The sequence below is a fragment of the Paractinoplanes hotanensis genome, assembly GCF_023717965.1.
Classification (GTDB): domain Bacteria; phylum Actinomycetota; class Actinomycetes; order Mycobacteriales; family Micromonosporaceae; genus Actinoplanes; species Actinoplanes polyasparticus.
Genome location: NZ_JAMQOL010000006.1, coordinates 224,622 through 281,059, shown reverse-complemented (window position 1 = coordinate 281,059; position 56,438 = coordinate 224,622). Strand labels below are relative to the sequence as shown.

Below are 56,438 nucleotides of genomic sequence, written 5' to 3'. Positions count from 1 at the left end.
TAGGCGACGGACATGCCGTACACGACGTTGTTGTCCATCTCGGCGCCGGCGTTGTACTCCTTGTTGACCTTGGTGTACAGCTGGATCCACGGGTTCGCGGTGTCGTTGACCAGCGGCAGGTAGTTCGCCGCCACGACCCCTTCGAGCAGCGGCGCGGCCGCCCCCAGGGTCTTGGCGAGCGTGGTCGGGTCGGAGCCGACGTTGCTCACCACGAACTGCGGCTTGAACCCGATCTTCGCCGCCGTGCCGATCGACAGCGCGGTGAACCCGGGCACGGTCGCGAGCATGACGACCTGGCAGCCGGCCGCCTTGAGCGCGCCGATCTGCGGCCCGACGTTCGGGTTGCTGGTCACGTACGACTGCTTGGCTGCGACCGGGCCGAGCACCTTCTCGATGCCGGCCAGGCTGTCCCGGCCGAAGTCGTCGTCCTGACCGAGGAAGCAGACCTTCTTGCCGGCGTGCTCCGTCTTCACGTGGGTGGCCAGGATCTTGCCCTCGACGGTGTAGTCGGGGTTGAAGCCGAACGTGCCGGGATACTTGTCGGGCTGGTTCCAGCTGCGGCTGCCGCTGGCCACGAAGAGGTCGGGCACCCGGTTGGTCTTGAGGAAGTCGAGCACACCGCTGTGCGTGGGCGTGCCCAGGCCGTTGAGGATGGCGAAGACCTTGTCCTGCAGGACCAGCTGGCGCACGACCTGCTGGGTGTTCGCCGGGTTGTAGCCGTCGTCCATGATCTTGTAGGTGATCTTGCGGCCGTGCACGCCGCCGTTCGCGTTCACGTAGTCGAAGTAGGCCTTGGTGGCCGGGGCGATCTTGGAATAGCCGGCGGCGGCGGGGCCCGTGAGGGGCATGTGCGTGCCCACCACGATCTCGGTGTCGGTCACACCGGGAGTGGCGGCGCTGCTGCCGCCGCCACTGTCGGCGTTGCTGCAGCCGGCCGCGGCCAGCAGCACGGCGGCGAGGACGGTCGCGGTGCGTTTCATCATCGGCCTTTCTGCGCGGAATCCAGGAAGTGGTTGTGCGCGTGCCTTTCAGTGCTTCTTGGTGCGGAACTGCCACCGGCGAGGAATCCGTAGGGAGGCCAGGCCGCCGGGAGCGGCGAGCATGACGACGACGAGAACGACGCCGAAGAAGGTGAGCGCGAGGTTGCCCTCGAGCCGCTGCGAGCCGGCCGCCTCGCCGATCTCGTGCGCGACCGCGGGCAGCGCGACCAGCAGCCCTGCGCCGATCAGCGCGCCGGAGAGCCGGCCCAGGCCGCCGATGACGATCGCCATCAGCAGGAACAGCGACAGGGTCAGCGGGAACGCGCCGGGGGAGACGCTCTGCGCGATCACTGCGAACAGGGCGCCGGCGAGACCGGCGCAGGCGGCGGAGACGACGAACGCGGCGACCTGCGTGCGGGCGATGCTGATGCCGGCGAGACGGGCTGCTGTCTCGTCGTCACGCACGGCCCGCATGTCCCGGCCGAACCGGCCCCGGGTGAGCAGGGCCAGCGCCAGCACGGTGATCAGGGCGCCACCCCAGCACACCCAGGCCTGCCACTGCTCTACCGTCATCGACTCGGGCGGCGGGTTCAGGATCACCGACAGGCCCTGATCGCTGTTGAACGTCTCGTCGAACGTGCTGGTGATCGAGGGCACGACCACCGCGACGGCCAGGGTGAGACCGGCCAGATAGGGCCCGCGCAGGCGGGCCGCGGCCAGGCCGATGACGGCGCCGACGGCGGTGGTCACCAGGATCGCCACCACGATGCCGACGGCGAGCAGGTTGAACTTGTTCTGCCAGAGCGCGAGCGTGTACGCGCCGGTCGCCATCAGGGCGCCGTGGCCGAGCGACAGCTGTCCATTGAGGCCGGTCAGCACGGTCAGGCCGGCGGTGACGCAGAGATAGGCCCCGATGGTCGCCAGCTGGTAGGTGCGGAACGGCGGCAGGGTGTAGGTGAGCGCCACCACGATCGCGGCGCCGATGACGACGACGACCAGAGGGCTGAACCGGCGCCGCATCGGCGGCGAGGCGATCCGCGTGGTGACGCGGTCCCGGACGACGGTCATGCCGTCCTCGCTTTCGATCGGGAGAAGAGGCCGTCGGGACGGCTCAGGAGGACGACGACCAACAGGGCCAGGACGGCCATCGGGGCGACCGTGGCGCCGAGGTAACCGCTGATGTACGAGAGCAGCAGGCCGACGAGCAGGCCGCCGAGCACCGAGCCGATCGGACTGTCGAGGCCGCCCAGTACGGCCGCGGTGAACGCCGAGATGAAGACGATGTCCATCGCGGTCGGGTGCAGGCCCAGTTCGGTGGGGATGACGAGCATGCCGGCGAGCGAGCCCACGGCGGCGGCGAGCGCCCAGCCCAGCGTCAGCATGCCGCCGACCGGGACGCCGAGCAGCCGCGAGACGTCCGGGGCGAAGGCGGCCGCCCGCATGCGCAGGCCGGTGGGCGTACGGGTGAACAGCAGCGTGAGAAGGACGACCACCGCCCCCACCGCGGCGAAGACGAACAGGTCGTAGCGCGACAGCAGGGCGACGCCGCCGATCTCGAACGCGTCGCGGCTGAACGGGGCCGTGGCCGGCCGGAACTCGTTGCCGTAGATCATGCCGAGCACGCCCTGGATGATCAGCACCAGGCCGAGCGCGACGACCACGCCGTTGAGCGGCGAGGAGTGGTCGACGAAGCGCATCACCACACGCTCGACCCCCGCGCCCAGCAGCAGGCCGGCGACCAGCGCGACGACGAAGCCGAGCCAGTACGAGCCGGTCGCGTCGGCCACCGAGTACGCCACGTACGCCGTCGCCACCGCCATCGCGCCCTGGGCGAAGTTGACGATGCGCGTGGCCCGCCAGATCAGCACCAGGGCCAGTGCGAACGCCGCGTAGACGGCGCCCCGGCTGAGGCCGTCGAAGGTGAGGAACAGGAAACGGTCCATGTCAGAACCCCAGGTAGGCGTGCCGGAGGTCGGCGTCGTCGACGAGCGTCGCGGCATCGTGCCGGGTGACGATGCGGCCCAGCGACAGCACGACACCCTGGTCGGCGATCGAGAGCGCGCTGCGGACGTTCTGCTCGACCAGCAGGACGGCCAGCCCGGTGCGGTCGCGCAGATCGCGCAGCAGGCCCATGATCTGAGCCGTGATCTTGGGAGCGAGACCCAGCGAGGGCTCGTCGAGCAGCAGGAGCCGGGGCTGGGCGGCCAGCGCGCGGCCGATCGCGAGCATCTGGCGCTCGCCACCGGAAAGCTGGTGGCCGAGGTGGCCGCGGCGCTCGGCGAGCCGGGGAAACAGCTCGTAGATCGGCTCGAGGGGCGGCTGCGGCTTGCGCCAGAGCCCGCCCAGGCGCAGATTCTCGTCGACCGTCAGCTCGGTGACGACGCCGCGGCCCTCGGGCACGTGGGCGATGCCGAGGTGCACCATCCGCTCGACCCGGACGCCGCGCAGATCCTGGCCGTCGAAGGTCACACGGCCGCTCGTGGCGGGCAACAGGCCCGACAGCGTCCGCAGGAGGGTCGACTTGCCGGCGCCGTTGGCGCCCAGGACGGCGACGATCTGTCCGGGTTGGACGGACAGGCTGACGTCGTGCAGCACGGGTGCGGCGCCGTAGCCGGCGGTGAGCCCCTCGACCTCGAGCAACGCGCTCATGCGGCCGCGCCCAGGTAGGCCTCGGCGACCTTGTCGTTCGTCCGGATCTCGGCCGGACTACCCAGCGCGATCGGCTTGCCGAAATCGAGAACGAGGATCTCGTCGCAGACCGACATGACCAGTTCCATGTGGTGCTCGACGAGCAGGACGGTCGTCTCCGCCCCCTGGATCAGATCGGCCAGCCAGCGGATCTCGTCGGCGTCGAGGCCGCCGGCCGGCTCGTCGAGCATCAGGATGCGGGGCCGGGCGGCGAGCGCGCGGGCCAGTTCGACGCGTTTGCGCTTGGCGTACGGCAGCGACCCCGGCAGCGCCCGGGCGTGTTCCGCGACGCCGCAGCGGTCCAGTGCCTCCCACGCGTCGGCCTCGGGTTTGCGCGACCGGGCGCCGACCAGCACGTTCTCGAGGACGGTCATGCCGTTGAACTGACCGACCCCCTGCAACGTGCGGGCGATGCCCCGGCGGGTGAGGTGGTGCGGCTTCGGCCGGAACGGCTTGCCGTCGAGGGTGAGAGCGCCGGACTGCGGCGCCACGAATCCGCAGATGACGTTGAAGAGGGTGGTCTTGCCCGCGCCGTTGGGCCCGATGATCCCGACGGTGCGGCCCGGCGTGACCCGCAGGGAGACGTCGTCGAGGGCGAGCAACCCTCCGAAACGAACGGTGATGTGGTCCAGGGTCAAGCCCTCGGCGTCGTTGAGCGGTTCCGTTGACATGGTCACCTCGGCTCGGTGCGGCGGAGTGGCCGGACGAACGCCAAGCGCGCCAGGACACGACGCGGCCCGTCCTCTGTGGATCGTTCCCGTCAAACTATTTACACTCGCAGTGTAACTTTCTCCGCGTGCACGTCAACCGCCTGTTTCCAAGTTGTTTCCATTGACGTTTATCGCATGCCGCCGGGCCGTCCGGGGGCATCTGAGGCCCGCTTTGCGAAGGGCGCGGAACCGGGCGTGCCGCTTTGCGTCAGGCGACGCCGGCTGGGCGGAACTGGATGCTGATGCGCGGGCCCACGGGCTTGGCCGTCTTGAGGATGGCGTGTTCCCACGTGCGCTGGCAGGAGCCGCCCATGACGATCAGGTCGCCGTGGCCGAGCGGGAAGCGCAGTGTCTCGTGGCCGCCGGCACGCGGCCGCAGGGAGAGGTGGCGCGGGGAGCCCACCGACACGATGGCGACCATCGTGTCGTGGCGGGCGGAGCGGCCGATCGTGTCGCCGTGCCAGGCGACGCTGTCTTTGCCGTCGCGGTAGAGGCACATGCCGGCGGTGACGAACTCTTCGCCCAGCTCGTCGGCGTAGTGGATGTTGAGCCGGGCCCTCGCCTCGGCCAGGGCGGGGTGCGGCAGGGGCTCGTCGGCGCCGAACCAGCGCAACAGGCGGGGGACGTCGACGACGTTGTCGTACATCTGGCGGCGGTCTGCCCGCCAGTCGATGCCGAGCAGCGCCTCGAAGACCGCGTCGGACCCGTGCAGCCAGCCGGGCAGCACGTCGACCCAGGCCCCCGCGGTGAGCTGGTGGCGTTCGATGCGGCCGGCCAGCTCACCGGCGCCGGGGGCGGGGCTGCCCCCGGCGCCGCCGCTCAGGTCGAACATCGATGGCTGATAGGTGCTGGTCATGCGGCCATGTTAGTACGAACGTTCGAAGATTGGTCGGCTGTCCACAGGGCCGTCAGTTGTCCACAGGTGTCAGCCGGCCAGTTGCGACTCCGGCTCCGGGGCTGCATCTTCGGGTGTGGTTGCCCGCGGCGCCGGCCGCAGGACGGCCACGGCGACCACGGCCGCCACGATGCCGCCGACCACGCCGATGAGAGAGGTCGAGGCGATCGCCGAGACGAAGGAGTCCTGCGCGACCCGGGCCAGGGCCGCATCGCCGGTGGTGGCAGCGATCTGCAGCGCGTCGCCGATCGAGTCGCGGGCCCGCTCGGCCACGTCGGTGGGCATGGCGGCCCGATAGGTGGCGGTGAGCACGCTGCCGAGCACGGCGACGCTCAGCGCCGTGCCGACCTGTTGCACGGTGTCGTTCACGGCCGAGCCGACGCCGACCCGCTCCGGTGGCAGCGACGCCATCAGGGTTCCGTAGGCCGCGGGCCCGGCCGTGCCGCTGCCCATGCCCATGACGACCAGCGCGAACGCGAGCTTGAGATAGCCGTCCCCGGGCGCGAGCGACGAGAGGATGCCGAAGCCGGCCGCCATGAGCAGCAGCCCGGCGGCCAGGGCGGTCCGCGTGCCGAACTTCTTGTCGACGACCACGCCCACGCCGTTGAAGACCATGGCGGTGACGATCATCGGGATGAACGCCGTGCCGGCCTTGAGCGGCTCGTAGCCGAGCGCGAACTGCAGGTATTGCGTGAGGGCGAGGAGCACGCCGCCCGCCGAGAACGAGAGAAGGACGATCGAGAGGCTGGCTCCCGCGAAGTTGCGGTTGCGGAAGAGCTTCAGCGGCAGCATCGGCTCGGCGACCTTGCGCTCCCATAGGACGAACGCGGTGAGCGCGATGACTGCGACGGCGAAGCCGCCGAGGGTGGAGGCCGACCCGAGGCCGCCCTGCGCCGAATGGATCACGCCCCAGACCAGGGCCGTCATGCCGACCATGGAGAGCAGCGCGCCGAGCAGGTCGGGCCGGCTGGCCGCGCCCCGGGACTCGGGAATGACGGCCAGCGCGGCCACGATGCCGAGGATCGCGATCGGCACGTTGAGCAGGAAGATCGAACCCCACCAGAAGTGCTCGAGCAGCAGTCCGCCGAGGCTGGGCCCGCCCAGGGCACCCAGCATGAGCACCGAGCTCCAGATGGCGATCGCCTTCTTGCGCTCGTCCTCGGCGAAGACGGTGGTGAGGATCGACAGGGTGCCCGGCATCAGGAAAGCGGCGCCGACACCCATCAGGCCGCGGACGGCGATGAGCTGTCCCGGGGTCTGGCAGAGCGTGGCGAGCACCGAGGCGCTGCCGAAGACGACGAGCCCGATCACCAGGCCGCGGCGGCGGCCGTGGCGGTCCGACAGGCTGCCGGCGGTGAGCAGCAGCCCGGCGAAGACCAGGATGTAGGCGTCGATGATCCACTGAATCTGGGCGGTGCTGGCGCCGAGGTCGCGGATCAGCGACGGGATCGCGATGTTCAGCACCATGTTGTCGACGACGACCACCAGCAGGCTCAGGCAGAGCACACCGAGGATCAACCAGCGCCGAGGGTTGCGCTCCGTCATGACGGCCTTTCTAGTACGGCGTTCGATTGGCTCGAACACCGTACCAGTCGGCTCGAACACTGTGCGAGTGGCTTTAGGATGGGCAGGTGAGAAGCACCGAAGGGTTCACCGGCTCCGTCTGGTTGCGGCCGCCACGCGCTCAGACCGGTCAGCCCTCGCTGAGCCGCGAGCAGATCGTCCGCGCGGCGATCGAGTTGCTCGACGCCGAGGGGTCGGCCGGGCTCAGCATGCGCCGGCTGGGCACCAAGCTGGGGGCCGGGGCCACGTCGCTCTACTGGCACGTCGCGAACAAGGATGAGCTGCTCGAGCTCGCGGTCGACGAGGTGCTGGGCGAGGTCTACGTGCCCGAGCCGGGTGACACCCACTGGCGGGTCGGCGCGTCGATCAGCGCGAACGGCATGCGCTCGGCGCTGCTGCGGCATCCGTGGGTGATCGGTCTGCTCGGCCTGCACCCCACGCTCGGCCCCAACGCGATGCGCCTCGGTGAGCGGCTCGTGGCGCTCTTCACGGCGGCCGGCTTCGCCGGCATGCCGCTGTCGCACGCGACGGCGACGCTCAACGCCCACGCGATCGGCTCGGCGACCTCCGAAGCGGCGGTCAAGTCGGCCCTGAAGCGCACGGGGAAGACGTGGGAAGAGGTAGCCGAGGACGTCGAGCCCTATCTGGAACGGCTCGCGCCCGACAACCCGAACTACGAGAAGTGGCGAAAAGAGACCGGGTCGTTGCGCAACGACCCCGAACAGGTGCTGGAGGAGACGTACGCCTTCGGCTTGGAACGCCTGCTCGACGGACTGGAGAGCTGGCTGACGCGAAACGACGGGAAGCCGCCGCCGGCCTGATGAACAGCGGGTGCGATGGCCTGATGGACAGCGGGCACGACTCCGGCCGCCGGCGCGTTGCCGGCGGCCGGAGTCGTTGGCTCAGTGGGCCTGGTGGTGACCGTCGGTGCCGTGGTCGCCGTCCTGGCCGTCGTCGTGAACGCCGTACTGCGGCGCCGGCGGCTGGTAGGCCACCCGGCCGGACGGCAGCGGGAACTCCTGGTCGCCGAACGGGGACGGGCCGCCCTGGGTGGGCAGCGTGACCTCGGTGACGTCCATCCGGCCGTCCTCGCGCACCTCGGGGCCCTCGGGGCCGCGGTTGGTGGTGAACGGCGCGCCCTTGGCCACGTCGGTCACCCCGACCGAGCTGCTCGGCGCCATGCCGTCGCCGTCGAGCTGGTCACGGCGGAAGATCTTGCGACCGAGCCAGACCAGCGGGTCGTAGCGGCGGTCGACGACACGCTCCTTCATCGGGATGATCGCGTTGTCGGTGATCTTGATGTGCTCGGGGCAGACCTCGGTGCAGCACTTGGTGATGTTGCACAAGCCCATGCCCTGGTGGGACTGGGCGTACTCCTTGCGGTCCTCCCGGTCGTCGAGCGGGTGCATGTCGAGCTCGGCGGCGCGGATGAAGTAGCGCGGACCGGAGAACGCGGCCTTGTTCTCTTCGTGGTCGCGCACGACGTGACAGGTGTTCTGGCAGAGGAAGCACTCGATGCACTTGCGGAACTCTTGGCTGCGTTCGACGTCGACCTGCTGCATGCGGTAGTCGCCCGGCGCCACCCCGGGCGGCGGCGCGAAGGCCGGGGTCTCGCGGGCCTTGTCGTAGTTGAAGGAGACGTCGGTGACCAGGTCGCGGATGACCGGAAACGTGCGCAGCGGCGTGATCGTGACCGTCTCGTCCTCTTCGAACGTCGACATGCGGGTCATGCAGCCCAGCCGGGGCTTGCCGTTGATCTCCATCGAGCACGAGCCGCACTTGCCGGCCTTGCAGTTCCACCGGCAGGCCAGGTCGGGCGTCTGGGTCGCCTGCAGCCGGTGGATGATGTCGAGCACGACCTCACCCTCGTTGACCTCGACGTCGAAGTCCTCGATGTCGCCGCCGGCCGAATCGCCCCGCCAGACGCGGAAGTGGCGCTTGGTGCCCATTACTTCGCCTCCGTCTTGCTCGTCGCGCCGGGGATGGCGGCGTCGCCCGTCGGGCCCTCGATCGCGTCGAACTGGGTGATCTCGCCCTCGGTCAGGTATTTCGACAGCTCGGAGCGCTCGAACAGCTGGATCAACTCGTCCCGCATGCGGGGCACGGGTTTGCGCTCGAGGTGCACGTCGCCGGAACCGTCGAGCGAGCAGACCAGGTTGATCAACCGCCACTGCGGGTTCATCTGCGGGAAGTCCTCGCGGGTGTGACCGCCGCGGGACTCCTCACGCTCGAGCGCCGCCTTGGCCGTGCACTCCGAGACGATCAGCATGTTGCGCAGGTCGAGCGCGAGGTGCCAGCCCGGGTTGTAGCGCCGGCCGCCGACCGCCCCGACCTGGGCGACGCGCAGCTTGAGCTGCTGGAGCCGCTTGAGCGCGTCGGTCAGTTCGCCCTCGCGCCGGATGATGCCGACCAGGTCGCCCATCACGGCCTGAAGATCCTGCTGCAGGGTGTACGGATTCTCGCCGCCCGGCCTCTCCAAGGGCGCGAGGGCCGTGAGCACCGCGGATTCCACGTCGGACGTGGTGACCTTGGGCCGCTTGGTCAGCGAGTCGGTGTAGGCCGCGGCGTGCTCGCCGGCCCGCTTGCCGAAGACCAGCAGGTCGGACAGCGAGTTGCCGCCGAGCCGGTTGGAGCCGTGCATGCCGCCGGACACCTCGCCCGCGGCGAACAGACCCTCGACCGTGCCCATCGCAGCCGTGCTGTCGGGCTCGACCTCGACCCCGCCCATGACGTAGTGGCAGGTGGGCCCGACCTCCATCGGCTCCTTGGTGATGTCGACGTCGGCCAGCTCCTTGAACTGGTGATACATCGACGGGAGCCGCTTGGTGATCGTCTCGGCCGGCATGCGGGTGGAGACGTCGAGCAGGACGCCGCCCGCCTTGGTGCCCCGGCCCGCCTTGACCTCGGAGTTGATCGCACGGGCGACCTCGTCGCGCGGCAGCAGCTCGGGTGGGCGGCGGTTGTTGTCGGGGTCGTTGTACCAGCGGTCGGCCTCTTCCTCCGTGTCCGCGTACTGCTTGCGGAACACGTCGGGGACGTAGTCGAACATGAAGCGCTTGCCCTCGCTGTTGCGCAGCACACCGCCGTCGCCCCGGACCGACTCGGTGACCAGGATGCCCTTGACGCTGGGCGGCCACACCATGCCGGTCGGGTGGAACTGGAGGAACTCCATGTTGATCAGCGTCGCGCCCGCCCGTAGCGCCAGGGCGTGTCCGTCGCCGGTGTACTCCCACGAGTTCGAGGTGACCTTGTAGCTGCGGCCGACGCCACCGGTCGCCAGGATCACCGCGGGCGCCTCGAGCAGGATGAACTCGCCGGATTCGCGGTAGTAGCCGAACGCGCCGGCCACGCGGTTGCCGTCGAGCAGCAGCTCGGTGATCGTGGTCTCGGAGAAGACCCGGAGGCGGGAGTCGTAGTTGCCCGTCTCGGCGAAGTCTTCCTGCTGGAGCGAGACGATCTTCTGCTGCAGGGTGCGGATCAGCTCGAGGCCGGTGCGGTCGCCGACGTGCGCGAGCCGGGGATATTCGTGGCCGCCGAAGTTCCGCTGGGAGATCTTGCCGTCCTTCGTACGGTCGAAGAGCGCCCCGTACGTCTCGAGCTCCCAGATGCGTTCCGGTGCTTCCTTGGCGTGCAGCTCGGCCATGCGGAAGTTGTTGAGGAACTTGCCGCCGCGCATGGTGTCGCGGAAATGGACCATCCAGTTGTCGCGCGAGTTGACGTTGCCCATCGCGGCGGCGGCGCCGCCCTCGGCCATCACCGTGTGGGCCTTGCCGAACAGGGACTTCGAGATGATCGCCGTACGCTTGCCGGCCAGCCGGGCCTCGATGGCCGCGCGCAGACCGGCGCCGCCGGCACCGATCACGACGACGTCGTAGTGGTGTCGTTCGATTCGTGCGGTAGTCATGATGTGCGTGCCCCTCAGCCGACGAACCGAAGATCGGAGAACCAGCCGAGCTCCAGCGCCATGATGTAGAAGTCGGTCAGCGCCAGCGTGCCGAGCGTGATCCAGGCCAGCTGCATGTGGCGGACGTTCAGCTTCGACACGAAGGTCCAGATGCGGTAGCGCACCGGGTGCTTCGAGAAGTGCTTGAGGCGGCCGCCGGCGATGTGACGGCATGAGTGGCACGACAGCGTGTAGAGCCAGAGCATCACCACGTTGCCGACCAGGATGATGTTGCCCAGCCCGAAGCCGAACGAGTCGCCGCTGCGGAACGCGATGATCGCGTCGTACGTGTTGATCAGCGAGATGATCATCGCGGCGTAGAACGCGTAGCGGTGGGCGTTCTGGAAGATCAGCGGGAACCGGGTCTCACCGGTGTATTTGGCGTGACCGTCGGGGACCGCGCAGGCCGGCGGGGAGAGCCAGAAGGCCCGGTAGTAGGCCTTGCGGTAGTAGTAGCAAGTGAGCCGGAAGAGCAGCAGGAACGGCAGCGTGAAGGCGGCCTCGGGCAGGATCCACCAGCTGGGCAGGGGCGTGCCGAACAGCGCTGAACCCTCGACGCATCGGTCGGTCAGGCAGGGCGAGTAGAACGGCGTGAGGTAGTGGTAAGCCTCGACGAAGTAATAGTCGTGCATGAAGACGCGGACGGTCGCGTAGGTGACCCACGCCCCCAGCCCGACGAAGGTGATGAGCGGGGCGAGCCACCACCGGTCGGTGCGCAGCGTCTTGGCCGTGATCGCCGCGCGTGGCTTGTGTGGACCGGAGGGCCCCACGCCCGGCTTCGTTGCCGTCGTCGTCATTCGATCTCCTGACGTGCCTGTCCCAGTGACCCGGCCGGCGAGCGAGGGGGAGCTCGGCAGCCGCCATGCCTACGTGATGTGGGGCACACGTTACGCCGAGGGTCGGACAGTTTCGCGTCCAGGGATGGGGGATGGATCACAAATGTCGACCCTCATCGCATCGATACGTTCGCACACGCTAGTGGATCTTGCTCAGGCTGATCCAAAACGGACGCTCGGGTAGCAGCCGGACAGGGCGCCCGCGAGGGGCTCTCAGAGGTCGGGGACGGCCAGGCGGCGGACCGGGCCGGCGCACGGTGCGGGCGACACCTCGATCAGATCGTCGGCGACGGGCTCGTTGTCCGCGTTCTTCGGGGGGACGTAGAAGGCGGGTGTGCGAGCCTTCGCCTGGCGGTCGAGGGCATCGGCGTAGACGGCGCGGGAGTCGAGCAACTGGCGCCAGCCGTCCTGGGCGCGGGCGTCGCTGATCTCGCCGACGTAGATGCGGACGGCCGAGTTCTCGTCGCGGATCGCGACCGCCCGGCCGGCCGGGCTCGAGGCGGCGCCGGGCGGATTGAGCCGATTGAGCCGGCGTTCGAGTTCGAGGCAGTTCTGGTCACGCAGCACGCGGGTCTCGCGCGCCTCGGAGGCAGTGTCGCGCACGTCCGAGACGGCATCGACGACGGCCAGCGCGCCCGCGCAGAGGGCGATCACAATCAGGGCCGCACCGATCGAGATGCCCGCCACGAACCATTGCCGCCGCCGTCGCTGCCGGGCGTCGTGCACGCCGGAGCCCGCCAGTCGCCGCCACCACGCGGGCCGCGCACCGACCGTCACCCCGGAGCGGCCTCCGCTTGCCGCCCGGCTGCCACGTGCTGGTTCGGCGCCGTCCGCCGGCCCGCTCCCGGCTGCGGAGGGGCTGCCGGGTGTGGTCGATGTCGCGCGTCCGGCCGCGAACGAGTCCCCACCGGCGGGATCCACGGTGCTCGATGGCGCCTCGGTCGGCAGGCCCGGCGAGGTGTCGGGCGGCCGGACAGCGGGGTCGGCGCGATCGGGCCTCGGCAGGCGGGCGGTGGCGTCGTCGTCCTGGTCAGGGTCGCGCGGCGAATCGCTCACCGGCCCAGTGAAGCACGCCGGTCAATGCGGGGCCGATCAGCCGGAGGCGTTGCCGGTGAGGTTCCAGCTGGCCAGGTGCAGCGCGGGGGCCGCGTAGCGGGTGCCGGACCAGCGGTCGGGCAGCAGGACCGACTCGCTGCCGATGCCCAGCACCATGCCGGCCCCCAGCGCCTGCGGGTAGGACTGGGTGAACCGCATGTTGCCGACCGCCGCGGTCACCTCGCCGTTCTCGACCAGCCAGACGCCGTTGCGGGTCAGGCCGGTGACGACCAGCGTCTTCGGGTCGAGCACGCGGGTGTACCAGAGGTCGGAGATCAGCAGGCCGCGTTCCATGCGCGCCACCAGCGGGCGGGCGGATTCGGCCACCGGCCCGGCCGAGCCGGCCGCGGGCGACGGGGGCGCGGCGGACGAGGCCTCCAGCCGTACGTGGGTGGGACAGGGGCCCCACGTGCGGGACGCGCCCGAGGCGTGACCGGTGGACACCGTGCCCGCCTCGGCGGCCGACGTGCGGTCGTGGGCCACTGCCTTGGTGACCCCCTCGCGCACCAGCACCAGCGACTCGCGGGGCGTGCCCTCGTCGTCGAACGGCAGGCCCGGCGCGTGTTCGTCGCGGCTGCCCAGCGGCTCGTCGATCAGGGTCACCGACGGGTCGAACTGGTCGGCGCCGAGTTCGGCAAAGGACTGTTTCTGGGCGTACGACTTGCCGTTGAACCCGAAGACCGAGAAGTTGTCGAGCAGGTCGGCGACCGCCTCGGGTTCGAGCACCACCTCGTAGCGCCCGGGTGGCAACTCGACCGGGTTCTGCGCTGCCCGGGCCTTGGCCGCCGCGCGGGCCCCGAGCGCGCCGCCATCGAGCTCGGCCAGGCGGCCGCTGGCCAGCCGGGCCACGCCGTCGGCGCCGTCGGAGCGGGCGATGCCGTCCATCGCGGCCTCGGCCGTGCGGCCCTCGACGGACTGCCCGGCACTGTTCGCGAACGCCGCCGACGTGTAGACCGTGCGGCAGTAGCCCGCCGTCTCGAGGCCACCGGCGGCACGGACGAAATCGCCGACGCGCTGGGCCCGTTCGGCCGGGGTCGCCCGCGCGGTCGCTTCGTCGAAGCCGAAGTCGAGCCGGGAGTGCTCGCCCGAACCGTGGTAGCCCGCCGAGTGGTGCAGCGGGCTGGGCGGGGTGAGCCCGGGCCACGTCACGTCGGGCGGGCTCAGCCGGGTCGCCGCGAGCGTGCGCTCGACCAGTCCGCGCAGCCCGGCGGCGTCGACGATTGTGGTGGCGCCCGACGCCGTCCGCCCGTCGAGGTGCAGCCGCAGGCCGACGGTGGTGACCGCGTCGGCCACGTTCTGATGGATCATGGAAACGGCGAACCGGGTCAGCGCCTGGGCGTCGTGACGCACCATGACCTCGGTCTCGGCCGACGGCCCGGCCGCCTGCCGCACCAGTTCGACGACCCGGGCGGCGAGATCGAGCTCGGCCCCGGACCGGATGCTCTCGAGACTCATCCCCGCACCCCCACGCGTACGTCGGTGAACCTGGCCGGCGCCGCCGGATGACCTGTGTGACCCACCTGGCCGGGCTGGCCCTTGCCGCAGTTGGGGGTGCCCCAGGCGACGGTCTCGGACGAGAGCATGTCCATCGACTGCCAGAACTTGGGACCGATGCCGGTGTAGGTCGGGTTGCGCAGCATGCGGCCGAGCTTGCCGTTCTTGATCTCGTAGCCGATCTCGCAGCCGAACTGGAAGTTGAGCCGGCGGTCGTCGATCGACCAGGAGCGGTTGACATCCATGAACACGCCGTCGTCGGTGGCCGCGATGATCTCGTCGAGCGTGTGCGGGCCGGGCTCGAGGCCCACATTCGTCATACGCACCATCGGCAGCCGCGCCCAGCCGTCGGAGCGAACGCTGCCCGCGTAGTCGAGCCCGGCCACGGCGGCCGAGTCGCGCCCGGCCAGCACGCCGACCCAGATGCCGTCGCGCACCGCGTCGCGCCGGGTGGCGGGGGTGCCCTCGTCGTCGTAGCCGAAGCTGCCGAGCGCGCCCGGGATGCCGGGGTCGATGGTGATGTTCATGAGTTCCGAGCCGTAGCGCAGCGAGCCCAGCTTGCGCAGGTCGAGCCAGCTGGTGCCGGCGAAGGCGGCCTCCCACCCCAGGATCCGGTCGAGCTCGATGGCGTGCCCGACCGACTCGTGGATCTGGAGGGCGAGTTGCTCGCCGCCGAGCACCAGCGTCGTCTCGCCGGTGGGGCAGAGCGGGGCGCTGAGCAGGGCACGCGCTTCTTCTGCCAGGCGGGCGGCGTTGCCGACCAGGTCGAGGCTCTCGACCAGTTCCCAGCCGCGGGTGCCGTACTGGCCGCCGTACGAGGGCCAGGAGCGCCGTTGGATCTCGCCGTCGCCGAAAGCGCTGGCCCAGACGCCGCCGCCGCACTCGCGGGTGTGCTGGTCGATGCGGTGGCCCTCGCTCGAGACGAACCACTTGCGCGTGTCCCACACGGAGAGGGCGCCCTGGGCCAGATCGGCGCCGGCTGCTCCGGCCGCGGCGGTGGCCGCCACCAGCAGGTCGCCCTTGGTCGACAGGGACACCCCGAGCGGGTCGATCTCGCACTCGTTGGCCCAGCTCGCCTCGACGGCGGCCGAAGGCACCAGCTCGACCGGCGGCCCCGGCACGGTGGCGCTGGCCGCGGCGATCTGCGCGGCCCGGCGGCCGGCGGCGCGGGCGGCCGGATCGGAGAGGTCGGGCACGGCGTAGAAGCCCCACGAGGACCCGACCAGGGCCCGGACGCCGAGGCCGGCGCTCTCGCCCGAGTCGACCTCTTCGATGTCACCGTCGCGGGCGGACATCGACTCGGTGCGCCGCACCATGACGCGACAGTCGGCATAGCGCGCCCCGGCCTCGAGAGCGGCCTGCACCGCCGCCGAAGCCTCATCGAAGTGACTCATGGCCCGACCCTAGGGGACGGGTACGACAGAAATCAGTCCGGCAGCAGCGTCGCCGGATCCAGGTCGACAATGACCGGCTCGGTGAGCCGCAGAATCTCGCCCACCTTGGTCACCGAGTGCTCCATGTATGCCGACCCGGCCAACTGGTACAGGGTGAAGGTCCCGGCCTCGGGATCGACCATCAGGTACCACGGGATCCCGGCCACCGCGTAGTAGTGCTTTTTCAGCACCTTGTCAGTGGTTGCGTTGGAAGGGGAGTGGATCTCGCAGACGAGTACGACAAACGTCGAGTCGATGATCAGGTCGTCGACCTCGTCGTCGGCCGCGAAGACAACGACGTCCGGGATCACCATCCGGTCCGGTCCGAGCTGGACGTTCACCGCGTCGCCGACTTCCAGGAGGGCCGGATCGGCGTTCGCTTCCAGGGTGTTGGCCAGGTGTCGGGCGATTTTCTGGTGAGCGCGGGTGGGATTGGGTGTCACGAGCAGGCTCCCGTCGAGGAGTTCGACTCGGGGGGAGGTCACGCCAAGCGCCAGATAGTCTTCACCGGTCATCGGCCGACCATCGGCGAAGATCATCCCGTTCGCGGACGGTTTGTCCGCAGTGAAAACCGTGGTCATAGCGTCTCCCGAGCTGTCGGGGTCGGACTCTCCCATAAAGACTAGTCTCATGACAACTCTCCTAGCGACTACCTTTTTCGCCATCGAGCAGCCGTGCCGCGTCCCTGGAGGAAGGCTAGCTCCTCGTCGAGGGAGGCGGCTTCGACCGAAGGGAGGCCGTGGACTGTGGGGCCGATCAGGAGGACGGCGTTGGTGGGGTCGGCTTCGAGCAAGCTGTGGTGGGCGTAGACGTCGGCTGAGTCGCGGGGGTCGCCCAGGTAGCGCTCGGCCACCGCCGGGGGTGCGTCGTGCCAGTCGATGATCGGGTGGCGGGCCACGGCGCGGTGGAAGGTTTCCGGGCGGCGCAGGACGGCCATGGCGGCCAGCCAGCCGCCGACGCCTGTTCCTCGTACGGAGACCGAAGTCAGGTCGAGGTCGGGGTGCTTGCCGAGCAGGGCCTGCAGGGCGTCGGTCAGGTCGGACAGAGCCACGTCGACCAGGCGCCGGTGCACCACCTTCTCGAAGCTCGGGGCCACCCCGGGCGTTCCGCGGCCGTCGATCGACACGACCGCGAAGCCCGCGTCGGCCCACCACTGCCTCTCCTGCCAGGCCTTGCGGTCGTTCACCACCTGCTGGCGGCCCGGGCCCTCGCCCAGTGCCAGGAGCACTGGCAGCTTGGCGCCGGCGACGAAGCCGTCCGGATAGAGGACCGCGGCCGGCAGCCGCCGATCGGTGACCCGTTCGAAGGCCGGCTTCGGCGAGTAGGGCAGTGGCGCCGACTGGTTGCCCAGGGCTGCCACCCGGGCCTCGCCCCGCCACACCACGTCGTCGATGACAAGCACGCCGCCGCCGGCGACAGCGTGGTGCCAGCCGGGAGCCTCGGTGATCTTGCGGGCCTCCGCTCCGCCGCCGCCCAGCGACGTCCGTACCCGGAAGACCGACTGGGCGGCCGGGTCGTCGTCGGTGCCCTCGACGATCAGATCGGGGAAGCCGCTGGGGCCACCCGGCCGGGGAACCGTGCCGACCACGCGCCGCACGTACAGGTGGGGCGGCGTGAGCAGGCTGCCGTCGGCGAACAGGCAACGCGCGTCGAAGCCGTCGTGGGCCAGTTCGCCGCCGACCAGCACTCGTCCGTCGGGCAGGTGACGAGGCGTCCCGGCGACCGGCTCCACCCACCGGGCGTCGGCCAGTTCGGCGTGCACCTGGGTTTCCCCCGTACGCGGATCGACCGCCAGCACCAGGCCGTGCTGCTGCATGCGGCGCAGCACCGTGATCAGCGGTCCGCCGCCGTCGGCCCACCGCACGCCCACCACGTGCGGGTAGGTCTCGCGGTCCCAGTGCACGTCGACCCAGCCGAAGTCGAGGTCGAGCAGGTGCAGGCTGGTCGACGCGGCCGTGCGCGCGGCCAGGATCTGGCTGCCGTCGGGCGCCCACCACCAGCCCCGTTCGCGCCCGAACCGGCGGGCCGGCTCGTCGGCCAGGCCCCAGCCGATCGCGCCACCCCGTTCGCGCCAGGCGTTGCCGGACTCGCCGGCCAGCAGGCGGTCGCCGTCGGGCCCGACGACGCGCAGCGAGGGCGAGCCGCCGACCCGGCTGAGATAGCCGATGTTGATGCCGCCGGGGTCGGGTCGCGGATCCTCGGCCGGCTCGCCGGTCGGCACCTCGGCCACCGTGCCCCGGGGCAGTTCGGCCCGGAACAGCCGGCCCTCGCGGGTGAAGGCGGCCACGCAGGCGTCGCGGTCGATGGCGTACGAGCCGACCGGCCCCGCGGCGACCAGGGACTCGGTGGCGGTGGCGACGTTGAGCACCCAGAGCGACGAGATCGGATCCTCCGGACCGGCCGAGCGCAGGAACACCACCCGCCGGCCGTCCGCGCCGACCGTGACCGCATGCGGCGCGCCGTAGCGGAAGTGACCGGTGCGCTCCGCGAGCCTGGGGAAGTCCACCCGGACAGCATCGCCGATCAAGCCCCTCCCGCGCGCCCCAAACCGGGCACGGCGCAACAGAAGACTGCCGGTGCTCCCGCGTACAGTTGCCGCGTGACTGACGCCCTGCCCGCCCGCCGGCTCCTGCTGGTGCACGCTCACCCCGACGACGAGGTCACCGGCACCGGCGCCACCATGGCCCACTACGCCGCCTCCGGCGCTCACGTGACGCTCGTGACCTGCACGCTCGGCGAAGAGGGCGAGATACACGTCCCCGCGCTGGCCCAGCTCGAGGCCGCGCAGGCCGACCAACTCGGCGGCTACCGCCTGGTCGAGTTGTCCCGCGCGTGTGCCGCGCTGGGCGTCACCGACCACCGGTTCCTCGGCGGCGCCGGCCGCTTCCGCGACTCCGGCATGATGGGTCTGCCCACCAACGACCACGAGCGCGCCTTCTGGCGGGCCGACGTCGACGCGGCCGCCGCCCTGCTGCTCGAGGTCATCCGCGAGGTCCGGCCCCAGGTCATGATCACGTACGACCCCAACGGCTTCTACGGTCATCCCGACCACATCCAGGCCCACCGGGTCGCCATGCGCGCCGCTGAGCTGGCCGGCGACGACGGCCCGCAGAAGATCTACTGGACGGCGATGCCGCTGAGCGTGCTGCGCGACGGCATGGAGGCGTTCCGCGAGCTCTCCGACAACCCGTTCGCCGATGTGGAGAAGGTCGAGGATCTGCCGTTCGGCCACCCCGACGACGAGATCGCCGCCCGCATCGACGGCACCGACTACTACCAGCAGAAGGTGGCGGCGATGAAGGCCCACGCCACCCAGATCCCCGACGACTCGTGGCTCTACGGCATCGCCGGCGACTTCGGCGGCGAGTTCATGGGCGTCGAATACTTCACCATCGCCAAGGGCAGGCGCGGCCCGGGCGAGGGCCCCCACAACTGGGAGGCTGACCTGTTCGGCGGTCTCGACCTGGAACAGGCGGCCATATCAGACTCGGCCGCGCGGTGAGAACCGAGAGCGCGGCCGAGGTGCAACCCCAGGAGCTTTCCTCCGAGACGTACGAAGAGAGGGCGCGTCAGCCGTGGGCCGGCTGGGAGCCGCTGATCCGCGTCGCCGGGGTGGTGGTCGCCGTCGTGGCCGCGCTCGTCACCGGGCTCCTCGAGATCTTCCTGAGCACGCTGCGCGCCGGTGACGTGGTCTCGGTCTGGAGCGGCGACGCGATCGGCTCGGGCGGCGGCCCCCTGTTGTGGCTGGCCGTCCCGCTGTCCGCGGCGTTCAACTGGGCCATCGCGTGGTTCGCGGTCACCACGACCCGTCGTCGCTGGTCGCTGGCCCCACCCTGGGCGCTGTGGACGCTGCTGATGCTGTTCGCGGCCGGCGTGCGCACCAGCGAGGGCGACTACCTGCTGGGCGGCGAGAACTGGGTCGCGCTGGTCACGATCCTGGTCGGCAGCCTGGCCTATGCTGTCTACTCCTATCGCCTGATCTTGAAGCGCACGCTGTCCTAGCGGCGTTCCCGACCGGTGAGGTGAGCACGTGACTTCCAGGCCCGAAGGCGCGAGACCGGACGACACCGTCATCCTCAACGCCGGTCCGGACGGCAGAGTTACGGCCCCCGATGGGGCCGACGCCACAGTTCCGTTGCCGATGAGCTCGAACACCGTCGTGATGCCGGCCCAGCGCGGCGTCCCGAGGCAGGAGCAGCCGTCGCCGCCGGCTCCGGAACGCCCGCGTTCCCGTCGTGGGGTGCTGATCGCGGCCGCGGTCGCCGGCGTGCTGGCAGTGGGCGCGGGCGGCGCTGGGGCCTACGCCACGGCCGGGGACATCCCGCGCGGCACCGAGGTGCTCGGCCTCGACCTGGGTGCGCTCAGCCGGTCCGCGGCCGAGAAGGCGCTCGGTGACCACGTGGCGACGCGGTCGGCCCAGCCGGCCCGGGTCCGCCTCGACGGCAAGGACGTGACGGTCGAGCCCGAGGCGGTCGGGCTCGCGTTCGACGTGCCGGCGACGGTCGACGCCGCGGCGAAGAGCGGCCGCCGGCTCTTCGGGGCCGAAATCGTTCCCCCGGTCGTACGGGTGGAGCAGGCCAAACTCGAGGCGGCGCTCCGCAAGCACGTGAACACCGAGCGCGTCACCGTGCGCCGGCCGGCGATCACCTTCAAGGGCGTCGCGCCCGTGGCCACGTACCCGCAAGCCGGCCTTGACCTGGACGGCGCCGTCGCCGCCGAACGCGTGACGGCCGCGTGGCCGACCGGTCAGGTGGCCGACGTGCCGCTCACCACCCGTGCCCCGGCGATGACCAGGGAACAGGTCGACGCGCTGATCACCGACGTCGCCCAGCCCGCCGTGGCCGCGCCGGTGACCGTGACCGTCGGCGCCGAATCCTTCCGGCTCGCCCCGGCCGCCCTCGCCAAGGGCCTGGTCTTCCGGGCCGACGCCCAGGGTGTGCTGACTCCGGCGATCGACGGCGCGAAGCTGCGTGCGGCCGGCCGGGCCCAGTTCAGCAAGGTCGAGACCGCGGCCAAGCCGGCCACCGTGCGGCTGCGGAACGGCAAGCCGCAGATCGTGGCCGGTGCGCCCGGCCGCGTGGTCGACGTGGCGAAGCTTGGGCCGGCGCTGCTCGGTGTGCTGACCGGCCCGGCCCCGCGCGAGGTCACCGGCGTCCTGGTCGAGGCCGGCTCCGACACCAGCGTGGCCGACGTGGCCAAGCTGGGCATCAAGGAGCGGGTGTCGACCTTCACCACCTACTTCACCGGCGGCCGCAGCTCGCCGCGCAGCCAGAACATCATCACCGTGGCCAAGGCGGTCGACGGCGCGATCGTGCGGCCGGGCGCGACGTTCTCGCTCAACAGGCACACCGGCGAGCGCAACTACGCCAAGGGCTACAAGGACGCGCCGGTCATCGTGAACGGCGTGCTCGAGCCGGGCGTCGGCGGTGGCGCGTCGCAGTTCACCACGACGCTGTTCAACGCCGCCTACTACGCGGGTCTCGAGGATGTCGAGCACAAGCCGCACTCGTTCTACTTCTCGCGTTACCCGTCGGTCATCGAGTCGACGATCTTCTATCCGACCCTGGACCTCAAGTTCAAGAACACCACGCCGTACGGGATTCTGATCGACACCGCCACGACCGGGCGCTCGGTGACCGTCTCGATGTGGAGCACCAAGGTCTACGACAGCGTCAAAACCGTGTACGGGCCCCGGCGCAACGTGACGAGCCCGTCCACCGTGCATCGCGAACCGGGCCCCCGCTGCATAACTTCCAGCGGACTGCCAGGTTTCACCCAGGACGCATGGCGCGTCATCCGCAAGGATGGCCGTGAGGTCGAGCGCAAGAAGTTCACTTGGCGCTACGATCCCGAGCCACGGTTCGTCTGCGGCGGTGAGTGAACCCGCCGAGTAAGCCCCGGGGAGGGCACATGAGGCAGCAGCGCTGGTTCCCGATCGCGGCGCTCGCGGTCGGCCTGTTCGCGATCAACGTGGTGGCCCGCCTGGTCACTCGATTCGCGTTCACCGACAACGACGCGGCCGAGACCCGCACCACGATCGTCATGTTCTCGGTGATCGGCGTCGTGCTCGCCGTCTACGCGTTCATGGCCTCGCACAACCGCCGCCCGTCGGAGTGGCTCGTCCCCGACTGGGTGCTCGGCGTCGGCGGCGCCATGCTGCTGACCCTCCTGGTGGGACCGTTCGTCAGCGGCGACCAGCCGTTCGGCAACGGCTCCGACGCCTTCTTCGCGCAGTTCGCCCTCTATCTGGCCTTCGCCGGCGGCGGCACCCTGGTCGGTTACTGGATCTCGGTGGCCTTGGCGCGCGACTACCGGTCGCGCTCGCTGAAGGCCTTCTCGGAGCAGCGCCAGGCCAAGCCGCGCCGGGTCGTGCGTCGCTAAACGGGCTCTTCCCGGGTCAGATAGGTGTGGTGGGTGGTGAAGCCCACCCGGCCGTAGAGCGTGACCGCGCCCGTGTTGCGCTCCTCGACTTGCAGGTAGACGCGGCTGCTGCCGTGTTGCGCGCCCCACTGCACCAGTTCCCGCAGCACGTGCCGGGCCAGACCCCGGCGGCGGGCCGGCGGTGCGGTCTGGAGCAGCGAGACGCCCAGCCAACGGTCCGGACCGGTCACCGCGCCCCGGCCGACCGCGAGCAGGCCGCCGTCGGCGTCACGCACCTGGGCGAAGGCCACCTCGGCGGGGCCGGTGAGGATGCGGACGGCGGTGGCCGGCAGCGTGCCCTTGTGCTCGGCGACCAGGGCGTACCAGTCGTCGCCGGGATCGTCGGCCAGCTCGACCGGCGGCAGGTCCTGCTTCGGCAGGGCGCCGGCCAGCGCGGCCACGGACGCCGTCTGCACCAGCGTGAGCGGCCGGGCGCCCCAGCCGCGGGCGTCGAGGGCGGCGTTGACCGGGGCGGCCAGCGGCAGCGGCGCATTGATCAGCGCCCGCTGGCCGAGTGCGGAATACCACTCGGTGACGGCGTCGATGGCGGCCTCGAGCGGACGGTCGGGGTCGCCGACGGCCAGGGCCGAATTCGCCCGGCCGGTCCAGTTCTCGGCGGCGCGCAGGATCCAGTGGCCGAGGCGGCCCTGGATCGGGGCCGGCCAGGCGTCGTTCGCGGCCAGCTCGAGGGCGATCACCTCGGCCGCGGGCGGGCGGCGGGCAGCGGGCACCCGCTTGGCCCGGTGCACCTCGCGCAGCGGCACCCGGAGCGTGCCCTTGGCGGTGGCGAGGGTGAGATCGGTCTCCGTGAGGTCGACCAGCTCACCCAGGGCATCCGTGTAGAGCGTCCGATTCTGGGAAACGCCTACAATTCGGCGTACCACCACCCGGTGTCCCACATCCTGCCGACGGAGCACGTGTCACCTCCTCCGGCGGAGATACTAGGCTCTGCAACTGTCGCCGGCGGTCCCCGCAGGCGTGGCTTTGGAGGGAAAGACCCGTGACCTACATCATCGCTGAGCCATGCGTCGATGTGCTCGACAAGGCATGCATCGAGGAATGCCCCGTCGACTGCATCTACGAAGGCAACCGGATGCTGTACATCCACCCCGATGAGTGTGTCGACTGCGGGGCATGCGAGCCGGTCTGCCCGGTCGAGGCGATCTTCTACGAGGATGACGTCCCCGACCAGTGGAAGGACTACACGACGGCGAACTACGAGTTCTTCGAGGACCTCGGTTCGCCCGGTGGCGCGGCCAAGGTCGGCAAGATCGACAAGGACACGCCGTTCATCGTCGGCCAGCCGCCCCGGGGTGACGCGCACTGAGCGCGCTCGCCTCGGCCCTGCCGGACTTCCCGTGGGATCTGCTGGAACCGGCCAAGGCCCGGGCCGCCGCGCATCCCGACGGGATCGTCGACCTCTCGGTGGGCACTCCCGTCGACCCAGTGCCGCCGGTCATCCGGCGTGCGCTGGCCGACGCTTCCGACGCGCCCGGCTACCCGCAGACCGCGGGTACGCCGGCGCTGCGGGACGCCATCACCGAGTGGATCACCCGGGCCTGTGGCGCCTCGGGCGATCCCGGTGTGCTGCCGACCATCGGCTCCAAGGAGATGGTCGCCTGGCTGCCCACGCTGCTCGGGATCGGGGCCGGCGACAAGGTCGTGATCCCGTCGGTCTGCTACCCCACCTATGAGGTCGGCGTGCGCCTGGCCGGCGCTACGGCAGTACGGTCGGACTCTCTGACTGCCGTCGGCCCGGATTCCCGCGTACGCCTGGTGTGGGTGAACTCGCCGTCCAACCCGACGGGCAGGGTGCTGCCGGTCGAGCACCTGCGCAAGGTGGTCGCCTGGGCCCGTGAGCGGGGCGCGATCGTGGTCAGCGACGAGTGCTACCTGTCGCTGGGCTGGGAGATGCAGCCGGTCTCGGTGCTCGACGACCGGGTCACCGAGGGTGACTACACCGGCGTGCTTGCCGTGCACTCGCTGTCGAAGCGGTCCAACCTTGCCGGCTACCGCGCCGGCTTCGTCGGCGGTGACCCGGCTCTGGTGCGCGAGCTGCTGGCCGTACGCAAGCACGCGGGCATGATCGTGCCGGCGCCGGTGCAGGCCGCCATGATCGCCGCACTCGGCGACGAGGACCACGTCACCGCCCAGCGTGCGCGGTACGCGGCGCGACGCGAGCAGCTGCGGGCCGCGCTGACCCGGGCGGGCTTCGAGATCAGCCACTCCGAGGCCGGCCTGTACCTGTGGTCGTCGCGCGGCGAGGACAGCTGGAAGACCGTCGAGTGGCTCGCCGACCGCGGCATTCTGGCTGCTCCGGGTGCTTTCTACGGCCCCGCCGCCGAACAACACGTGCGCATCGCCCTCACCGCCACCGACGAAAGGGTCGCCGCCGCGGTCGCCCGCCTCGCCTGACCATAGGTGATCATGCTGTCGCTCACCGCGTTGACATGTCGACAGCGGTCAGTACCCTCGGTGCGTTGCGAGACGACGTAGCTGCGGGGAGGCGGTCGTGAGTGACGGCATTCGGGTCGACACCGACGGATTGAACAAGTTCTCCACCAGGGTGCAGGACGACACGTCCCGCACCCTGGAGCCCGGCTATTCCGACGCCCGGGTCTCCCTCGGTACGGGTGTGCGCTTCGGGGTGAACAACGCCAGCGGCAGCGTGCACGCCGCCAAGGCCCGCTATGCGGCCAGTGTGGAGGTCTCGACGGCCAACGTCGAGGAATACCTGGCCGCGGCCCGGGTCCTGGCCGACGCGGCGGCCAAGGTCGCCGCGGCTCTCGACGCCTCCGACAGCCGCTCGGCCGAACGCACCGACTGGATCACCGGCGCCCTGGCCGCCGCCGCGAGCGAGGCCCAGGAACGCCGGCTGGCCGCCGAGCAGCGGGTCGCGCCCGGAACGGCGCGGGCGATATGACCGACCCGGTGCTGACCAGCAGCTATTGCACGGCGTGGGACTCCTTCAACACGCCCCGCATCTGGTCGATGGTGATGAACGAGGACGACGCGCTCGCCCGCGAGCAGGTGCTCGGCTGGCGGCGGCTCGCATCGTCGATCCGCAGCCAGCACCAGGCCCTGTCGACGGCGAAGACCGACCTGATGGCGGCATGGCCGCCCGACCGGAACGCGTCGGCCGAGGCCTTCCTCAACGAGCTCGACCGGCTGATGGTGCGGCTCGAAGCGGCCTCGGCCGACGCCGACACCACGGCCAACGGGCTCGACCGGATCCTGAACGCGCTGGACGGCGCGAAGAAGGGGGTCGAGCCGCTCTGGGAGAAGTACAAGGACAAGAGCGACGACCTGGTGCCACGCTGGTTCGACAGCGCCGAGGACGAGATCGACGTCGAGGCCCGCAACCACATGATCGCGATGGAGCGGGCCGTCTCGGACGCGGTCGCCGACCTCAGGGTGCCCGACCCGTTTCAGTTCACCGTCGAGGCCCCCCGGGAATGGCCGCCGCGGCCGGAGTCGGGAGAGCCGGGATCGGGACGGCTGGGGTCCGGGGGCATCAGCACGAGCGTGCCCCACGACCCGGTGCCGCCGTTGCCGGGGCTCGACCCGATCGCGCCCGACGCCTCCGGTCCGGGTGGTGGGTCTGCCGGGCCGGGCGCTGTGCTGCGCCCCGGTGGTCCTGATCTGGCCGGAGTGATCAATCCGCCGCTTCCGGGTCTGGGCGAGGGCGGCGGCGTCGGGCCTGTGCCCGGTGGTGCTCCTGCACCGGCGACGCCACCCCCGTTGGCCGGCGTGCCTGGTGTTCTGCCTGGTGGGGGACCGGTCGTCGGTGGCGGCGCGAGGCGGCCGCCGATCGGTGCGCCCGGTCGCGGTCCGGTTGCGGGCCGGACGCTGCCCTCGGGCGCTGTCATCGGCGGTCCGGGATCGATCGGTGGTCCCGCGGGCCGAGGTTCCGGCAGTCCTGGCCCGGCCGGTGGCCGCGCTGTGGGTGGTCCCGGCATCGGTGGGCCGGGCTCGGTGGCCGGCCGTGGCGGCGTGGGTGGCGTCGGCAGCCCGGGGGCCGCGGGTGGTCGCGGCGGTGGCCGGCCCGGCGTTGGCTCCTTCGAGGGCGAGCCGGGTCGTGGTGGCGTCGGGCGGGGTGCCGGTGGGCCGCAGTTGAACGGGGTCGGTGGTCCCGGAGCGGGGCTCGGCCGGGGCGCTGCTGGTGGTCTGCGTGGTCCGGGGGCTGCGCGGGGACGGGCCGGAAGCCGGCGTGGTTCCGGCGACATCCGTTCTGACGGCGCGTCCGTGGACGGTTTCGCGGGCGGGGCCGGGGCCGGTGGCGTTGGTGGTCCCTTGGCCGGCCCCGCCGGTGGCGGCCGGGGTGGTGGCGGCCGTGGTCCCGCGCGGGCGCCACGTCCGGCGTGGCTACCAGACGACCCGGTCGGTCCTGACCGGCATCTCGCGTCGGCCGGCCCGGGCGGCCGTGGACAGACTCGATCGCGCGGCGATGAGCCGACTGGCTTCGATCCGGACAACCTGTGGCGGGTGGCCGAGGGAGTCACCCCCGTGATCAGCCCCGGCATCGACGACGACTGGCACGACCCCGGCCCGAACGTGATCGGCCGCCGCGGGTGACCCGGTCCGCCGAGCAGAAAGCTCCCACCCCGTTCTTTGTCCGGGCTACGGCACAGGCAGCAGCCCAGGGTGGGGTCGTGGCTGCGGCTCGACGCCCTGCTGCGGAACCTGCCGGGCGGATGGCCGCCGCGGTGGGTGTCGTGGTGCTCGTCGTGCTGCTCACGGGGGTGCCGGCTCGGGCCGATTCCTGGCGTGATCGGCAGTGGTACTTCGGGCCGATGCGGCTGACCCAGGCCCAGGAACTGGGCAAGGGCGGCGCCGGGGTGACCGTTGCGGTGATCGACACGGGAGTGGACACCGGGCACCGCGACCTTCGGGGAGCGACCGTGCCGGGCTGGGTCGTCACGCGGGAAGAGCCGTCCGACAATGTGGACACCGGGCCGCACGGCACCGGCATGGCCGCGCTGATCGCGGGCCGCGGGCACGGTGACGGCGCCGGGTTGCTCGGGGTCGCCCCGCGCAGCAAGGTCATGCCGATCCGGCCGGTCAACGACGACCTGCTGATCTCCAACGGCATCCGGTGGGCGGTCGAGCGCGGCGCCACGGTGATCAACATGTCCTTCGAACTGCCGTCCGATCAGGTGCTCGAGGACGCGATCGCCGAGGCCTACGCGAACGACGTCGTGCTGGTCGGCTCGGCCGGCAACGGCGGCGGCGGGGTCGTCGAACCGGCCTCGTTCCCGCACGTCGTGGCGGTCGGGTCGGTCGGCCGCAACAACCGCGTCGCGTCCTTCTCGAACCGAGGTCCCGAAATGGACCTGGTGACCTACGGGGTCGGCATCCCGGTGGCCCGGCCCGGCAACAAGTACGACGTCACCAACGGCACCAGCGTCTCGTCCGCCCTGGTCACGGGCGCGGTGGCGCTGATCCGGGCGCGTTATCCCGACATGCGCGCGCCCGAGGTCGTCGACCGGCTGCTGTCCACAGCGGTCGACCGGGGTGCGAGGGGTCGCGACGATCGTTACGGCGCCGGCCAGCTCGACCTGATCGCCGCCCTGACCGCACCCCGCGCAGCGCCGAAGCCCAGTTCCGCTCCCGCGCGGAATCCCGCGGGAGCCCCGGCCGCGGCACCGTCCACAGGCGACAGCGGCCCGTCGCCGTCAGTGATCGTGGGCGTCGGCGTGCTCGTGCTGATCGCCGGTCTCTCCGTCGTCATGGTGCTTCGGGTACGGCGTAGTTCCTGATCAGCGCGGTCTCACGCGGCTCGGTATGGCACTCGCCCGGGCAAAATTGTGCGCTACCCTCAGTCGTACCGGAGATCGGGGGAGCACCGGTGACTTCATATCGTCCAAATCGGATAACGGGATCGGACCGTACCGGCACGGCCTTCGCGGTCGTCGACCCGGTCGGCCGCCTTGTCGACATCGGCCTGCAGCCCGGCTGGTGGCCCGCACTGGGCCCGGCCCGGGTCGCCGCGGGCCTTCTCGAGGCCGTGGAATCGGCTCGCATGATCGCGGCCACGGCGCCGCTCGTCGCGCGCGGCGAGATCCTCGATGCGGCCCGGGGCCGCATCACCGAGGCCTACCGACTGATCGACGAGGGCCGTGAACAGCCGGCGCTCCGGGTGATCATCGGTCCACGCGGGCTGTTCCGCCTGCATGCGCGCGGCGGCCGCATCGACAGCGCCGAGACCGGCCCGCTCACACCGGCCGACGCCGACCGGCTCGGCGCCGACGCCCGCGACTGCCTGACCGAACTGGCCCGTCCCGCGGCCGGCGCGGAATGTGCACCGGCCGGGTAGCGTCGGGGCATGGCCGATCAACCCACGATCGTGGTCCGGGGCGAGGCGTTCCGCGAGGTGCCGCCCGAGCAGGCGGTTGTCTCCGTCACGCTGTCGGCGCGCGACCGCGACCGCGAGACCGTGGTGTCGCGGCTCGTCGAGCGCTCCAACGAGTTGCACGCCCTGCTGGCCGGGGCGGGTGACGCCATCGAGCGACGCGAGACCGGTGGCGTACGAGTGTTCCCCGAGCTCAAGCGGGGCAGTGAGCGCGTGGTGGCGTACACCGGAAGCGTCGGCACCACCGTGACCGTGACCGATTTCGAACCTCTTGGTCAGCTCCTGCTGCGGCTGGCCGCGCTCGAGCACGCGGCAGTGGCCGGGCCGTGGTGGCAGTTGCGGCCGGGCAGCCGGGCCGGCGCCGACGTCCGGCGCGAGGCGATCGCCGACGCGCTGTCCCGCGCCCGCGAGTACGCGGCCGCGGTCGGCGCCAGCATCGACAAGCTGATCGAGATCGCCGACGACGGCACGAGCGGCGGCGGCCCGATGATGCGAGCGATGGCGTTCGACGCCGGCGCGCCCGAATCGGCCGGTTTCGAGATCGACCCGCAGCCCCAGACCGTCCAGGCCTCGGTGACGGTCCGCGTGACGATCACCCAGCCCGAGCTGGCCCCCTGACACTGCCGTTCTTTGGCTGCGCGTGAGGCGGTCGGGTGATCGGCGCGGAGAGCCGGTGTGTCCGGATAAAGCCGTTTCGGCGCGGCGGGCGGGATGATCAGTAAGACTCGGCTGCATGCCGAAGGGCCGCCGAGACGTGCTGCTGCGGGTGGCGAACGTCAACCCGGCCAGCGTGACCACCCACACCGACCGGGTGCTGTACTCCGCGATCGGCGTCTTCATCCTCCTGTACTTCTTGTACGCCACGCTCGGCGGCGCCGCGTTCATCGACGCCAGCACCAACTACGAACATCCCTGGTACCGGTGGCTGGTCGGGCCGCTGGTCGCGGCGGGCGTCGTCGCCTATGACCGGGCGGTGGTCGGGCGGGTCGCCATCAGCTATGAGCAGGTCGACTCCACCGATCCGAAGCACCTGCTGAAGAAGCCGACGATCGGCCTGTACGCCGGGCGGCTCGGGCTGGCGCTGCTGTTCGCCGTGCTCATCACCGAGCCGCTGATGCTTGCCCGCTATCAGGGGGAGATCGACGCGCGGCTCAATGAGGTGCACAACCAGCAGCTGAGCCGCATCGACCGGGACGGCGCGGTCGGCACGTGGACGGCCCGGCTGGCCCAGATCGACCGGGAGACGGCCGGGGACGACGCTGCCGTGCGCGCGCTCAGCGACCGGGCCGCCCAGAAACGGGAAGACGCCCGCACGCTCTATCAGCAGGCGGTCGACGACTCGGCCGGCGACGGGGTGACCCGGGCTGCCGGCTGCCCGGCCGGCGGCTACTGCGATCAGCTGGTACGGCGGTCGCGGACACTTGACGACGAGGCGACCGCACTCGACGTGCGGGCCGGCCGGCTGCTCGACACGCAGCGGACCTCCCGCGAGGCGCGGGCCGACGAGAAGGCCGGCCTGACCCGGCAGATCGGCGAACAGCGCGAGGCCAACGAGAAGGCGGTCGAGGCCGACTCCGGCTTCGGCGCCCGGACGGCCGCGATGTGGCACCTGGTGACCAGCGACTTCTGGGGCGTCGGGGTCTTCTATCTGGGGATCACGCTGCTGTTGGTGGCGCTCGACTGCGCCGCGGTGGGACTCAAGTTCGCGTCCCGCGGCAACGGCTACGAACGCAACGAGGCTCGCCTCGCCCGCCGCTGCGAGCACGAGGCGAGTCTGATCCACGAGCGGGAGATCCAGGACGCCCGGACGTACGGAGCGGCGATGGCCCGCGTGGTGGCCGACGGCATCGAAACAGCCAGCCACGACGAGGACGTGGTGCGCGATTCGGCCGAGCGGGCCAGCGCGGTGCTGCGTACGTCGGTGGTCGTGCCACCCGAGATCCGCGAGCTCACCGCCCACCCCGGCCGGCACCACCGCCCCTTCGCGGCCGAGCTGCTCAACGGCCACCGAGCCCGGCACCAGAGCCCCACCGCGGCCGAGACCGAGTAGCGAGACGCGCGGGCTCGGCACCAGGGCCCGACTGCGGCCGAGACCGAGACGCTCGGGCCAGCCGGTTCGGCGCGGTCAGCCTTCCCGGCGTACGCCGGAAACCAGCACCGGCACCGTGAAGGTGGCCCCCCGGCAGGCCTCCAGCGAGTCGGGGCGCATGGTGAGGCCGGCCGGTACGTTGAACGCGCCGATCGAGTTGCTCCCCACTTCCCACAGCACCTCGAACTCGGGCCGGCTCAGCTTCACGCCGGTGGCCTTGCAGCCGGCCTTCTCGTGCTCCGCGTCGGCGAAGACCGTCCCGCCCGCGGTCACAGACGTGATCTTGATCGGGAACGAGTTGTCGTTGGTCACCGTGACGATCAGGTCGCCGGTGGCGCCGGGCCGCAGCGACTCGTTGAGGTCGGAGCGTGCCCGCAGCGACATCGCGACCGGTGGGCCGTCGACCGCGTGCGCGACCTCCGAATCGGTGATCTGCCAGTACGCCCAGGCCGCACCCGCGTTGACCACGACGGCGAGCGCCGCGGCGATGCCGAGGATCATCCGCGTACGCCGGTCCAGACGCTTCTTACGCGCCGACACCCCCGGGTGCCGGACCTCCCACGTCGGCTCCTCGTGGTCGGCCGCATCCAGTTCGATGTGCATATCCGTGATCCCGTTGCCGTCGTGGACGCGGTCGTTCAAGCCGCCGCCCTCCCGGAGCCGAGTGAGCAGAAGATCCCGCCGCATCATGACCATGCCTCCGTCTTACGCATGCGGCGCCTTCCTCCTTCAGCGGTGGGTGGGGACTACTTGTGTAATAACGGTCGCCGACGACGCTGGGTCGTGTGATCGGGATTCCGTCCCCGGTTCTGCGCGCATAAATCGCACAGTTGAGGCTGTCCGGCCTAACCCCAAAGAGGGATCGACGCGGCAAATCGCCATCGACGCATCGTCCACCGATCCCGTGGCCAACCGGCATTCCGGCGCCCACGACGACGCCCTGACCCGGCAATATTCACGCTTGTCGAGGCGCGGGAGAGATACAAAGGCCCTTCCCGGCGTACGGCCACCGGCTCCACGCCCGAAGCCGGCCCCGCCATTTCTGTACGGTCCGGCCGAACCGCCATCCGCCGAATGTACGGTCGTAATTCGAGTTTTCCGCCTAATCCGTCCGAGGCGCAAAATCGATCGAGCCCGCGGCGTGGGACCCCGCCGCGGGCTCGATCATTACCCCACCTATTCCGGAATGCCTTCGTCGGCCGAACCGCTGGCGGACGGTTCCGCAGCCGTGGTCGCAGGCTTCGCCTCCGCGGGTGAGGGCGCGGGCGGGGGTGCAGTGTCGTCTTCGGCCTTCTCAGGCGGCGCCGGAACCGGCGTCGTGGTCACGGGGACGGCAGCCGGTTTTGTGGCGGACTCAGTGGTCGGCGCCGGTGTGGGAGTGGCTGGCACGGGCACCATGGCAACTGGTCCGCCGGAATCGGTTGCCGGACTCGCAGGAGCGGCCAGCTTGGCGAGGGTTGCCGTGGCGACAGAGATCGGCAGGGAGGCGGAGGGCGGGCTGTCGGGCCCGAACCAGGTGCCGGCCGTGGCCCGAACGGCATAGGTCACGGACCCTGCCGGCGGGACATTGTCGACGCAGACCCGCGTGGTGGCCGGAACGGTGCAGACGACCTGGGTGGCGCCGCCATGCATGCGGACCAGGACGTAGCCGTTGACTACTCGGTCCGGCGCGGTGTCAGGTCTTGCCCAGGCGACCTTGGGCTTGCCGCCCGACATCTCCGCCTTGGGTTGAGCAACGGCGGGCACACGACCAGTGACGGCCTGAGCTTGCCCTGATGGCGCATTCGTCTCCCAGTTCGCCCAAGCGGAGATTCCACTACCCGCCGCGACAAGCCCCGCAGTTCCGATGGCAAGAACCGCTGCGATTTGCCCGCCTCTCATCGCCCCGCCTTGGCGGCTCGACCGGTGATCTGGATAGTGAAAGTCGTGCGCTGGCAGGCGTCGACCACGGAGTTGGGCATGCGGACGTTGATGCTTCCGACCTTGGTGCGAGTGCCCGGACGCAGCGTCAGGGGCAGCTTGCTGCCGAACCGGCCGACCGTGAGGTTGCTCGATGTCGGTCGGCAGCCACGTCGCGAGGTGCCGGCCAACTTGCCCTCGATCGCAGACACCTTCAGCGGGAAGGGGTAGGAGTTCACCAGGGTCAGATCGATCGGCTTCTTGGCGCCCGGGTACAGCCCGCGAACCGACGAAGCCCGGATATCGAAGCGGTAATCCGACTGGCCGCCGTGCCACGTGGTGAGGGCGATGTCCTGCTCCGGCGGCGTTGAGCCCGGCCCGATCCCGGCCAGCATCCCACTGCCCAGGATCGCGACGGCCGCACCCGTCCAGCTGTACCAGCGCTTCATCGTTCCGCTTCTTTCATCTCCGAGTCCGCGGCAGAGTGGTGAAGGGGCGGAGTTGCCCCTTCACCAGGAGCGATCAAGGGGTGGCGGGCTCGGTGCTCTCAGCGTCGACCTTGTAGTTGACAGTGACCTCAGCTTCTTGGCACGCGTTGTTCGGGTCGTTCTTGAGGGAGACCGCATCGGTGAGCGTGACGTTCTGGGTGTCACCCTGAACCGATACCGGGCTCAGCGTGAGTTCCGTGATCTCCGGCTTCGTAAAAGCGAAGTTGCCGTTGCCACAGCCCGTCTTGGTGGTCGTGATGCTGGTGATCTCCACCTTCTTGACCTTGACGAGGAAGTTGTTCGGGTTCCTGAGCGTGACCTGAACGGATGCCTTGTTTCCCGGCACCAACGCGGGCGAAAGGGCGCTTGCCGTGACCTCAACGGGAGCAGCGCTGCCCGTCGTTGCCACTGCGGAGCTGGTCGTGCTGACGGACCAGGCGGCCCAGGCGGCCGCGCCTCCGCCGACTGCGACAACGGCAGCGGTGATGACGGCGGCGGAACGCTTGGTGATCTTGCGCATCGGAAGGTCCTCCAGGAACGGGCGACTAATCGCGGGTGTTGCTCGGAATGATTTGTGGCCGGTGCTCGAAGCGTTCCGGCGCTGGGACAAAGATGGCGGATCGAGAAGGGTTGGGCGATAGTGCGTTTGCCCGTCCTATCCGGAACGCGAAGTCAGTCGATTGCCGATGATCGGATTAACCCGTAAGGCTGACGAGGTGGTGAGACATCGAGCGTGTCCCGCGTGCTCGTGATCACCAATACCTGCTGGTCGTGGCGTCAGGCAGGGCGAACGCCGGCGTATCAGCCGGGCGCCACCTTCTCAAGCGGCCGAAAGATCCATTGTGGCCGTAACCCGGAAAAGGAGTCGTCAACGCGAGTAAAGGCGAGCTTTAATCGCGATGCTTGCCGTGCTGCAAGGGCAGCTTTCCCCGAATGGGTTAAGCGAAATTGCCGGATCGCTCACCTGAAAGATGCTTACCGGCGACGCTTCTGTCGGCGGGCGGGTGGCCACCGGGGCCGGGCGGGTTCAACCGGCGGGGAGAACCGCGACCGCCTCGACCTCGACGCGGAAGTCCGGGTTGACCAGTCCGGCCACCTGCACCAGCGAGCTTGCCGGGGGCCGGTCGAGGTTGATGACCTCGTCGCGCGCCGTACGGAAGTCGGCCAGGTCGGCGAGGTTGGTCAGGAAGATCGTCAGCTTGACCACGTCGGACAGTCCGGCGCCGGCCGCGGCCAGCGCCGACTCGATGTTGCGGAACACCTGGCGGGTCTGTTCGAGCGCGTCGTCCTCGCCGACCAGCCGGCCCTCGGCGTCGAGCGGCACCTGCCCGGACACCACGATCGTCGTGCCGGTGAAGGCGACCGCGTGGCTGTAGTTGTTGGTGGGCGGCGACCCCGCCGGTCGGACATGGTGCTGCATGCATCGAGCCTAACCGTTACGGTCGGGCCCATGGCGCAGGTCTTCGGCGAGGTGGCAGCCCTCTACGACGACGTCCGGCCGGGCTATCCGGACGAGGTGCGCCGGGGCATTCTCGACTACGGCGGCCCGCCCGACGGCATCGTCGAGCTGGGTGCGGGCACCGGCAAGGGCACCGAACTGCTGGTCGGGTTCGACACGTGGCTCACCGCCCTGGAACCCGACCCGCGGATGGCGGCTGTGCTGCGTACGAAATTTCCGCAGGTCGACGTGGTGGTGGCGCCGTTCGAGCAGTGGTCGCCGCCGGAGCGCCGGCCCGAACTGGTCGCCTGCGCGCTGGCCTGGCACTGGATGGATGCCGCGACGCGCAACCGCCGGGCCTTCGACACGCTCGCTCCGGGCGGCACCCTCGCGGTGTTCGGGCACAAATACGCCTACGCCGACCCGGTGCAGGATCGCGCGATCGGCGACGTGCTGCGGTCGGTCGATCCGACAGTGGTGGAACGCGCCGACCACTGGGTGCGCGACGACGTGGTCGCCTCCGGGGTGTGGTCCGACGTCGTGGAGCGCTGCTTCACCTCGTACCCGGTCCTGCCGAAGCAGCGATACCTGGAGCTGATGCAGACGTTCGCGCCGTTCCGTCGGCACACGGCTGACGAGCAGCGGCGCACCCTCGAAGGGCTGGACGCGGCAATCGACGGCTTCGGCGGAACGGTGCACCTGAAGTTGATGACCAGCCTGGTGCTGGCCCGCCGGAGCTAGCTTGAGTTTTAACCTGTGCGGCGGGGCCTGGGATTGATGGGTTTCTTTTTGTTGGGCTGGGTTTTCCAGGTGTCGCCGCTGGCGAGGTAGACGTCGTGGCGGGTTGCTGGGTGACGGTTGCGGTGTCCGGGTGGTCGGCCTGGTCCTGGCCGGGTGGGTTTCGGTGCAGCGGTGGGGTTGCTGGTTTTGCTGCGGAGGTGCCGAAATCCGCGTCGGACGCGGGCGGGTGAGAGCCGGTCGGGTGGTGTGGGTTTTTCCCAGGGCCGGCGGAGGTCGGCCACGGCGGTGCGGGCGAGGCGGAGTTGGGTGTAGGCGGTCAGGATCAGCCAGGCCCACCGGTCGGCGGCGGCAGGGTCGCGCAGTTTCGGGCGGGTCCAGCCGAGGGTTTGTTTGAGCATGCGGAAGGTGTGCTCGATGTCGAAGCGGCGCAGGAACGCCTGCCAGAGCAGACCGGTTTCGGTGGTGCTGGCGGTGGGTTGCGACCACCAGAGCCAGACCGGTTTCGCGGTGGCGCCGGACGGTAGCCGCTCGACGGTCAGCAGGATCACGGTGCCTTCGATGATCGGCAGGGTGCCGTGTTGGCTGGTCCAGGCGGTGCGGTGGGTCAGTCGCGGGTGCAGCCGGTTCCAGGAGCGGGCCAACGCGGTGCCGTAGAGGCGGGTCTCGGTGCTGGTGGTGGTGTCCGGGGTTGCCCCAGCTGGTGGGGTCGCCGAAGATGAACTCGCCGCCGTGTCGCACGGTGCGTCCGCGGGTGCCGGGTAGCCGTGGGCCGGCTGGTCGGCGCAGGACCCGGTCGGACCGCATCCGGACCAAGACCTGCACGGGCAGGTCGGCGAGCAGGAACGCCAGGCGTGGGCCGTCGTAGCCGGCGTCGGCGACGATCCACATGTGCGGGTCGCCGGGCTGCCACTGCCCGGCGGCGATCAGTCGTTGGACCACGTTGCGGAGTTGACCGGCGGTGATCGTGGCGGCGTCGTCGCCGGGTGCGAGCCGGCAGATGTCCAACGGCGCGGTCCAGGAGCTGCGGCCGGTCTCCAGCGCGGTGACCAGTGAATACGGCCAGCCCGGAACCATGATGTGGGTGTCTTTGCCCCGGCCGTAGGTGTGACACAACACCCGGTCGGGGCTGGTATGGGCTTCGGGGCGCAGCCAGCAGGTGACATCGACCGCCAGGACGATACGTCCGTCGGCGGCCCGGGGCACCGGCACCGCCGCCAGAGCGGTCCGGAGCCGGTCGATGTCGATCCGGCCGCGGTTCAACGCCGCATACAACGAGCCGTGACCCCGCCGATGCTCACCGGCCAGGGACAGTTCCACCGGTGAACGCACCGGCCCGTCCTGGCATAACAAGGCGTCCACCAACTCGAACAACGCATCCGAGCGAGCGGTCAGACAACGGTAGAACTCATCGCGGAACCCGGCCAGCCGCCCGAGCCCACCGGCCGGGTCTTGATCCTGCACACTGAACACCAGACAGCCGTTGATTTGATCTTCTTCCCTAGACAAGAGGAATGATCAATCAAGGGCTGTCCCCATAATCAGCCGGGGTCGATACCACCCAGCCACACGTTAAAACTCAAGCTAGGGTCTGTTTCGTAGTTGAGGCGGGGCTGCGGCGAGGCCCAGATCCCGCCTGGCGGCGTCCCGCGAAAACCCGGTTCCAACACCGGGAGCCGGGCTTCCACGGGCCACCACCAGACGAAATCTGGACCGCGCCTCGCTCCCACCCCAACTGCGAAACAGACCCTAGACCGGTGCCGGCTGCTCGGCGTAGAGGGTGGCCCGGGCGATCTCGCCGACGGCCCGGCTCGCCCGTGCGGCCACCGAGCCGTCGGGCGCCCAGATGCCCGAGCGGCCCGCGGTCTCGGGATAGTCGGGGCCGGTCGCGCCCGCGCAGGACGAGACCGCGACCCACACCCCGTACGTCTGACTGATCCTGCGGGCACGCTCGGCGACCACCACGTCGTCGGCGGGAACGTCGACGACGCCGGCGATGTAGGCGTCCACGCCGAGCGCCGCCGTGGCCGCCGCGTGCTCCTCGACGCCGGTGTCGCGGCAGATGGCCAGGCCCAGACGCCAGCCGTCGACCTCGATCACCTCGGGGCCGGGGCCCGGCTGGAAGCGAGACTCGGTGTGGTGCGGGTTGACCTTGCGGTAGACGACCCGGGCGCCCGCGCCGTCGATCAGCAGCGTCGCGATGTGGGGACCGGCGACGGGGGCGCCGGCCAGTGCGACCGTGTCGGTGGCGGCACAGGCCTCGATCAGCGGGTGCAGACGCGGGTCGTCCGGTGACAGCAGGGGCGCGTCCAGGTCGTACCCGGTGAGGGAAAGCTCGGGAAAGACGACCAGCCGGGCGGCGGACGCACGGACCGCGGCCGCGTGCCGGGTCACGTTGGCGGCGATGTCGAGCGCGTGGACGGGCGGTTGGGCTACGGCGAGGACCAACGAGCGCATGGGCCGATCTTTCTGCGGGGGGTGTGGTTAGGGACGGACGGCTTCGACCAGGAAACGGTGGGCGGTGACGGTGAAACCGCCGTGCAGGCGGATGTAGGTGTCGAGGCGTTCCAACGGCTGCTGGTAGTGCCTCGGGGTGAAGTCGCGGATCTGCCAGGGGAGGTCCCGCAGCTGGCGGATCACCGCGCCGACGTCGTGGAAGGTCACCGGCGGGCGTTCCTCACGCACGTCGACGACCTCGAGGCCGGCGGCGGTCAGCGCCGAGACCGCGACGTCGGCGTTCCAAGGCTGGCGGTGAGCCGGCGGCGCCCCCAGCGCCACGTTCAGCTCGGCCAGGTCGTCGCTGCCGACCTGCTGGGTCAGCACAGTGCCGCCGCGGCGCAGCAGGCGCACGATGTCGGCCGCCGGCAGCCGGCCGTGACGGCTGAGCACGACGTCGAACTCGTCCTCGCCGCCGGGGAGCTCGGTGAGCACCTCGACGGTGAGGGGCGCGAGCCGGTCGCGGGCGACGGGGATGTTGCGGGCCCAGCTCTCGACCGCGACGGTGTGCGGCGGCAGCGGGACCAGCTCGGCGAGCAACTCGCCACTGCCGGTGTCGAGATCCAGGGCCGAGGAAGCGCGGCGCAGCAGCGTACGGGCCATGGTGGGGTAGGACCACGACGGCTCGGAGCCGACGTCGCGCCCGTCCAGCCAGGCGAACTCCCAGCCGGTGGCGCGCTCGCCGGCGGTTTCCCCGTACTGCTGCCCGATGCGCACTCGACGACGGTAGCCACTCCTTCGGGGGGCCAAACGCCCGGTGTGACGTGGCTCAAGCCCAGACACGTGACGGGACCGTAAATTGTTACGCCGCCGCGACCTCGATCCGGCGCCGGAGGCTCGACCGGGGAAATCTCCCGACACGTCAAGCGCGCACCGGCATCAGGATCGAGAAGCGGGAGTCGTCGCCCGGGACCCGTACGGCGAGCGGCTTGATCGGCCCGTCGAGTTCCAGCACGAGCTGGCCGCTGCCGCCCGCGTCCAGGGCCTGCAGCAGGAACTCGCGGTTCACCGCCAGGTGCGTGTCGCCGCTCCACTCGGCCTCCGGCACCACGCTGACGGCGCCCCGGTCAAACCCCAGAACGGCCACCTCGTACGGCGTTCCGTCGTGCTTTCTCGTGACGACCGGCGCGGCGGTGACCCGGTCGCGCAGCGCAGCCGTATCGACCGTGACCCGGGTGGTCGGGGTCGCCAGCCCGTCGAGCAGGCGGCGGTGGTCCGGGTAGTCGATGTCGAGGGGCTCGGCCTCGAGCGAGGCCGGTTCCGCCCGTACGCGATCAAGCGCGAGATCGAGCACGGCCCGGCCCCCAGCGAGCGTGGGGCGCAGGCCGTCGACGAACGTGAGAGGCAGCACCGACCGGATCGGCGGCCCCTCGACCTCGGCCGAGGCCGACGCGACGGCCATCCGGAAGCGGTCGGTCGCAACCAGGGTGAGCACGCCGCCGGTGATGTCGAGCAGCACGCACCGCAGCATCGGCAGCTCCGGATCGGCCCCCGCGGCGAAGCGGACGGCGTCGATCGTGGCAGCCAGGGCGGCGGCGGGCAGGCTGACTCGGGCCATGAGTTTCTCCTCCAGGTCGAGCAGGGTGTGGATGCGGAGGAGTTCACGCTTGGCGTCGGCCAGCCCGTCCTCGAGACGCCGCCGATGCGCGTCGAGCCGACGGCGTACGGCGGCCGGGTCGTCCAGCTCGCGGACGCACTCGGCGATCTCAACCACCGGCACGCCGATGCGCCGCAGCCCCGCGACAAGCCGGGCCGCCCGCACCTGCTCGCTGCTGTAGCGGCGGTAACCCGTCGCCGCGTCGACCTCGGCCGGCACCAGCACGCCGGCGCCGTCATAGAACCGCAGCGCGCTGACGCTGAGCCCACTGGCCCGCGCCACCACACCGATGCTGCGCATGTCTCCTCGCACGTCACCGACCCTTCCGCCTCAACCAGGTCGAGAGTCAAGCTCGCGATGATCTTGCTGGAACAGCCCACCCATCCCGAACCCCCTCCCACCTCGGGGCGTTGTGAGGTGCAACTTACGCCTTGTCAAGCCGGGGCCGTCCCGTTGTCCACAGGGGCGATCGGCTGCTCGGCTAACTGAGCAGCAGCATCCCGGCCACGCCGAGCATGACCACGGCGATCAGGCCGTCCAGCACACGCCAGGCCGACGGGCGGGCCAGCAGCGGCGCGAGGCGATGCGCGCCGGCGCCCAAGGCGGTGAACCAGACCAGGCTGGCGGCGGCCGCGCCCGCGCCGAAGAGCCAGCGGTGCGGGTGCTGCTGGGCGACCGAGCCCAGCAACAGAACCGTGTCGAGGTAGACGTGCGGGTTCAGGTAGGTCAGGGCCAGGCAGGTCAGGATCGTCGCTCGCAGGGTGGCCGGGGCTCGTTCGGCGGCCTGCAGGGCGGCGGGTCGCAGCGCGCGGCGCGCCGCCATCACGGCGTACGTGATGAGGAAGGCGCCGCCGACCCACTTGATCACCGTGACCGCGTCGGGGCTGGCCGTGACCACCGCGCCCAGGCCGCCGATGCCCGCGAGGATCAGGAACAGGTCGGAGACGGCGCAGACCAGCACGACCGCGAGCACGTGTTCGCGGCGCAGGCCCTGGCGCAGCACGAAAGCGTTCTGGGCGCCGATGGCGATGATCAGCACGGCGGAGGCGAGGAAGCCGGTGGCGACGGAGGTGAGCACGGCTTCGACGCTAAGCGGACGGTAACCCGTACTCAAACTAAAGATTTTGATGTTGCATTAGCATCGCTTACGTGGACTTCGCGCAACTGGCCACGTTCCAGGCCGTCATCGAGTCGGGCAGTTTCGACGCGGCGGCGCGTGAGCTGCATGTCACGCCCTCGGCCGTGAGTCAGCGGATCAAGGCACTGGAGCGCTCGGTCGGCCAGGTGCTGGTCCGGCGTACGAAACCCTGCGTGGCCACCCCGGCCGGTGAGGCCCTCGTCCGCTTCGCGGGGCAGGTGGCGCTGCTCGAGCGGGAAGCCATCGGGCAGGCGCGTGGCGGCACCCGGGTCTCGATCGTGGTGAACGCCGACTCGCTGCACACGTGGTTCCTGCCGGTGCTGGCCGCCGTGCCCGGCCCGCAGTACGAGCTGCACACCGACGACGAGTACTACACCGCCGACCTGCTGCGATCGGGAACCGCGATGGCCGCCGTGACCGCCGACGACACCGCCGTCCAGGGCTGCCGGATCGAACGGCTGGGGGCGATGCGCTACCTCGCGGTCGGACGGCCCGACGACCAGGCGATGATCCGCTACAACCGGAAGGATCATCTGCAGCATCGGCTGCTACCGGATAGAGCGGATACGGCCGAACATTTCGTGCCGTCGGCGTCGGCGTTCATCGAGGCCGTCCGCATGGGGCTCGGCTGGGGCCTGGTGCCCGAGTGGATCGCGCGCGACGACATCAGCAGAGGCCGGTACGTCGACCTGCACCCCGGACGGCACCTCGACGTGCCGCTCCACTGGCAGTACTGGCGGATCGGCTCGGCGGTGCTGGACGAGCTGACGGCCGCAGTCAAGGCGGCGGCCGCGCCCTTCCTCAGGAGTTAGCGTGCAGGGCCGCGTTCAGCTCGATGCCCGTGCCCTTGCGCGGCTTGGCCTCCAGCGCCCCGGTCACCGAGTTGCGCCAGAAGAGCAGGCCGTTGACCCCGGAGAGCTCGCGCGCCTTGACGACCCGGCCGTCGGGCAGCGTGATCTTCGACCCGGCCGTGATGTAGCAGCCCGCCTCGACCACGCAGTCGTCGCCGAGCGAGATGCCGATGCCCGCGTTCGCGCCGAGCAGGCTGCGCTCGCCGATGCGCACCTTGTCCTTGCCGCCGCCGGAGAGCGTGCCCATGATGGACGACCCGGCGCCGACGTCGGAGCTGTCGCCGACCACGACGCCCTGCACGATGCGGCCCTCGACCATCGACGTGCCCAGCGTGCCCGCGTTGAAGTTGGCGAAGCCCTCGTGCATGACCGTCGTGCCCGAGGCCAGGTGGGCGCCGAGGCGCACCCGGTCGGCGTCGGCGATCCGGACGCCCGACGGCACCACGTAGTCGGTCATGCGGGGGAACTTGTCGACCCCGAAGACGGCCAGGTGGCGGCCGGCCGCGCGCTCGAGGAAGCGCAGCTCGTCGACCCGGTCGGGCGGGCACGGGCCGGCCGACGTCCAGGCGACGTTGGCCAGGGCGCCGAAGATGCCGTCGAGGTTGAGCGAGTTCGGCACCACGAAGCGGTGCGAGAGCAGGTGGAGCCGCAGGTAGGCGTCCGCGGCGTCCTTGATCGGGTCGGCCAGCGAGGCGATCGTGGTGCGGACCTCGACCGTCGACAGGCCGGACAGCGCCTTGGGCCCGGTCAGCCCGGCCGGCAGCGCCGGCGCCTCGGCGGGCAGGTCGCCCATGCCGAGGAAGCCCTCGGGATACCAGGTGTCGAGCACCTGACCCTCGGCGGTGACGGTGGCGAGGCCGATGCCCCAGGCGGGGGAGGTCGAGATCGCAGTATCCACGGCCCGAACCCTACTAAAGCAGCGAGCAGGGTCGTGATTCACCATCGGCCGGTATCGTGCGGCCTATGGCCAACCCGCTTACCCCGGACGTGTTGGTCGACCCGGTGGAGCTCACCCGCACCCTGGTCGACATCGAGTCCGTCTCCCGCCACGAGCAGGCGATCGCCGACGACGTGGAAGAGGTGCTCCGCCTGGCGTCCCACCTCAGCGTGGACAGACTCGGCAACACCGTCATGGCCCGTACGAACCTGGGGCGCGACCAGCGGGTCGTGCTCGCCGGGCACCTCGACACCGTGCCGATCAACGACAACTTCCCGTCGACCGTCGTCGACGACCTGATCTACGGCTGCGGCACCTCGGACATGAAGAGCGGCGTCGCGCTGGCCCTGCACCTGGCGGCCACGCTGCCCGACCCGCGCTACGACCTCACGTTCCTGTTCTACGAGGCGGAAGAGATCGACTCGAAGTACAACGGCCTGCGCCTGGTCGCCGAGTCCCGCCCCGAGTGGCTGCTGGCCGACTTCGCGGTGCTGCTCGAACCGACGTACGGGGTGGTCGAGGCCGGCTGCCAGGGCACCCTGCGCGCGCTGGTGCGCACCACCGGCCGGCGAGCCCATACCGCCCGCGCCTGGCGGGGGGTCAACGCGATCCACGCGGCGGGCGATGTGCTGCGGCGGCTTTCGGACTATCGGGCGCGGACGGTCACGATCGACGGCTGTACGTACCGTGAGGGCCTCAACGCGGTCAAGATCCACGGTGGCGTTGCTGGAAACGTCGTGCCCGACGAATGTGTGATCGAAGTCAACCTGCGCTTCGCCCCCGACCGCACCGAGAAGCAGGCGCTCGAACACGTCCACGAGGTCTTCGAGGGCTACGAGGTGGAGCTGACCGATTCGGCGCCGGGCGCGATGCCCGGTCTGACCGCGGCGCCGGCCCGCGAGTTCCTCACCGCGGTCGGGGCGGAACCGGCGGCCAAGCTGGGCTGGACCGACGTGGCCCGGTTCGCGGCGCTCGGCATCCCGGCCCTCAACTACGGGCCCGGCGACCCGCTGCTGGCCCACGCCCCCGACGAGCACGTCGAGATCGGCAAGATCCGTGACGGGGCGACGACGCTGCACCGCTGGCTGGCCTCGTAAGGCCGCGTAGGTCAGAGGGCGGGACGCACCGCGACACGGCCGATGGCCCGGATGGTCATCGGCTCGATCTCCATCGTGGCCTCGGGATCGGCCGGGACCTCGCCACGGGTCTCCGGCCGCGGCCCGAACGCCATCCGGCGTTCCTCGACCACCAGTCGGATCCGTCGCTGCATGCGACGCTGCATCTTCAAGCGCTCGTATCGGGTCGTCACGGTGCTCCTTAAGCCCGGCCGCCATGCCGGGCGCAGTGCTTGCGTGCCGCGAGTTGGTAACTGAGAAGACGCTCCAGAGCTACCGTCCGTTGCTTCAATCTGGCAAAAAGGTCGCGGACCCGCAATCCTCTTACCGAAACCCACCCGGTTGTTCACCGGGTGACTGACCGTCCGCACTACCTTTTAGGCATGACGGACAGCACCAACGGACGACGCGACGGTGCGCCGGAGCGTCATCGCGGCGCGGTCACGCTTCGCCGCGAGTCGATCCCGCCGAGCACGGCCGACGAGAAACTGCTCGACTCGCACCACCGGCGGGAGTGGAAGACCAAGGACGCCTGGCGGGCCCTGCGCATCCTCTCCGAGTTTGTCGAGGGCTTCGACACCCTGGCCGACCTGCCGCCGGCGGTGAGCGTCTTCGGCTCGGCGCGCAGCCGTCCCGACAGCCCGGAGTGCGAGATGGCCGCGGCGCTGGGGGCCGCGCTGGCCGAGGCCGGCTACGCGGTGATCACCGGGGGCGGTCCGGGCGTGATGGAGGCGGCCAACCGCGGCGCGACCGAGGCCGGCGGCATGTCGGTCGGGCTCGGCATCGAACTCCCCTTCGAACAGGGCCTCAACGACTGGGTCGACATCGGCATCGACTTCCGCTACTTCTTCGTCCGCAAGACCATGTTCGTCAAGTACGCCCAGGCGTTCGTGGTCCTGCCCGGCGGCTTCGGCACGCTCGACGAGTTGTTCGAGGCGGTCACGCTGGTGCAGACGAAGAAGGTCACCCGCTTCCCGGTGATCCTGATGGGCACGGCGTACTGGTCGGGCCTGTTCGATTGGATCAAGGGAACCCTGCTGGCCGACGGCAAGATCAGCGAGAGCGATCTGGATCTGATCCAGGTCACCGACGACGTCGACGAGGCCGTGCAGATCATCGTGGACGCCGACGCGGCGCTCGCCGACTCCCACGGCAAGGGGTGACGTGGCCGCCATCTGCGTCTTCTGCGCCTCCTCGAGCACGCTCGACCAGAAGTGGCTCGACCTCGCCACCCGCACCGGTGAAGAGATCGGCGCCCGCGGGCACACCCTGGTCTCGGGCGGCGGCTGCGTCGGCATGATGGGCGCGGTGGCCGACGGGGCCCGGGCCGGCGGCGCGCACACCCTCGGCGTGATCCCGCAGTCGCTGGTCGACCTCGAGGTGGCCGACCGTGCCTCCGACGAGCTGATCATCACCGGCGACATGGGCTCGCGCAAGAACATCATGATCGACCGGTCGGACGCGTTCATCACGTTGCCGGGCGGGCTCGGCACCCTCGACGAGCTGTTCGAGGTGTGGACCACGGCAACACTCGCACTGCACGACAAGCCGATCGTGCTGCTCGACCCCGACGGCTTCTACGACGGCCTGCTGGCCTGGCTGGGCCAGCTCGCCGACACCGCTTTCGTCCGCTCGTCGGCGCTCGATCGGGTGATCGTGGTCAAGTCGATCGGCTCGGCGTTGGACGCCGTCGAGGAACGGGTAACCGGGGCCTGAGGTGTCACGCCGGGTGGGTGTCACCACACCCACCCGGCGTGACCAGAGGCCCCGGCGGGCCCGCCGGCCGGGTCGGGGGCGCGCCGACGCGCTCTCACCGGGACACGCCGGTGCGCACCTTCCGGCCGTCCGGCGGCGTCGCGCCCGCCGGGGCACGCGCTGGATCGGTTGAGCCGACAGTGCGCCGGGAGATCACCGGACGTCAACGTCGCATCTGCGAACATTCGCATGGTGCCCGTTCGGGGGATCGTGGAAGACTGCGGTCATGCCCCCGCAACGGGCGACCCTGCTTCAGGTCGCACAGCGGGCCGGCGTGTCCCGCAGCACGGCCTCCTTCGTCCTCGCTGGACGCCATCTGGACATGAGGATCTCGGACGACGCCCGGCAACGGGTGCTCCGGGCTGCCCAGGAGCTGGACTACCGGCCCAACCTCATGGCGCGGAGCCTGCGTACCAAGGTGACCCGCACCATCGCCCTCGTCTCCGACACCCTCGCCTCCGACCCCTACGCCGGCAAGGCGATCAACGGCGCGCTGGCGGCCGCCGTCGCCCACGGCCATCTGCTCTTCATCGGCGAGACCGAGGGGGACCCGGTCGTCGAGGAGAGACTGATCGCCGACTTCCTCGACCGGCAGGTCGACGCGTTCGTCTACGCGAGCATGTTCACCCGCTACGTGCGGCTTCCCAAGCAGCTCAAGGGGCACCCGGTCGTGCTGCTCAACTGCCTCACCCGCGGGGCCCGGCCGGCGCACCACCAGATCATCCCCGACGAGCTGGCCGCCGGGTGGAGCGCGGCCACCACCGTGCTCGAGGCCGGCCACCGCAGCGAGATCTACCTGGTGGGCACTCCCGACGAGCAGGTCTTCGCCGGCCGGGAGCGGATGGCCGGCATCCGCGAAGGGCTGCGGGCCGGCGGCACGGGCCTGGCCGGGACGGTCGCCTGCGACTGGTGGCCCGATTCGGCGTACGAGGCGGTGGCCGGCAGCCTCACCGCCGGGCTGCGACCGCGGGCGTTGATCTGCCTCAACGACCGCATCGCCCTCGGCGCCTACCAGGCCCTGCGCGAGGCCGGCCGGCGCATTCCGGACGACGTTTCGGTGCTCTCGTTCGACGACTCCGACCTGGCCGCGTGGCTGCGGCCACAGCTCACCAGCATCTCGCTGCCCCACTACCAGCTCGGGTGGCAGGCGGTGGAGAAGCTGCTCGGCCCGCAGTCCGATCCTGCGGTGCTGCGCCTGCCCATGCCGGTGCGGCGCCGGGCCTCGATGGCCAAACCACCCGTTAGTTAACGTCGGACCCTCGTGGTTTCCTTGTTGCCGTGAGTACGCCGGCCTCTTCCCCCGCCGCGGTGCGCCGCCCGGCGTACCGCCTGGTCCGGCGCCCCGCCGCGGTGCAGCCGGCGCTGCTCGACGACCCGCTCCAGCGCTACGCGGCCGGCCACGTCGACGGCCCGCTGCTGGTGATCGGCGGCCCCGGCACGGGCAAGACCACCACGCTGGTCGAGTCGGTGGCCGCACGCATCGCCGAGGGCGTCGACCCTGAGCGCATCCTCGTCCTCACCTTCGGCCGGCGTGGCGCCACGGCCCTGCGCGACCGCATCGAGGCGCGCATCGCGGCCGACCCGGGCCGCATCGTGCACGAGCCGCTGGTGCGCACCTTCCATGCGTACGCGTTCGGCCTGCTCAGGCGGGCCGCAGCCGACCGTGGCGAGCCGTCCCCGCGGCTGCTCACCGGCCCCGAGCAAGACCTCATCATCCGTGAGCTGCTCGAGGCCTCGGGCGAGGTCGACGCGCCCGACCCGATCGGCTGGCCGGCCGCGCTGCGCCCCGCGCTGCCCACCCGCGCCTTCGCCCAGCAACTGCGCGACCTCATGCAGCGGGCCGCCGAGCGCGGCGTCGGCCCGGTCGAACTGGCCCGCCTGGGCGAGCGCCTGGGCCGCGACGACTGGCCCGCCGCCGCCCGCTTCCTGCGCGAGTACGTCGCCGTCCTGGCCCTGCGCGACGTGACCACCCGCGGCTCGTCGGCCTACGACCCGGCCGAACTGGTGCGCGCCGCCTCGGGCCTGCTGGCCGACAACGCCGACCTGATCGAGGCCGAGCGCCGCCGCCTGGCCTACGTCTACGTCGACGAGCTGGCCGACACCGACCCGGCCCAGATCGACCTCCTCGCCCAGGTCGCCGGCGGCGGCAAGCCCCTGGTCGCGTTCGGCGACCCCGACTCGTCCATCTACGGCTTCCGCGGCGCCGACCCGGGCGCGGTGGCCGGCTTCCCCACTCGCTTCCGCACGGCGTCGGGCGCCCTGGCCGAGACGCTGACCCTCCACACCAACTACCGCGCCGAGCTGCCGCTGCTCTCTGCGACGTCGCGGGTGTCCCGCCGCATGCGTGGCCCGATCCGGCACCGCCCGATGCATCCGCCGCCGCCGGTGCTGGGCCCCGAACCCCCACCCGGGCCCCCCGCCGCGGGGTCGCCCGACCCGAATACCCCCGCGTCGGGCGGGGCCGCTTCCGCGTCGGGCGGGGCCGCTTCCGCGTCGGGCGGGGCCGCTTCCGCGCCGACCGGCGCTGCGGCAGAGCGTGGCGCGTCCGCAGCGGATCCGGCTGAGGGCCGGAGCGGGCTCGACGCCGAGACCGTCGTCCGGATCTTCCGGGCGGCCACCGCTGAGGCGGCCTACGTCGCTCATGCGTTGCGCGAGGCGCACCTGCTGCACGGCGTGCCGTGGTCCCGGATGGCGGTCATGCTGCGCAGCACGTCGTTGCAGTTGCCTTCGTTGCAGCGAGCGCTGGCGGCGGCCGGCGTGCCGACGGTGACGCACGCCGAAGATCTACCGTTGCACCTCCAGCCGGCGGTGGCGCCGTTCCTGTTGCTGCTGCGGTGTGCGCTCGACGCCGAGGCGCTGAACGAAGAGACCGCTGTGGCGCTGCTGCACTCGTCGCTGGGCGGGGCCGACCCGCTGGCCGAGCGCCGCCTCCGGCAGGGGCTGCGGGCGTTGGCGCTGGCCGCCGGGGACAGACGGCCCTCGGGCGAGCTGCTGGTAGACGCGGTGCGCGACCCGGCGGGCCTCGACATGGTGGAGCGGCGCTGGGCCCTGCCCGCCCAGAATGTCGCCCGGTTGCTGGCCACCGCGCGCGAGGCCGCCGCGGCGCCGGGGGCCACCGCCGAGCAGGTGTTGTGGACGGTCTGGCGGGCCAGCGGGCTCGCCGGCCGGTGGTACGCGATGAGCACCCGCTCCGGGCCCGCTCCCGAGAACACTGATGTCGGCCGGGCCCGGCAGTGGCGGGCCGAAGCAGCCGACCGTGATCTCGACTCGATGGTCGTGCTGTTCGACGCGGCCGCCCGATTCGTCGACCGGCTGCCCGGCGCGCGGGTCGAGGTGTTCCTCGACCACGTGCTCGCCCAGGACCTGCCGGCCGACTCGATCGCTCCCAGCGCCGACCGGGGCGAGGCCGTCCGCCTGCTCACCGCGCATGCCGCCAAGGGCCTCGAGTGGGATGTGGTCGTGCTGGCCGGCGTGCAGGAGGGCATCTGGCCCGACCTGCGGCTGCGCGGAAGCCTGCTCGGCTCGGAACGACTGGTCGACGTGCTGGCCGGCCGGGCCGCGTCGGGGCAGGCAGCCGTCGTGGGTGAGACGTCCGCCCTGCTCGACGAGGAGCGGCGGCTGTTCTACGTGGCCACCACCCGCGCCCGCCGCAAGCTGATCGTGACCGCGATCGCCTCGGCCGGCGTCGGCGGCTCCCAGGGCGAGGAACAGCCCAGCCGTTTCCTCACCGAACTCGGCATCCCGGACGACGACCCCGGCCCACCCCCACCCGCCGGGCCGCCGCCATCCGGCCCCGACCGCCCGGACACCGACCCTCGAGGCCCACACGACCCCGACACGGCCGGCAGCGAAGCCACGGCCGGCGAGTGGCCGAGCGAGGAGCCGCCCGATGAGGACCCGGGCGAGGCCGATCCGGTGGACGATCCGGCGGGGATTCCGGTCGGGCGGCCGCCGCGTGCTCTGACGCTGCCGGCCCTGGTGGCCGAACTCCGTACGGTCGTCGTCGGCGCCGACCAGACGCCGCCGCGACGGCATGCCGCCGCGGCGGAACTGGCCCGGCTGGCCGCGGCCGGAGTTCCGGGTGCCCACCCTGACGAGTGGTGGGGGCTGCGCCCTCTGTCCGACGACCGGCCGCTGGTCGACGAGGGGGAAGCCGTCAAGGTCACGCCCTCGTCGATGGAGAGCGTGCTGCGCTGCAGCCTGCGCTGGCTGCTCGAACGGCACGGCGGCGCGGCCCCGGCCGGGCCCGCGCAGGGCGTCGGCAACCTGGTGCACGCGGCCGCCATGCTCGCCGAGGACGCCAACGCCGACCGCGAGAAGCTGGTCGAGTACGTCAGCGCGCGGTTCGACGCGATCGAGCTGGCCGCCCGCTGGCTGGCCGGCCCGGAACAGGACCGCGCCCAGGCCATGGTGGACAAACTGCTGCGCTGGCTGGCCGTCAACCCGCGGCGGCTGCTGGCGATCGAGCACGAATTCAGCGTCCGGCTCGAAGACCCGACCCGCCCGATCCAGCTCACCGGCCGGGTCGACCGCCTCGAGATCGACGAGGACGGCCGTCTCGTGGTCATCGACCTCAAGACCGGCAAGAGCACCGCGGTCGCCGCGGCCGAGGTCGAGGAGCACGCCCAGCTGGCCGGCTACCAGACCGCCGTCCAGGCCGGCGCGTTCGCCGACCACGGCGCCGAGAGCGGCGGGGCGGCGCTGGTGCAGCTCGGCCCGGGCAAGGACGCCCGCGAGCAGATGCAGCTGCCGCTGGCCGAGGCGGCCGACCCGCAATGGGCGTACGAGATGGTCCGTCGCACCGCCGACACGATGGCCGCCGCCACCTTCTCGGCCGTCGCCAACAGCCGTTGCCGGGTGTGCCCGGTACGCACCAGCTGCCCGGTCTCGGGCAAGGGACGTCAAGTCGTAGAGCAGGGCCAGTGACCCAACCGAGCCTCTTCGCCGACGAGTCGGCGACGCCCCGCCGCCGTGCCGATTCCGGGCCCCGCTACACCCCGGAGGAACTGGCCCGGTTGCTGCGCCTGCCCCGGCCGACCGCCGAGCAGTCCGAGATCATCTCCGCCCCGGTGGAGCCGCTGCTGGTCGTGGCCGGGGCCGGCTCGGGCAAGACCGAGACGATGGCGTCGCGGGTGGTGTGGCTGGTCGCCAACAGCTACGCCCACCCCGACGAGATCCTCGGTCTCACATTCACCCGCAAGGCGGCCGGCGAGCTGGCCCACCGGGTACGCACCCGGCTCGGCCAGCTGGTGCGCCGGCTCGGCCGCGACGACGCGTTCGCCGGCGAGGCCACCATCTCGACCTATCACTCGTACGCGGCCCGGGTTGTCACCGAACACGGGCTGCGCGCCGGCTACGAGCCGTCGGCCCGCCTGCTCACCGAGGCCGCCTGCTGGCAGATCGTCGACTCGCTGGTCCGCTCGTACACCGGCGAGATGACCGGCGTGAACCGCGCGCCGACCACGGTCACCGACGACGTGCTGGCGCTGGCCGGCGAGCTGGCCGAGCACCTCGTCACCCCGGACGAGCTCGCCGCCTGGACCGGCCGCTTCTTCGCCGACGTGCAGGAGCTGCCGGGCAAGGTCTACAAGGACGTGGCCGACGTGCTCGCCCGGCAACGGCAGCGGCTCACCCTGCTGCCCCTGGTGCGCCTGTACGGGCAGCGCAAACTCGACCTGGAGGCGATGGACTTCGGCGACCAGATGGCCCGCGCGGCGCTGGTGGCCCGCGACCATCCCGAGGTCGGCGAGATCGAGCGCGGCCGCTTCCGGATCGTGCTCCTCGACGAGTACCAGGACACCAGCCACGCCCAGGTGACCATGCTGAACGCGCTCTTCGGGGGCGGCCACCCGGTCACCGCGGTCGGCGACCCGTGCCAGTCGATCTACGGCTGGCGCGGCGCCTCGGCGGGCACCCTCGACCGCTTCCCGGAGGAGTTCGTCCGGCCCGGCGGCGAGGCGGCCCGGACGGGCAGCCTGACCCGCAGCTGGCGCAACCGGCCCGAGATCCTGCGGGTCGCCAACACGCTCTCGGCCCCGCTGCGTGCTTTCGGCGCCCGGGTCACCGAACTCCGGGCGGCCGAAAGGGTCTCCGGCGCGGTAGGCGGCCGCACGGTGGCCTGCGCGCTGCTGCCCACCTTCGCCGACGAGGCCGCCTGGATCGGCGACTCGATGCTCACCGCGTGGCGGATCACGGCCGGAATGCCGGGAGCCACACCCGGCGAGATCCCGGTCGAGAAGCGCCCCACCAGTGCCGTCCTGGTTCGCGTACGCAGTCAGATCCCGGCCATCGAGGAGGCGCTGCGCGTCCGCGGCCTGCCGGTCGAGGTGGTCGGCCTGGGCGGTCTGCTCGACACCCCCGAGGTACGCGATGTGGTCTGCACGCTGCGGGTGCTGGCCGACCCGGCCGACGGCGCGTCGCTGCTGCGCCTGCTGACCGGCGCTCGCTGGCGGATAGGCCCGCGTGACTTGGTGGCCCTGCACCGCCGCGCCCGCGGGCTGGCCGCGGCCCGGGCCGCCGTGGTGGCAGGCGTCGAGCCCGACGACATCGTCGCCGACCGGCTCGACGACGCCACCCTGGTCGAGGCGATGGCCGATCTGGGCGCCCCGCAGCAGTACTCGGCCGAGGGTTACGCGCGCCTGCATGCGTACAGCCGGGAACTCAGTGCCCTGCGGCAGCGCCTCGACCAGCCGCTGCCCGACCTGGTGGCCGACATCGAGCGGACGATCGGCCTGGACGTCGAGGTGGCCGTGCGCGGCTGGGCGGCCGGGGACGCCGGTCTGGCCCGGGGTCACCTGGACGCGCTGGCCGACACCGCCGCCCGCTACGGCGCCGAGACCGACGGGGGCACGCTGGCCGGCTTCCTGGCCTTCCTCACCGCGGCCGAGGAGGAGGAACGCGGCCTCGAACCGGGCCAGGTCGACGTGGTCGAGGGCGCGGTCCAGATCCTCACCGCGCACGCCGCGAAGGGCCTGGAGTGGGACGTCGTCTCGGTCGCCGGTCTGAGCAAGGGCGTCTGGCCCAGCATCTCGCGCAACTCCGACCACTATCTGATGGGCATCGGCGTGCTGCCGTTCCCGCTGCGGGGCGACTCCGACGGCCTGCCCCGGCTCGACCTCTCGCAGGCGGCCGACCAGAAGGGCGTGCTCGCCGCGGTCAACGCGTTCGGCACGGCCTGGCGCGAGCACGACGAGCGGGAGGAGCGCCGGCTGGCGTACGTCGCCGTGACCCGTCCCCGGCGTCTGCTGCTGGCCTCCGGCTACTGGTGGGGTGACGGCGTCAAGCGCCCGCGGGGCCCGTCAGTCTTCCTGACCGAGATCCGCGCGGTCTGTGACGAGGGCGCCGGCGCGGTCGACGCGTGGACGCCCGAGCCGGCCCCGGGCGCGACCAACCCGGCGGCCGAGGTGGTGCCGTCCGCGCAGTGGCCGTTCGACCCGCTGGGCCTGCGCCGCCCGGCCATGGCCACCGCAGCCGACCTGATCCGCCGCATGATCGCCGCCCCCGACGCGGAGGCCGCCGAGGCCTTCGCCGAGCTGGCCGGGGCCGAACCCGAGGTCGCCGAGCGCGCCGGACTGGCCGCCGAGCTGGTCGGCATCCCCGCCGGCCGCGATCCGGACATCGAGCGCTGGCGGCGCGAGGCCGCCCTGCTGCTGGCCGAACGGGACGAGCGGACCCGCCGGGACGGCCCGATCGAGGTGGCGCTGCCCGCCCACCTGTCGGTATCGCAGCTGGTGGTGCTGCGCCGCGACCCCCAGGCTCTGGCCCGTTCGCTACGCCGTCCGTTGCCCCACCGCCCGCTGCCGCATGCCCGGCGGGGCACGGCGTTCCATGCCTGGCTCGAGCAGCGGTTCGGCGCCCTCCGCCTGATCGACATCGACGAACTGCCCGGCGCCGCCGACGACGACGCGGCCGACGACGCCGAGCTGCTCGCCCTGCAGGAGGCGTTCCTGGCCGGCGAGTGGGCCGACCGCACCCCGGTCGAGGTCGAGGTGCCGTTCGCGACCACGATCGCCGGGGTGGTCGTGCGCGGTCGGATGGACGCGGTCTACGCCGACACGGCCAACCGCTACGACGTCATCGACTGGAAGACCGGCCGGCGGCCCGAGGGCGCCGACGCCGAGGCGGCCGCCGTGCAGCTGGCCGCCTACCGGCTCGCCTGGGCTTCGCTGGCCGGCGTGCCGCTCAACCGGGTGCGGGCGGGCTTCCATTACGTACGCGAGCAGGTGACCGTGCGGCCGGTCGACCTGCTCGACGCCGCGCAGTTGGCCGCGCTCATCGAGCGACTGCCCGAACGGGTGAACCAGACCCGGTCCGGGCCCGCCGCCGCGAGCTAGGCCTCGTCCGCGCCCGCCGCCGCGAGAAGGTGCAGCAGGGCTGCCGCGTACGCGCCCTCCGTCGTTCCGTCGGCGAAGGCGCGTTCCTCGCCGAGCAGGTCGATGGTCACCTCGTAGCCGGCCGGTCCGCGCCGCAGCGTCCGGAACGTGCCGCCCAGCAACTCGCGCAGCTGGTCCTCCCGGGGCAACCAGACCGTCTCGTCGAGCTCCACGTCGTCCAGGGCCCACTCGGTGGTGCCGTTGAAGCCGATCACCCGGCCCTCCGGCATCGAATACACCTCGACCGTCATGTTGCTCAGCACGAACACCTCGTCGTCGAGGTCCCGGTCGGGGATGGCGAACCGGTCCCCGAGGGCCGGTTTCCAGGTCAGTCCGGCCTCTCTGAGCTGCTGAGCCAGTTGAACGCCGATCACCGGCGAACCTCCTTCGACGTGTTAAGCTCTGCCCGTTGTCAGTTTGGTTCCCAAGTACTCAGGAGCGCCTGTGGGGAAGTCTGCCCCAGGCGCTCTTTGTCGTAACCCGGATTCCTCCGGTACGGGCGATCAGTACGGCGACACGAGACTCACGAAGTGTGGGTCTTACTACCTCGTTCCGCCCATGTTGGGTCGGAGCGATCGACCGTCGAGGAGACGATCATGGTTACCGGCGTTGTGAAGTGGTTTAACGCGGACAAGGGCTTCGGGTTCATCACCCCGGACGACGGCGGCGCCGACGTCTTCGCCCACTTCTCCGCTATTCAGACCTCGGGCTACCGCAGCCTGGACGAGAACCAGCGGGTCGAGTTCGAGGTGACGCAGGGCCAGAAGGGCCCGCAGGCCGCGAACATCCGTCCGCTCTGAAGTAACTAGTCGGATCTGAAGTACCTGTCGGAAGCGGCGCCCCCCCCCCCGGGGGGGGGCGGGGGGGGGGGGGGCCGCCCCCCCCCCCCCCCCCCCCCCCCCCCCCCGCCGCGCCCCCCCCCCCCCCGGGGCGGGGCCCCCCGCTTCTGCGTCAGCGGCCGACGGGAACGCGGTCGATTCTCAGACCGGGGCGGCCTCGGGCAGCGGGGCCGTGCCGCCCAGGTGGGCCGGCAGCCACCAGCGGTCGCCGGGGCCCGCGGGCTTGTCGGGATAGGCGCGCTGAGCCGCGTCGAGCAGGCCGCTCAGGCGTTGTTTGAGGATGGCCGTGAGCGCGTCGGGCGACGTGCCCTTGGGTATCTCGATGGCTTGGCCGATCTTGATGAGCACCGGCACGTGCCGCTTGGTCAGCTCTTTCTTGTGGCCCTTGGTCCAGAGCCGGTGGGGACCCCAGACGGCCATCGGGATCAGTGGCACCTTGGCCGTGCGTGCCAGCCGGACGGCGCCCGACTTGAGCTCCTTGACCGTGAAGGACTCGCTGATCGTCGCCTCGGGGAAGACGCCGACCACCTCGCCCTTGCGCAGCGCCTCGGTGGCGGCGCGGAAGGAGGCGGCGCCGGCGTCCCGGTCGACCGGGATGTGCCGCATGCCGCGCATCAGCGGGCCGCTGATCCGGTGGTCGAAGACGGCCTTCTTCGCCATGAAGCGCACCAGGCGCTTGGCCGGCTGAGCACCCAGACCGCAGAAGATGAAGTCGAGGTAGCTCACGTGGTTGCTCGCGAGCACGGCCCCGCCAGTGGCCGGAATGTGTTCGGCGCCATCGATTTCGATCTTGAGGTCGAGCACCCGGAACATCGTCTTGGCGAGGGTGACGACCGGCGGATACACGAGTTCCATGGCAAGACGGTAGCGGAAGTCGCTGAACTTCTCCTGGGACGGTGCAACGTCCGGGCCGGTTGGCGCGTCTAAGAACTATCGGCCCTGTTCTCTCGGACGTGACTTTGGAGGTACCGGCATGCGCGGACCATCCGCCCGCCGGGAGTTCGGATTTGTCTTCGCGGTTGCCGTTTTCGGCGTCGCGCTCGTGCTGGTGGTGGCCTTCGCGCCGTGGTACCCGGGGGTCGGCGCCAATCCGGCCGAGGTCAATCCCTCGCTCTGGCAGCAGGTGAGTGCCCTGCTCAGCGGGGTTGTGGAGACCACCGCGCCCCTGCCGTGACGTGATCGCCACCATCGTGGTGTTCACTGGGTTTCATGTCCGAGCAGACCCCGGAACCGTTCTCCTGGCAGCAGGCGGGCGGCCGAATCGGCTCCGGGCTGGTCACGACCGCTCCCGGCGGTCCTCCGGTCAAGCCGCCGCCCCCGCCGGACCCGGCCGCCCCGCCGCCCGACGGGCCGCAGCGGCGCCGACGGCAGATGCAGATCTTCGGTGGCATCGCCGGTGCGATCCTGGCCATCGGTCTGACCGTTGTGCTGATCCTCGTGTTCTCGTCCGAGGGCGACCCGTTCCGCTCGAAAGAGTCGGCGCCGACCGACGTGCGCCCGCCGCTGGCCCAGGCCTGCCCGGCGCCCAGCGGCTCGCCGAGCGCGGGCCCGACCCGGACGCCCAGCGTTCCGCCGCCCCCGTCCGGCGCGCGCACGACCGACGACGAGGCCGGCATCTCGTACAAGGCCTACGGCGCGCCCTGGGTGCCCTGGACCGACGTGTGGCGGGCCGGGACGCTCGAGGTGCCCTACCGCAAGGGGCAGCACTTCGTCACCGAGCAGTACAGCGGGGGCAGCTATCACGCCTCGATCCTGTCGGCCGCGGTGCCGGCGGCCGACAACGACGCGGTGACGCTGAATCTCGAATGCGTGGGGCGGCAGGTGGCCGCGGACGTGCGGGCCGAGTACTACCCGCAACCGAACACGATGGAGCCGATCCGCGACGAGCTGACGAAGCTGGGCGGCCGACCGGCCTGGGTGAGCGAGTTCCGCCTGCGCTTCCAGGCGCCCGGGCTGACCGCCACCGAGGAGCTCTCCGCGGTGGCGGTCATCGACGTCGGCAAGACGACCGCGGCCGTCCTCTACATCTCGATCCCGGGCACCCACAAACAGTGGGACTACATCATCGACGACGTACTCGCGTCCGTGCGCCCCAGGTGAGTTGCCTGAGCGTGCGGGACATCGTCACCTCCCGGTGGGGAGCGGCGTCAGGCCCGTGCCCGCCTGCCGGAAATTCAGCCGGTGGTCAAGTGGTCACCTGCGGTCGCGACGCAGGTCGAAGAAGGCGCTAATGTCATTTTGTGGCGCGCAGAATCAAGATCCCCGCGACGAAGTACC

General features: G+C 71.2%; 53 protein-coding genes and 1 pseudogene (2 of these 54 cut by a window edge). 25 read left to right on the top strand and 29 right to left on the bottom strand.

Annotated features, from left to right (window positions below; translation table 11 throughout):
• The 7 genes from LXN57_RS05690 to LXN57_RS05660 all read right to left on the bottom strand — a co-directional run.
• Positions 1-980 carry the 5' portion of an ABC transporter substrate-binding protein gene (locus LXN57_RS05690; RefSeq protein ID WP_251796972.1) on the bottom strand. It extends 280 nt beyond the left edge of the window, so only the first 980 of its 1,260 coding nucleotides appear in the window; its start codon is at positions 978-980; its stop codon lies off the left edge, out of view.
• 48 nt (positions 981-1,028) lie between these two features.
• Complete coding sequence (locus LXN57_RS05685) at positions 1,029-2,048, bottom strand: branched-chain amino acid ABC transporter permease (RefSeq protein ID WP_251796930.1); 1,020 nt, start codon at positions 2,046-2,048, stop codon at positions 1,029-1,031.
• Positions 2,045-2,923: a branched-chain amino acid ABC transporter permease gene (locus LXN57_RS05680; protein ID WP_221375644.1), complete on the bottom strand. Its 879-nt coding sequence runs from the start codon at positions 2,921-2,923 to the stop codon at positions 2,045-2,047. The genes LXN57_RS05685 and LXN57_RS05680 overlap by 4 nt, the downstream gene beginning before the upstream one ends.
• A gap of 1 nt (position 2,924) precedes the next feature.
• Positions 2,925-3,629: an ABC transporter ATP-binding protein gene (locus tag LXN57_RS05675; RefSeq protein WP_251796928.1), complete on the bottom strand. Its 705-nt coding sequence runs from the start codon at positions 3,627-3,629 to the stop codon at positions 2,925-2,927.
• A complete protein-coding gene (locus LXN57_RS05670; RefSeq protein WP_251796927.1) occupies positions 3,626-4,339 on the bottom strand; it encodes an ABC transporter ATP-binding protein in 714 nt (237 codons plus the stop codon). The genes LXN57_RS05675 and LXN57_RS05670 overlap by 4 nt, the downstream gene beginning before the upstream one ends.
• Before the next feature lie 247 nt (positions 4,340-4,586).
• On the bottom strand, positions 4,587-5,234 hold the full coding sequence (locus LXN57_RS05665; protein WP_251796925.1) for an alpha-ketoglutarate-dependent dioxygenase AlkB: 648 nt from the start codon (positions 5,232-5,234) through the stop codon (positions 4,587-4,589).
• A gap of 69 nt (positions 5,235-5,303) precedes the next feature.
• Positions 5,304-6,818, bottom strand: a complete 1,515-nt coding sequence (locus LXN57_RS05660; RefSeq protein WP_251796924.1) for an MFS transporter — start codon at positions 6,816-6,818, stop codon at positions 5,304-5,306.
• A gap of 86 nt (positions 6,819-6,904) precedes the next feature.
• On the opposite strand from LXN57_RS05660, the gene LXN57_RS05655 reads away from it, so the two are divergent.
• The gene (locus tag LXN57_RS05655; protein WP_251796923.1) at positions 6,905-7,657 is read left to right on the top strand and encodes a TetR/AcrR family transcriptional regulator C-terminal domain-containing protein; all 753 of its coding nucleotides are present in this window, start codon (positions 6,905-6,907) and stop codon (positions 7,655-7,657) included.
• Between the two features lie 81 nt (positions 7,658-7,738).
• Here the strand turns inward: LXN57_RS05655 and LXN57_RS05650 are convergent, their stop codons facing one another.
• From LXN57_RS05650 to LXN57_RS05615, 8 genes are all read right to left on the bottom strand, one after another.
• Entirely contained in the window at positions 7,739-8,785 is a 1,047-nt protein-coding gene (locus LXN57_RS05650; protein ID WP_251796921.1) for a succinate dehydrogenase/fumarate reductase iron-sulfur subunit, read from the bottom strand.
• Entirely contained in the window at positions 8,785-10,743 is a 1,959-nt protein-coding gene (locus LXN57_RS05645; protein WP_251796971.1) for a fumarate reductase/succinate dehydrogenase flavoprotein subunit, read from the bottom strand. Before LXN57_RS05645 ends, LXN57_RS05650 begins: the two co-directional genes overlap by 1 nt.
• Before the next feature lie 11 nt (positions 10,744-10,754).
• Positions 10,755-11,576: a succinate dehydrogenase subunit SdhC gene (gene sdhC / locus LXN57_RS05640; RefSeq protein WP_251796919.1), complete on the bottom strand. Its 822-nt coding sequence runs from the start codon at positions 11,574-11,576 to the stop codon at positions 10,755-10,757.
• Between the two features lie 252 nt (positions 11,577-11,828).
• A complete protein-coding gene (locus LXN57_RS05635; RefSeq protein ID WP_251796917.1) occupies positions 11,829-12,671 on the bottom strand; it encodes a hypothetical protein in 843 nt (280 codons plus the stop codon).
• A 36-nt stretch (positions 12,672-12,707) separates the two neighbouring features.
• A complete protein-coding gene (locus tag LXN57_RS05630; RefSeq protein ID WP_251796915.1) occupies positions 12,708-14,165 on the bottom strand; it encodes a TldD/PmbA family protein in 1,458 nt (485 codons plus the stop codon).
• A complete protein-coding gene (locus tag LXN57_RS05625; RefSeq protein ID WP_251796914.1) occupies positions 14,162-15,598 on the bottom strand; it encodes a TldD/PmbA family protein in 1,437 nt (478 codons plus the stop codon). Before LXN57_RS05625 ends, LXN57_RS05630 begins: the two co-directional genes overlap by 4 nt.
• A 32-nt stretch (positions 15,599-15,630) precedes the next feature.
• Positions 15,631-16,218, bottom strand: a complete 588-nt coding sequence (locus tag LXN57_RS05620; protein WP_251796912.1) for a Uma2 family endonuclease — start codon at positions 16,216-16,218, stop codon at positions 15,631-15,633.
• Positions 16,219-16,286: 68 nt separating this feature from the next.
• A complete protein-coding gene (locus tag LXN57_RS05615) occupies positions 16,287-18,143 on the bottom strand; it encodes a S9 family peptidase (protein WP_251796910.1) in 1,857 nt (618 codons plus the stop codon).
• Between the two features lie 93 nt (positions 18,144-18,236).
• Here LXN57_RS05615 and mshB point away from each other — a divergent pair, with 93 nt between their 5' ends.
• The 4 genes from mshB (at position 18,237) to LXN57_RS05595 (ending at position 22,018) form a co-directional block, all read left to right on the top strand.
• Positions 18,237-19,139 carry an N-acetyl-1-D-myo-inositol-2-amino-2-deoxy-alpha-D-glucopyranoside deacetylase gene (mshB, locus tag LXN57_RS05610; RefSeq protein ID WP_251796909.1) on the top strand — a complete coding sequence of 301 codons (903 nt, stop codon included), beginning with the start codon at positions 18,237-18,239 and terminating at the stop codon, positions 19,137-19,139.
• Entirely contained in the window at positions 19,136-19,639 is a 504-nt protein-coding gene (locus LXN57_RS05605; protein ID WP_251796908.1) for a hypothetical protein, read from the top strand. The genes mshB and LXN57_RS05605 overlap by 4 nt, the downstream gene beginning before the upstream one ends.
• Before the next feature lie 139 nt (positions 19,640-19,778).
• The gene (locus LXN57_RS05600) at positions 19,779-21,518 is read left to right on the top strand and encodes a VanW family protein (RefSeq protein WP_251796906.1); all 1,740 of its coding nucleotides are present in this window, start codon (positions 19,779-19,781) and stop codon (positions 21,516-21,518) included.
• 29 nt (positions 21,519-21,547) lie between these two features.
• Positions 21,548-22,018 carry a hypothetical protein gene (locus LXN57_RS05595; protein ID WP_251796904.1) on the top strand — a complete coding sequence of 157 codons (471 nt, stop codon included), beginning with the start codon at positions 21,548-21,550 and terminating at the stop codon, positions 22,016-22,018.
• On the opposite strand, the gene LXN57_RS05590 is transcribed toward LXN57_RS05595, so the two are convergent.
• Complete coding sequence (locus LXN57_RS05590; RefSeq protein ID WP_251796903.1) at positions 22,015-22,974, bottom strand: GNAT family N-acetyltransferase; 960 nt, start codon at positions 22,972-22,974, stop codon at positions 22,015-22,017. The genes LXN57_RS05595 and LXN57_RS05590 overlap by 4 nt on opposite strands.
• A gap of 83 nt (positions 22,975-23,057) precedes the next feature.
• Here LXN57_RS05590 and fdxA point away from each other — a divergent pair, with 83 nt between their 5' ends.
• The 8 genes from fdxA to LXN57_RS05550 all read left to right on the top strand — a co-directional run bounded on the left by fdxA (position 23,058) and on the right by LXN57_RS05550 (position 30,459).
• Entirely contained in the window at positions 23,058-23,384 is a 327-nt protein-coding gene (gene fdxA / locus LXN57_RS05585; RefSeq protein WP_221375661.1) for a ferredoxin, read from the top strand.
• Positions 23,381-24,472 (top strand): succinyldiaminopimelate transaminase, encoded by a 1,092-nt coding sequence (gene dapC / locus LXN57_RS05580; RefSeq protein ID WP_251796970.1) that lies wholly within the window; start codon positions 23,381-23,383, stop codon positions 24,470-24,472. Before fdxA ends, dapC begins: the two co-directional genes overlap by 4 nt.
• A gap of 97 nt (positions 24,473-24,569) precedes the next feature.
• The gene (locus LXN57_RS05575; RefSeq protein ID WP_251796901.1) at positions 24,570-24,980 is read left to right on the top strand and encodes a hypothetical protein; all 411 of its coding nucleotides are present in this window, start codon (positions 24,570-24,572) and stop codon (positions 24,978-24,980) included.
• Positions 24,977-26,632 carry a hypothetical protein gene (locus tag LXN57_RS05570; RefSeq protein ID WP_251796899.1) on the top strand — a complete coding sequence of 552 codons (1,656 nt, stop codon included), beginning with the start codon at positions 24,977-24,979 and terminating at the stop codon, positions 26,630-26,632. Before LXN57_RS05575 ends, LXN57_RS05570 begins: the two co-directional genes overlap by 4 nt.
• 77 nt (positions 26,633-26,709) lie before the next feature.
• Positions 26,710-27,816 (top strand): S8 family peptidase, encoded by a 1,107-nt coding sequence (locus tag LXN57_RS05565; RefSeq protein WP_251796897.1) that lies wholly within the window; start codon positions 26,710-26,712, stop codon positions 27,814-27,816.
• Between the two features lie 89 nt (positions 27,817-27,905).
• Entirely contained in the window at positions 27,906-28,373 is a 468-nt protein-coding gene (locus LXN57_RS05560) for a hypothetical protein (RefSeq protein WP_251796896.1), read from the top strand.
• Positions 28,374-28,382: 9 nt separating this feature from the next.
• Positions 28,383-29,027, top strand: coding sequence for an SIMPL domain-containing protein (locus tag LXN57_RS05555; protein WP_251796894.1), 645 nt, complete (start codon positions 28,383-28,385; stop codon positions 29,025-29,027).
• Positions 29,028-29,142: 115 nt separating this feature from the next.
• Complete coding sequence (locus tag LXN57_RS05550; RefSeq protein WP_251796892.1) at positions 29,143-30,459, top strand: DUF4407 domain-containing protein; 1,317 nt, start codon at positions 29,143-29,145, stop codon at positions 30,457-30,459.
• Positions 30,460-30,534: 75 nt separating this feature from the next.
• On the opposite strand, the gene LXN57_RS05545 is transcribed toward LXN57_RS05550, so the two are convergent.
• The 4 genes from LXN57_RS05545 to LXN57_RS05530 form a co-directional block, all read right to left on the bottom strand.
• Complete coding sequence (locus tag LXN57_RS05545; protein WP_251796890.1) at positions 30,535-31,188, bottom strand: COG1361 family protein; 654 nt, start codon at positions 31,186-31,188, stop codon at positions 30,535-30,537.
• A gap of 1,187 nt (positions 31,189-32,375) precedes the next feature.
• Positions 32,376-32,846: a hypothetical protein gene (locus tag LXN57_RS05540; RefSeq protein WP_251796888.1), complete on the bottom strand. Its 471-nt coding sequence runs from the start codon at positions 32,844-32,846 to the stop codon at positions 32,376-32,378.
• A 73-nt stretch (positions 32,847-32,919) separates the two neighbouring features.
• Complete coding sequence (locus tag LXN57_RS05535) at positions 32,920-33,405, bottom strand: hypothetical protein (RefSeq protein ID WP_251796887.1); 486 nt, start codon at positions 33,403-33,405, stop codon at positions 32,920-32,922.
• 507 nt (positions 33,406-33,912) lie between these two features.
• Positions 33,913-34,305: a RidA family protein gene (locus LXN57_RS05530; RefSeq protein WP_251796885.1), complete on the bottom strand. Its 393-nt coding sequence runs from the start codon at positions 34,303-34,305 to the stop codon at positions 33,913-33,915.
• A 30-nt stretch (positions 34,306-34,335) separates the two neighbouring features.
• Here LXN57_RS05530 and LXN57_RS05525 point away from each other — a divergent pair, with 30 nt between their 5' ends.
• Positions 34,336-35,064 carry a class I SAM-dependent methyltransferase gene (locus LXN57_RS05525; protein WP_251796882.1) on the top strand — a complete coding sequence of 243 codons (729 nt, stop codon included), beginning with the start codon at positions 34,336-34,338 and terminating at the stop codon, positions 35,062-35,064.
• Between the two features lie 8 nt (positions 35,065-35,072).
• Here the strand turns inward: LXN57_RS05525 and LXN57_RS47835 are convergent.
• The 5 genes and pseudogenes from LXN57_RS47835 to LXN57_RS05495 all read right to left on the bottom strand — a co-directional run bounded on the left by LXN57_RS47835 (position 35,073) and on the right by LXN57_RS05495 (position 40,232).
• Positions 35,073-36,534, bottom strand: a pseudogene (locus LXN57_RS47835) (NF041680 family putative transposase).
• Positions 36,535-36,810: 276 nt separating this feature from the next.
• On the bottom strand, positions 36,811-37,518 hold the full coding sequence (locus LXN57_RS05510) for a carbon-nitrogen hydrolase family protein (RefSeq protein ID WP_251796878.1): 708 nt from the start codon (positions 37,516-37,518) through the stop codon (positions 36,811-36,813).
• A gap of 27 nt (positions 37,519-37,545) precedes the next feature.
• Positions 37,546-38,274 carry a class I SAM-dependent methyltransferase gene (locus tag LXN57_RS05505; protein ID WP_251796876.1) on the bottom strand — a complete coding sequence of 243 codons (729 nt, stop codon included), beginning with the start codon at positions 38,272-38,274 and terminating at the stop codon, positions 37,546-37,548.
• A gap of 145 nt (positions 38,275-38,419) precedes the next feature.
• Positions 38,420-39,454: a DNA polymerase III subunit beta family protein gene (locus LXN57_RS05500; protein WP_251796875.1), complete on the bottom strand. Its 1,035-nt coding sequence runs from the start codon at positions 39,452-39,454 to the stop codon at positions 38,420-38,422.
• A gap of 181 nt (positions 39,455-39,635) precedes the next feature.
• Positions 39,636-40,232 carry a LysE/ArgO family amino acid transporter gene (locus LXN57_RS05495; protein WP_251796873.1) on the bottom strand — a complete coding sequence of 199 codons (597 nt, stop codon included), beginning with the start codon at positions 40,230-40,232 and terminating at the stop codon, positions 39,636-39,638.
• A gap of 71 nt (positions 40,233-40,303) precedes the next feature.
• Here LXN57_RS05495 and LXN57_RS05490 point away from each other — a divergent pair, with 71 nt between their 5' ends.
• Positions 40,304-41,104, top strand: coding sequence for a LysR family transcriptional regulator ArgP (locus LXN57_RS05490; RefSeq protein ID WP_251796872.1), 801 nt, complete (start codon positions 40,304-40,306; stop codon positions 41,102-41,104).
• Here the strand turns inward: LXN57_RS05490 and dapD are convergent.
• The gene (gene dapD, locus LXN57_RS05485; RefSeq protein WP_251796870.1) at positions 41,094-42,041 is read right to left on the bottom strand and encodes a 2,3,4,5-tetrahydropyridine-2,6-dicarboxylate N-succinyltransferase; all 948 of its coding nucleotides are present in this window, start codon (positions 42,039-42,041) and stop codon (positions 41,094-41,096) included. The genes LXN57_RS05490 and dapD overlap by 11 nt on opposite strands.
• A 65-nt stretch (positions 42,042-42,106) precedes the next feature.
• Between dapD and dapE the strand changes: the two genes are divergently transcribed.
• Positions 42,107-43,177 carry a succinyl-diaminopimelate desuccinylase gene (dapE, locus tag LXN57_RS05480; protein WP_251796869.1) on the top strand — a complete coding sequence of 357 codons (1,071 nt, stop codon included), beginning with the start codon at positions 42,107-42,109 and terminating at the stop codon, positions 43,175-43,177.
• Positions 43,178-43,188: 11 nt separating this feature from the next.
• Here dapE and LXN57_RS05475 read toward each other — a convergent pair whose 3' ends face one another.
• The gene (locus tag LXN57_RS05475; RefSeq protein WP_251796867.1) at positions 43,189-43,350 is read right to left on the bottom strand and encodes a hypothetical protein; all 162 of its coding nucleotides are present in this window, start codon (positions 43,348-43,350) and stop codon (positions 43,189-43,191) included.
• 228 nt (positions 43,351-43,578) lie between these two features.
• Here LXN57_RS05475 and LXN57_RS05470 point away from each other — a divergent pair, with 228 nt between their 5' ends.
• From LXN57_RS05470 to LXN57_RS05450, 5 genes are all read left to right on the top strand, one after another.
• Positions 43,579-44,358 (top strand): LOG family protein, encoded by a 780-nt coding sequence (locus LXN57_RS05470; protein WP_251796866.1) that lies wholly within the window; start codon positions 43,579-43,581, stop codon positions 44,356-44,358.
• A 1-nt stretch (position 44,359) separates the two neighbouring features.
• The gene (locus LXN57_RS05465) at positions 44,360-44,911 is read left to right on the top strand and encodes an LOG family protein (RefSeq protein ID WP_251796865.1); all 552 of its coding nucleotides are present in this window, start codon (positions 44,360-44,362) and stop codon (positions 44,909-44,911) included.
• A gap of 265 nt (positions 44,912-45,176) precedes the next feature.
• The gene (locus LXN57_RS05460; RefSeq protein WP_251796864.1) at positions 45,177-46,199 is read left to right on the top strand and encodes a LacI family DNA-binding transcriptional regulator; all 1,023 of its coding nucleotides are present in this window, start codon (positions 45,177-45,179) and stop codon (positions 46,197-46,199) included.
• 101 nt (positions 46,200-46,300) lie between these two features.
• Positions 46,301-49,876 (top strand): ATP-dependent helicase, encoded by a 3,576-nt coding sequence (locus tag LXN57_RS05455; protein WP_251796969.1) that lies wholly within the window; start codon positions 46,301-46,303, stop codon positions 49,874-49,876.
• The gene (locus LXN57_RS05450; protein ID WP_251796863.1) at positions 49,873-53,283 is read left to right on the top strand and encodes an ATP-dependent helicase; all 3,411 of its coding nucleotides are present in this window, start codon (positions 49,873-49,875) and stop codon (positions 53,281-53,283) included. The genes LXN57_RS05455 and LXN57_RS05450 overlap by 4 nt, the downstream gene beginning before the upstream one ends.
• On the opposite strand, the gene LXN57_RS05445 is transcribed toward LXN57_RS05450, so the two are convergent.
• Entirely contained in the window at positions 53,280-53,696 is a 417-nt protein-coding gene (locus tag LXN57_RS05445; RefSeq protein ID WP_251796862.1) for a pilus assembly protein CpaE, read from the bottom strand. The genes LXN57_RS05450 and LXN57_RS05445 overlap by 4 nt on opposite strands.
• 222 nt (positions 53,697-53,918) lie before the next feature.
• Between LXN57_RS05445 and cspE the strand changes: the two genes are divergently transcribed.
• Entirely contained in the window at positions 53,919-54,122 is a 204-nt protein-coding gene (gene cspE, locus LXN57_RS05440; protein ID WP_015625344.1) for a transcription antiterminator/RNA stability regulator CspE, read from the top strand.
• 180 nt (positions 54,123-54,302) lie between these two features.
• Here cspE and LXN57_RS05435 read toward each other — a convergent pair whose 3' ends face one another.
• On the bottom strand, positions 54,303-55,016 hold the full coding sequence (locus LXN57_RS05435; protein WP_251796861.1) for a lysophospholipid acyltransferase family protein: 714 nt from the start codon (positions 55,014-55,016) through the stop codon (positions 54,303-54,305).
• A 118-nt stretch (positions 55,017-55,134) separates the two neighbouring features.
• Between LXN57_RS05435 and LXN57_RS05430 the strand changes: the two genes are divergently transcribed.
• The 3 genes from LXN57_RS05430 to LXN57_RS05420 all read left to right on the top strand — a co-directional run.
• Positions 55,135-55,335, top strand: a complete 201-nt coding sequence (locus LXN57_RS05430; protein WP_251796860.1) for a hypothetical protein — start codon at positions 55,135-55,137, stop codon at positions 55,333-55,335.
• Positions 55,336-55,370: 35 nt separating this feature from the next.
• A complete protein-coding gene (locus tag LXN57_RS05425; protein WP_251796859.1) occupies positions 55,371-56,261 on the top strand; it encodes a hypothetical protein in 891 nt (296 codons plus the stop codon).
• Between the two features lie 140 nt (positions 56,262-56,401).
• Positions 56,402-56,438: the start of a M16 family metallopeptidase gene (locus tag LXN57_RS05420; RefSeq protein WP_251796858.1), read on the top strand. Its footprint extends 1,277 nt past the window's final position; only the first 37 of its 1,314 coding nucleotides appear in the window; the start codon lies at positions 56,402-56,404; its stop codon lies beyond the right edge, outside the window.

Bases quoted from the DNA above. Each gene is read 5' to 3' on its own strand.
- LXN57_RS05685 (WP_251796930.1), bottom strand. From the start codon at position 2,048: ATGACCGTCGTCCGGGACCGCGTCACCACGCGGATCGCCTCGCCGCCG.
- LXN57_RS05680 (WP_221375644.1), bottom strand. From the start codon at position 2,923: ATGGACCGTTTCCTGTTCCTCACCTTCGACGGCCTCAGCCGGGGCGCC.
- LXN57_RS05675 (WP_251796928.1), bottom strand. From the start codon at position 3,629: ATGAGCGCGTTGCTCGAGGTCGAGGGGCTCACCGCCGGCTACGGCGCC.
- LXN57_RS05670 (WP_251796927.1), bottom strand. From the start codon at position 4,339: ATGTCAACGGAACCGCTCAACGACGCCGAGGGCTTGACCCTGGACCAC.
- LXN57_RS05665 (WP_251796925.1), bottom strand. From the start codon at position 5,234: ATGACCAGCACCTATCAGCCATCGATGTTCGACCTGAGCGGCGGCGCC.
- LXN57_RS05660 (WP_251796924.1), bottom strand. From the start codon at position 6,818: ATGACGGAGCGCAACCCTCGGCGCTGGTTGATCCTCGGTGTGCTCTGC.
- LXN57_RS05650 (WP_251796921.1), bottom strand. From the start codon at position 8,785: ATGGGCACCAAGCGCCACTTCCGCGTCTGGCGGGGCGATTCGGCCGGC.
- sdhC (WP_251796919.1), bottom strand. From the start codon at position 11,576: ATGACGACGACGGCAACGAAGCCGGGCGTGGGGCCCTCCGGTCCACAC.
- LXN57_RS05630 (WP_251796915.1), bottom strand. From the start codon at position 14,165: ATGAGTCTCGAGAGCATCCGGTCCGGGGCCGAGCTCGATCTCGCCGCC.
- LXN57_RS05625 (WP_251796914.1), bottom strand. From the start codon at position 15,598: ATGAGTCACTTCGATGAGGCTTCGGCGGCGGTGCAGGCCGCTCTCGAG.
- LXN57_RS05620 (WP_251796912.1), bottom strand. From the start codon at position 16,218: ATGACCACGGTTTTCACTGCGGACAAACCGTCCGCGAACGGGATGATC.
- LXN57_RS05600 (WP_251796906.1), top strand. From the start codon at position 19,779: ATGAGCTCGAACACCGTCGTGATGCCGGCCCAGCGCGGCGTCCCGAGG.
- LXN57_RS05595 (WP_251796904.1), top strand. From the start codon at position 21,548: ATGAGGCAGCAGCGCTGGTTCCCGATCGCGGCGCTCGCGGTCGGCCTG.
- LXN57_RS05570 (WP_251796899.1), top strand. From the start codon at position 24,977: ATGACCGACCCGGTGCTGACCAGCAGCTATTGCACGGCGTGGGACTCC.
- LXN57_RS05555 (WP_251796894.1), top strand. From the start codon at position 28,383: ATGGCCGATCAACCCACGATCGTGGTCCGGGGCGAGGCGTTCCGCGAG.
- LXN57_RS05550 (WP_251796892.1), top strand. From the start codon at position 29,143: ATGCCGAAGGGCCGCCGAGACGTGCTGCTGCGGGTGGCGAACGTCAAC.
- LXN57_RS05545 (WP_251796890.1), bottom strand. From the start codon at position 31,188: ATGATGCGGCGGGATCTTCTGCTCACTCGGCTCCGGGAGGGCGGCGGC.
- LXN57_RS05540 (WP_251796888.1), bottom strand. From the start codon at position 32,846: ATGAAGCGCTGGTACAGCTGGACGGGTGCGGCCGTCGCGATCCTGGGC.
- LXN57_RS05535 (WP_251796887.1), bottom strand. From the start codon at position 33,405: ATGCGCAAGATCACCAAGCGTTCCGCCGCCGTCATCACCGCTGCCGTT.
- LXN57_RS05530 (WP_251796885.1), bottom strand. From the start codon at position 34,305: ATGCAGCACCATGTCCGACCGGCGGGGTCGCCGCCCACCAACAACTAC.
- LXN57_RS05525 (WP_251796882.1), top strand. From the start codon at position 34,336: ATGGCGCAGGTCTTCGGCGAGGTGGCAGCCCTCTACGACGACGTCCGG.
- LXN57_RS05510 (WP_251796878.1), bottom strand. From the start codon at position 37,518: ATGCGCTCGTTGGTCCTCGCCGTAGCCCAACCGCCCGTCCACGCGCTC.
- LXN57_RS05500 (WP_251796875.1), bottom strand. From the start codon at position 39,454: ATGCGCAGCATCGGTGTGGTGGCGCGGGCCAGTGGGCTCAGCGTCAGC.
- dapE (WP_251796869.1), top strand. From the start codon at position 42,107: ATGGCCAACCCGCTTACCCCGGACGTGTTGGTCGACCCGGTGGAGCTC.
- LXN57_RS05475 (WP_251796867.1), bottom strand. From the start codon at position 43,350: ATGCAGCGACGGATCCGACTGGTGGTCGAGGAACGCCGGATGGCGTTC.
- LXN57_RS05470 (WP_251796866.1), top strand. From the start codon at position 43,579: ATGACGGACAGCACCAACGGACGACGCGACGGTGCGCCGGAGCGTCAT.
- LXN57_RS05460 (WP_251796864.1), top strand. From the start codon at position 45,177: ATGCCCCCGCAACGGGCGACCCTGCTTCAGGTCGCACAGCGGGCCGGC.
- cspE (WP_015625344.1), top strand. From the start codon at position 53,919: ATGGTTACCGGCGTTGTGAAGTGGTTTAACGCGGACAAGGGCTTCGGG.
- LXN57_RS05435 (WP_251796861.1), bottom strand. From the start codon at position 55,016: ATGGAACTCGTGTATCCGCCGGTCGTCACCCTCGCCAAGACGATGTTC.
- LXN57_RS05430 (WP_251796860.1), top strand. From the start codon at position 55,135: ATGCGCGGACCATCCGCCCGCCGGGAGTTCGGATTTGTCTTCGCGGTT.
- LXN57_RS05425 (WP_251796859.1), top strand. From the start codon at position 55,371: ATGTCCGAGCAGACCCCGGAACCGTTCTCCTGGCAGCAGGCGGGCGGC.